This window comes from Kitasatospora sp. NPDC096077, from assembly GCF_040303245.1.
Taxonomy (GTDB): domain Bacteria; phylum Actinomycetota; class Actinomycetes; order Streptomycetales; family Streptomycetaceae; genus Kitasatospora.
Genome location: NZ_JBEOSV010000002.1, coordinates 334,636 through 389,053, shown reverse-complemented (window position 1 = coordinate 389,053; position 54,418 = coordinate 334,636). Strand labels below are relative to the sequence as shown.

General features: G+C 73.9%; 39 protein-coding genes and 1 other RNA gene (1 of these 40 cut by a window edge). 20 read left to right on the top strand and 20 right to left on the bottom strand.

The genetic code is table 11. The features are described 5' to 3' along the window. The coding region (locus ABTZ03_RS03590) for a M4 family metallopeptidase (RefSeq protein ID WP_350511196.1) at positions 1-1,763 on the bottom strand (1,763 nt) is incomplete at its 3' end. A gap of 570 nt (positions 1,764-2,333) precedes the next feature. After that, the gene (gene pulA / locus ABTZ03_RS03585) at positions 2,334-7,853 is read right to left on the bottom strand and encodes a pullulanase-type alpha-1,6-glucosidase (RefSeq protein WP_350511195.1); all 5,520 of its coding nucleotides are present in this window, start codon (positions 7,851-7,853) and stop codon (positions 2,334-2,336) included. Between the two features lie 317 nt (positions 7,854-8,170). Here pulA and ABTZ03_RS03580 point away from each other — a divergent pair, with 317 nt between their 5' ends. Further along, positions 8,171-9,136, top strand: coding sequence for a phosphatase PAP2 family protein (locus ABTZ03_RS03580; protein WP_350511194.1), 966 nt, complete (start codon positions 8,171-8,173; stop codon positions 9,134-9,136). Between the two features lie 57 nt (positions 9,137-9,193). Here ABTZ03_RS03580 and ABTZ03_RS03575 read toward each other — a convergent pair whose 3' ends face one another. Then, positions 9,194-12,220, bottom strand: coding sequence for a bifunctional [glutamine synthetase] adenylyltransferase/[glutamine synthetase]-adenylyl-L-tyrosine phosphorylase (locus tag ABTZ03_RS03575; RefSeq protein ID WP_350511193.1), 3,027 nt, complete (start codon positions 12,218-12,220; stop codon positions 9,194-9,196). Between the two features lie 322 nt (positions 12,221-12,542). Further along, positions 12,543-13,904 (bottom strand): gamma-glutamylpolyamine synthetase GlnA2, encoded by a 1,362-nt coding sequence (gene glnA2 / locus ABTZ03_RS03570; RefSeq protein WP_350511192.1) that lies wholly within the window; start codon positions 13,902-13,904, stop codon positions 12,543-12,545. A 174-nt stretch (positions 13,905-14,078) separates the two neighbouring features. Here glnA2 and ABTZ03_RS03565 point away from each other — a divergent pair, with 174 nt between their 5' ends. Then, positions 14,079-15,833: an NAD+ synthase gene (locus ABTZ03_RS03565; RefSeq protein WP_350511191.1), complete on the top strand. Its 1,755-nt coding sequence runs from the start codon at positions 14,079-14,081 to the stop codon at positions 15,831-15,833. 16 nt (positions 15,834-15,849) lie between these two features. Here ABTZ03_RS03565 and ABTZ03_RS03560 read toward each other — a convergent pair whose 3' ends face one another. The 3 genes from ABTZ03_RS03560 to ABTZ03_RS03550 all read right to left on the bottom strand — a co-directional run bounded on the left by ABTZ03_RS03560 (position 15,850) and on the right by ABTZ03_RS03550 (position 19,549). After that, positions 15,850-16,890 carry an endonuclease/exonuclease/phosphatase family protein gene (locus tag ABTZ03_RS03560; RefSeq protein WP_350511190.1) on the bottom strand — a complete coding sequence of 347 codons (1,041 nt, stop codon included), beginning with the start codon at positions 16,888-16,890 and terminating at the stop codon, positions 15,850-15,852. A 213-nt stretch (positions 16,891-17,103) separates the two neighbouring features. Continuing rightward, complete coding sequence (locus ABTZ03_RS03555; RefSeq protein WP_350511189.1) at positions 17,104-17,736, bottom strand: TetR/AcrR family transcriptional regulator; 633 nt, start codon at positions 17,734-17,736, stop codon at positions 17,104-17,106. Positions 17,737-17,932: 196 nt separating this feature from the next. Next, the gene (locus ABTZ03_RS03550) at positions 17,933-19,549 is read right to left on the bottom strand and encodes an MFS transporter (RefSeq protein ID WP_350511188.1); all 1,617 of its coding nucleotides are present in this window, start codon (positions 19,547-19,549) and stop codon (positions 17,933-17,935) included. A 278-nt stretch (positions 19,550-19,827) separates the two neighbouring features. Between ABTZ03_RS03550 and panB the strand changes: the two genes are divergently transcribed. The 3 genes from panB (at position 19,828) to ABTZ03_RS03535 (ending at position 22,695) form a co-directional block, all read left to right on the top strand. Then, positions 19,828-20,697 (top strand): 3-methyl-2-oxobutanoate hydroxymethyltransferase, encoded by an 870-nt coding sequence (gene panB, locus ABTZ03_RS03545; protein WP_350511187.1) that lies wholly within the window; start codon positions 19,828-19,830, stop codon positions 20,695-20,697. 148 nt (positions 20,698-20,845) lie between these two features. Next, positions 20,846-21,868, top strand: coding sequence for an ATP-binding cassette domain-containing protein (locus tag ABTZ03_RS03540; protein WP_350511186.1), 1,023 nt, complete (start codon positions 20,846-20,848; stop codon positions 21,866-21,868). Next, positions 21,865-22,695, top strand: coding sequence for an ABC transporter permease (locus ABTZ03_RS03535; protein ID WP_350511185.1), 831 nt, complete (start codon positions 21,865-21,867; stop codon positions 22,693-22,695). Before ABTZ03_RS03540 ends, ABTZ03_RS03535 begins: the two co-directional genes overlap by 4 nt. Positions 22,696-22,795: 100 nt before the next feature. Here the strand turns inward: ABTZ03_RS03535 and ABTZ03_RS03530 are convergent, their stop codons facing one another. Further along, a complete protein-coding gene (locus ABTZ03_RS03530; protein ID WP_350511184.1) occupies positions 22,796-26,209 on the bottom strand; it encodes an AfsR/SARP family transcriptional regulator in 3,414 nt (1,137 codons plus the stop codon). Positions 26,210-26,403: 194 nt separating this feature from the next. Between ABTZ03_RS03530 and ABTZ03_RS03525 the strand changes: the two genes are divergently transcribed. After that, positions 26,404-27,219: a site-2 protease family protein gene (locus tag ABTZ03_RS03525; RefSeq protein ID WP_350511183.1), complete on the top strand. Its 816-nt coding sequence runs from the start codon at positions 26,404-26,406 to the stop codon at positions 27,217-27,219. An 8-nt stretch (positions 27,220-27,227) separates the two neighbouring features. Here ABTZ03_RS03525 and ABTZ03_RS03520 read toward each other — a convergent pair whose 3' ends face one another. Both ABTZ03_RS03520 and npdG read right to left on the bottom strand, forming a co-directional pair. Continuing rightward, positions 27,228-27,419: a hypothetical protein gene (locus tag ABTZ03_RS03520; protein WP_350511182.1), complete on the bottom strand. Its 192-nt coding sequence runs from the start codon at positions 27,417-27,419 to the stop codon at positions 27,228-27,230. 113 nt (positions 27,420-27,532) lie between these two features. Further along, on the bottom strand, positions 27,533-28,237 hold the full coding sequence (npdG, locus tag ABTZ03_RS03515; RefSeq protein ID WP_350511181.1) for an NADPH-dependent F420 reductase: 705 nt from the start codon (positions 28,235-28,237) through the stop codon (positions 27,533-27,535). A gap of 47 nt (positions 28,238-28,284) precedes the next feature. Here npdG and ABTZ03_RS03510 point away from each other — a divergent pair, with 47 nt between their 5' ends. After that, positions 28,285-28,929 (top strand): hypothetical protein, encoded by a 645-nt coding sequence (locus tag ABTZ03_RS03510; RefSeq protein ID WP_350511180.1) that lies wholly within the window; start codon positions 28,285-28,287, stop codon positions 28,927-28,929. A gap of 46 nt (positions 28,930-28,975) precedes the next feature. Continuing rightward, entirely contained in the window at positions 28,976-30,304 is a 1,329-nt protein-coding gene (locus ABTZ03_RS03505; RefSeq protein ID WP_350511179.1) for an MFS transporter, read from the top strand. Between the two features lie 4 nt (positions 30,305-30,308). Here the strand turns inward: ABTZ03_RS03505 and ABTZ03_RS03500 are convergent, their stop codons facing one another. Then, the gene (locus ABTZ03_RS03500) at positions 30,309-30,539 is read right to left on the bottom strand and encodes a hypothetical protein (protein ID WP_350511178.1); all 231 of its coding nucleotides are present in this window, start codon (positions 30,537-30,539) and stop codon (positions 30,309-30,311) included. A 115-nt stretch (positions 30,540-30,654) separates the two neighbouring features. Here ABTZ03_RS03500 and map point away from each other — a divergent pair, with 115 nt between their 5' ends. Then, positions 30,655-31,500 (top strand): type I methionyl aminopeptidase, encoded by an 846-nt coding sequence (gene map, locus ABTZ03_RS03495; protein ID WP_350511177.1) that lies wholly within the window; start codon positions 30,655-30,657, stop codon positions 31,498-31,500. 161 nt (positions 31,501-31,661) lie between these two features. Here map and ABTZ03_RS03490 read toward each other — a convergent pair whose 3' ends face one another. Further along, on the bottom strand, positions 31,662-32,360 hold the full coding sequence (locus tag ABTZ03_RS03490) for a bifunctional DNA primase/polymerase (RefSeq protein WP_350511176.1): 699 nt from the start codon (positions 32,358-32,360) through the stop codon (positions 31,662-31,664). Positions 32,361-32,832: 472 nt separating this feature from the next. Between ABTZ03_RS03490 and ABTZ03_RS03485 the strand changes: the two genes are divergently transcribed. Continuing rightward, a complete protein-coding gene (locus ABTZ03_RS03485) occupies positions 32,833-33,063 on the top strand; it encodes a DUF8847 domain-containing protein (RefSeq protein WP_350511175.1) in 231 nt (76 codons plus the stop codon). Between the two features lie 36 nt (positions 33,064-33,099). Beyond that, complete coding sequence (locus tag ABTZ03_RS03480) at positions 33,100-33,309, top strand: hypothetical protein (RefSeq protein ID WP_350511174.1); 210 nt, start codon at positions 33,100-33,102, stop codon at positions 33,307-33,309. Positions 33,310-33,402: 93 nt separating this feature from the next. On the opposite strand, the gene ABTZ03_RS03475 is transcribed toward ABTZ03_RS03480, so the two are convergent. Beyond that, on the bottom strand, positions 33,403-34,080 hold the full coding sequence (locus tag ABTZ03_RS03475; RefSeq protein ID WP_350511173.1) for a PadR family transcriptional regulator: 678 nt from the start codon (positions 34,078-34,080) through the stop codon (positions 33,403-33,405). 176 nt (positions 34,081-34,256) lie between these two features. Between ABTZ03_RS03475 and ABTZ03_RS03470 the strand changes: the two genes are divergently transcribed. Continuing rightward, a complete protein-coding gene (locus ABTZ03_RS03470; protein ID WP_350511172.1) occupies positions 34,257-34,700 on the top strand; it encodes an ACT domain-containing protein in 444 nt (147 codons plus the stop codon). A 124-nt stretch (positions 34,701-34,824) separates the two neighbouring features. Here the strand turns inward: ABTZ03_RS03470 and rnpB are convergent. From rnpB to ABTZ03_RS03455, 3 genes are all read right to left on the bottom strand, one after another. Beyond that, positions 34,825-35,222, bottom strand: an RNA gene (gene rnpB, locus ABTZ03_RS03465) — RNase P RNA component class A. Positions 35,223-35,235: 13 nt separating this feature from the next. Then, positions 35,236-36,756, bottom strand: a complete 1,521-nt coding sequence (locus tag ABTZ03_RS03460; RefSeq protein ID WP_502894374.1) for an MFS transporter — start codon at positions 36,754-36,756, stop codon at positions 35,236-35,238. A gap of 121 nt (positions 36,757-36,877) precedes the next feature. Next, positions 36,878-38,359, bottom strand: coding sequence for an RNB domain-containing ribonuclease (locus ABTZ03_RS03455; protein WP_350511171.1), 1,482 nt, complete (start codon positions 38,357-38,359; stop codon positions 36,878-36,880). Between the two features lie 193 nt (positions 38,360-38,552). Here ABTZ03_RS03455 and ABTZ03_RS03450 point away from each other — a divergent pair, with 193 nt between their 5' ends. Both ABTZ03_RS03450 and yaaA read left to right on the top strand, forming a co-directional pair. Further along, positions 38,553-39,002, top strand: a complete 450-nt coding sequence (locus ABTZ03_RS03450) for a DUF3995 domain-containing protein (RefSeq protein ID WP_350511170.1) — start codon at positions 38,553-38,555, stop codon at positions 39,000-39,002. Between the two features lie 10 nt (positions 39,003-39,012). Continuing rightward, positions 39,013-39,798, top strand: a complete 786-nt coding sequence (yaaA, locus tag ABTZ03_RS03445; protein WP_350511169.1) for a peroxide stress protein YaaA — start codon at positions 39,013-39,015, stop codon at positions 39,796-39,798. Between the two features lie 66 nt (positions 39,799-39,864). On the opposite strand, the gene ABTZ03_RS03440 is transcribed toward yaaA, so the two are convergent. Genes ABTZ03_RS03440 through ABTZ03_RS03430 form a run of 3 tightly spaced genes read right to left on the bottom strand, consistent with a single transcriptional unit; the run spans position 39,865 to position 42,660 of the window. Then, complete coding sequence (locus tag ABTZ03_RS03440) at positions 39,865-41,052, bottom strand: bifunctional RNase H/acid phosphatase (RefSeq protein ID WP_350511168.1); 1,188 nt, start codon at positions 41,050-41,052, stop codon at positions 39,865-39,867. Positions 41,053-41,056: 4 nt separating this feature from the next. Beyond that, positions 41,057-41,800, bottom strand: a complete 744-nt coding sequence (locus tag ABTZ03_RS03435) for a zinc ribbon domain-containing protein (RefSeq protein ID WP_350511167.1) — start codon at positions 41,798-41,800, stop codon at positions 41,057-41,059. A gap of 23 nt (positions 41,801-41,823) precedes the next feature. After that, entirely contained in the window at positions 41,824-42,660 is an 837-nt protein-coding gene (locus ABTZ03_RS03430) for a Nif3-like dinuclear metal center hexameric protein (RefSeq protein WP_350511166.1), read from the bottom strand. 510 nt (positions 42,661-43,170) lie between these two features. Here ABTZ03_RS03430 and lanL point away from each other — a divergent pair. The 6 genes from lanL to ABTZ03_RS03400 all read left to right on the top strand — a co-directional run bounded on the left by lanL (position 43,171) and on the right by ABTZ03_RS03400 (position 53,564). After that, positions 43,171-46,260 carry a class IV lanthionine synthetase LanL gene (gene lanL, locus ABTZ03_RS03425; RefSeq protein ID WP_350511165.1) on the top strand — a complete coding sequence of 1,030 codons (3,090 nt, stop codon included), beginning with the start codon at positions 43,171-43,173 and terminating at the stop codon, positions 46,258-46,260. Next, complete coding sequence (locus ABTZ03_RS03420) at positions 46,257-48,248, top strand: S9 family peptidase (RefSeq protein WP_350511164.1); 1,992 nt, start codon at positions 46,257-46,259, stop codon at positions 48,246-48,248. The genes lanL and ABTZ03_RS03420 overlap by 4 nt, the downstream gene beginning before the upstream one ends. A gap of 224 nt (positions 48,249-48,472) precedes the next feature. Then, positions 48,473-48,616 (top strand): VenA family class IV lanthipeptide, encoded by a 144-nt coding sequence (locus ABTZ03_RS03415; RefSeq protein ID WP_350511163.1) that lies wholly within the window; start codon positions 48,473-48,475, stop codon positions 48,614-48,616. Between the two features lie 104 nt (positions 48,617-48,720). Beyond that, positions 48,721-50,379, top strand: a complete 1,659-nt coding sequence (locus tag ABTZ03_RS03410; protein ID WP_350511162.1) for an ATP-binding cassette domain-containing protein — start codon at positions 48,721-48,723, stop codon at positions 50,377-50,379. Positions 50,380-51,559: 1,180 nt separating this feature from the next. Beyond that, positions 51,560-53,359, top strand: a complete 1,800-nt coding sequence (locus ABTZ03_RS03405; protein WP_350511161.1) for an ATP-binding cassette domain-containing protein — start codon at positions 51,560-51,562, stop codon at positions 53,357-53,359. A 31-nt stretch (positions 53,360-53,390) separates the two neighbouring features. Continuing rightward, positions 53,391-53,564, top strand: a complete 174-nt coding sequence (locus tag ABTZ03_RS03400; protein ID WP_350511160.1) for a hypothetical protein — start codon at positions 53,391-53,393, stop codon at positions 53,562-53,564. A 154-nt stretch (positions 53,565-53,718) separates the two neighbouring features. On the opposite strand, the gene ABTZ03_RS03395 is transcribed toward ABTZ03_RS03400, so the two are convergent. After that, positions 53,719-54,418, bottom strand: the 3' portion of a protein-coding gene (locus tag ABTZ03_RS03395) for a Zn-dependent alcohol dehydrogenase (RefSeq protein WP_350511159.1). 392 nt of this gene lie beyond the right edge of the window; the window shows 700 of its 1,092 coding nt (coding positions 393-1,092); its start codon lies beyond the right edge, outside the window; it ends in the stop codon at positions 53,719-53,721.

Here is a 54,418-nt window from a genome sequence, read left to right as displayed (position 1 = left end):
GTGATGACACCGGTGTTGGCGTTGATGGCCAGGCCGGCCGGCAGGCCGCTGGCCGAGTAGGACAGCGGGGCCGTCCCGCCCGAGGCCTTGATCTGCAGGTTGACCGAACCGCCCACCGCGGTGGACTGGTTGCCCGGGCTGGTGACGCTGACCCCGCCCGGGTTGGGCAGCGAGCCGACGTTGACGGCGGCCCAGGCGGTGGCGACCGCGTTGTACTCGGCGCTGTTGGCGCCGTACAGGTCGGTGGCCGCGTTCAGGGTCGCGGTGCGGGCGGCGGCGTAGTTGGTGGTGGAGGTCATGTAGGCGGTCAGCGCCTTGTACCAGACCTGCAGCGCCTTGTCCCGGCCGATGCCCGTGACGGTGATGTTGTTGGCCGTCGGGCTGTTGTAGTTGAAGCCGTTGATGGTCTTCGCGCCGCTGCCCTCGGACAGCAGGTAGAAGAAGTGGTTGGCGACGCCGGACGAGTAGTGCACGTCCAGGTTGCCGACGCCCGAGTACCAGGAGTCGGCCGAGGTGCCGTCCTTGGAGGGCTTGTCCATGTAGCGCAGCGGCGTGCCGTTGCCGTTCAGGTTGATCAGCTCGCCGATCCAGTAGTTCGGCGGGTTGGAGGGCAGGTTGGCGTACCACTCGACGCCGGTGCCCATGATGTCGGAGGTGGCCTCGTTGAGGCCGCCGGACTCTCCCGAGTAGTTCAGGTTGGCGGTGGCCGAGGTGACGCCGTGGCTCATCTCGTGGCCGGAGACGTCGATCTCGGTGAGCGGGTGGGTGTCGCCGCTGCCGTCGCCGTAGGTCATGCAGAAGCAGCTGTCGTCCCAGAAGGCGTTGACGTAGCCGGTGTCGTAGTGCACCCGGCTCATCGCGCCGACGCCGTCGTTCTTGATGCCGGTGCGGCCGAAGGTGTTCTTGTAGTAGTCCCAGGTGGCGGCGGCGCCGTACTGGGCGTCGACGGCCGCGGACTCGCGGTTGCTGGCCTGGCCGTTGCCCCAGGTGTCGGAGGACTTGGAGAACAGCGTGCCGTTGCCGGAGGTGCCGTTGGCCATGTCGGTGGTGTACTGGCCACCGCGGCTGGCGTCCTTGAGCGAGTAGGTCGAGCCGCTCTGGGTGGTGGTCAGCGGGACGGTGCCGACGAACACGCCGGTGCCGGTGCCGCGCTTGATGCCGTCCGCCTTGCTGAGCACGGCACCGGTCTTGGCGTCGGTGACGACGTGCAGCTTGCTCGGGGTGCCGTCGGACTCGCGGCCGTTGACCACGGTCTCCCAGGCGAGCTTCGGGGTGCCCTCGGCGGCCCAGACGACCAGTCGGGGCGCGCCGTCGACGGAGCCCTGCTCGGCGGCCAGCGCGGCCTCCTTGGCCTTCGGGGCGGCCACGGCCGGGGTGGTGTCCACGCCGGCGAGGGCGGCCTCGCTGGCCTTGGTCACGCTCTTGGTGGCGCCGGCCGCGTCCTGGTGGACGATCAGGTCGCCGCCGAGGACGGGCAGTCCGGCGTAGGTGCGCTCGTACCGCAGGTGCCGGCCGCCGTTGGCGTCCTGGACGACGTCCTTGGTGACCAGCTGCTCCTTGCCGTCCAGGCCGAGCGCCTGGGCGAGCGAGGTGGTCTGCTGGTTGGCCGAGGCGATCAGCGCGGCCCGGCTCGCCTGTTGGGAGGCGACGGCGGTCGGCGCGTCCGGGGCCGCCTGCGCGATCACCGGTATGCCGGTGACCAGCAGTGCGGTGGTGGCGGCCAGGACGACCGCCGCCTTCCGGACGTGAGCGTGACGTGACATGCGGACTCCTTTTCCGACCGGCCGGCCGAGGGGATCAACCCCGGCGTGCGCGGTGGGAGAGAACCTGGGCCGCGGTTGCGGCGCAGTGGGGGCCCCCGCCGGGTGCGACGGGGGTGCGATTGCTGGCTCACGAGTCGTGCAGGGTTCGTTGCAGGTCGGGACGCGCTGCACCTGAACTGGAGCAGCTGCACCGGGGGGTGGGGCCCCCTCGTCTGCAGCCGGAGGAATCGTGGCAGTAAACGCGGCGCTAATGACAGATGCATGCCACCGATTGGCCGATTATTTACCGAAACCGTATGCAGCGCCTTCCACCTGTTGTGTTACGTCATGACGAAGTCTTGAACACGGTTTTCATGCCCCCGGCAAAGTTCGATCACCACCGGACGTGACTGACCAGGGCGCCGGGTCGCCGCCCGCCCCACCGGGCCCCGGACAGCGCCGCACCCCGAGGGCACATCACACTTCCGGCCGTGCCACCACCGTGTTCCGGCCATAGTGCGCCCGGAACGGAACCGGGCCCCGCACCGCCCGAACGGCGGTGCGGGGCCCGGGAGTCGGGCTGCGGCGGAATCAACCCTGCACGAACACCGCCACGGTGCGACCCGGCACGGTGAAGGTGCCGGTGGCGCCGTCGAATCCGGACCGCTTCACCACCTGGTCCACCCCGCCCGCCTGGACCGGGTGCAGCGCCTGGCTCGTCCCCTTCAGCGCGGCCACCGTCTGGGTCTGCGCGGTGGGCGTGGCGTTGAAGACCACCGTGACGCCCCGCTCCGCCCCGGCCAGCCCGGTGCCGTCCAGGTGCAGGGTGATCACCCCGGGCGTCTCACCGGGCGTGCCGGAGAGCGGGTAGGACAGCCGCTGCTGGACGGCGGCCAGGGTGGGCAGCGAGAACAGCGGCGAGGACTGCTTGATCCGCAGGAACTCCTGGAACTGCGCCGTGGTCGCCCGGATGTCGGCCGCGCCGACCGTCAACCGCGGGTCGGCCAGCAGGGTCCGCGCGGTGGGCCAGAGCTCCTGGTTGTCCTTGGCCATCGGCAGGCCGCGGCCCCAGCCGTTGCCCTGGACGGCCCCTGTCGATGGATCGGGCCAGTGGATCGCGTTGAACCAGTCCCCCGAGTCGTAGGAGTTGGAGTCGAGCGACTTGGAGCGCAGCAGGTCGCTGCCGGCCTGGGCGAAGCCCGCGCCCTGGGTGAGCGCGGTCAGCGACAGCCCGAGCGCCTGCATCCGGGCCCGGTCGGCGGGCGCGGTGGTGGTCGGCAGCTTGTACGCGAGGGCGTCGAACAGGTCGGTGTTGTCGTGGGCGTCCACGTACTCCACCGCCTCGCCCGGCTTGGCCGCGTACCCGGTCGGGGCGCCGTTGTAGTCGACCTGGGCGCCGGTGACGGCCTTGCCGGAGCTGTCGGTGAAGGAGTAGCCGGCCAGGTTGCCGGTCAGCCCGACCTTCAGCTGGTCCATCTGGTGCAGCAGCCGGGCCTTCTGCTCCTGCGGACTGCCGTTCGCCGCCGAGCCGTTGGGGTCGGTGTACAGGCCGGAGGCGAAGCCCTGCTGGGGCGCGGAGCTCAGCATGAAGTTGCCGCCGCGGGCGGCGTCGCGGATCCGGTCGTCGAAGGTGGCGATGCCGGTGCCGGCCATGTTGGCCTGGGTGGCCTGCTCGAACCGGGCGTTGTTCGCGACGGTGCCGAAGTTCCAGCCCTCGCCGTAGAGGAAGACGTTCTTGCCGTCCACGCCGTCGGAGGCCGGGGTCATCTTCCGCAGCGCGGCCTGCACGTCCAGCATGGTGGACTTCGGGTCCAGGCCCATCAGGTCGAAGCGGAAGCCGTCGACCTGGTACTCCCGGGCCCACAGGCTCACCGAGTCGACCACCAGCCGGTTCATCATGGCGTGCTCGGGCGCGGTGTCGGCGCAGCAACTGTCCGCGGTCACCTTGCCGTTGGCGTCGAGCCGCTGGTAGTAGCCGGGCACCACCTGGTCCAGCACCGAGTGGTCGTCCTGGCCGCTGGCGGCGGTGTGGTTGTAGACCACGTCCAGCACCACCCGCAGCCCGGCCGCGTGCAGCGCCTGGACCATCCGCCGGAACTGCACGGTGCGCGCCGTCCCGGTGGCGTCGGTGGCGTACGTCCCCTCCGGCACGTTGTAGTGCAGCGGGTCGTAGCCCCAGTTGTAGCCGTCGTCGGCGGCGACGGCGGCCACGCACTCCTGCTGCTTCGGACCGTTCGCCGGAAGGGACTTGAGGTCGCAGGGCGGCAGCTTCCAGCCCGCCTTGTCCTTGGGGATCGAGGCGATGTCGAAGGTCGGCAGCAGGTGGACGGTGGTCACCCCGGCCTTGGCGAGGTCCCGCAGGTGCCGCATCCCGGCCGAGTCGGACTCGGTGAACGCCTGGTAGGTGCCGCGCTCGGCGGCCGGGACGGTGCCGTCCTCCACCGAGAAGTCCCGGACGTGCAGTTCCTGGATCTGCTCCTTCGCCGGCGGGACGGCCGCCGGGCGGGCCTGGTCGTCCCAGCCCGCGGGCTTCAGTTCCTTGGCGTCCAGGTCGGCGACCAGGCTGCGCCTGGAGTCGGCGGACAGCGCCACCGAGTACGGGTCGGTGACGGTGTTGACCACCAGCCGCTGCACCGAGGGCGCCCAGACCTTCACCTGGTACAGGTAGTACTTGCCGTCCAACTCCCGCTTGTCACCGACGAGTTCCCAGACTCCGGTCTCGTCGTCCAGCTTCAGCGGCAGCGTCCTCGGGGTCCCCCCGGTGGCGCTGTCGAAGACCTGGACGGACACCTGCTGGGCGGTCGGCGCCCAGAGCGAGAGGGCGACCTTGCCGTCGTAGTAGGCCGGGCCGAAGTCCACCTTCCCGGTGCGGCCGGCGTACAGGTCGTCCAGCACGCCCGGGGTCTGCACCCCGGTGCCGGCCAGCACCGCGCCGCTGGGCAGGTGTTCGGTGAAGAGCAGCTGGCTGCGCAGCGCGGCCGGGACGCGGGCGGTGTCCCGGGCGTCCACGGTGAAGGCCCGGTAGCCGCTCAGGTGCGGGTACTTGGCCTTCTGGGCGTCGGTCAGCCCGCCGGCGACGGGGGTGAGCCGGATCCACCGGCCGGACTTGGTCAGCACGCCCTTGTCGGCGCGGATGCCGCCGTCCGGGTCGTAGACCAGCTGGGCACTGGTGCCGCCGGCCAGGGCCTGGTCCGTGGCACCGTAGTTCGCCGGGACGACGACGGTCCTCGCGTCGATCCACTGGGCCTTGGCGCCGGAGAGGTCCAACTGCGCGGAGGCGGCGGGGTTCTGCGGCAGCAGGTAGCCCTCGCGGCCGCCCAGGATCCACACCTCCCTGCCGTCGACGGCGAAGTCCAGCGACTGGTCGACGGGCAGGTCCTTGTCGTTGCCGTTGTGCAGGATGTAGCTGAGGCTGGTCGCCCCAGGGGCGAGCGGCACCTCGAAGACGGCGCCGAAGGCGTCCCGGCGCACCGGCAGCAGCGGCTTGCCCCAGTCGGTGGGGGTGGCGGCGCCGGTCCAGTCGTGCAGGCCCCAGCCGTCGTAGGCGCCGTCGGCCCGGTTGTAGTGGATGACGGCGGTGTTCGGGGGTTGGGTGTTCGCCGGGCCGGGGTTCGCGGTGCGGACGGCCGGGTCGCCCTGCTTCAGCCAGACCTCGCCGGTGGTGCCGAGGTCGACGTGGCGGTCGGCGTCCACGTCCTTGACGCCGTTCCGCTCCACGACGAAGCCGAGGTCCGAGGCGCCGGGCTTGAGCCGTACGTACGCGAAGGCGCCGTACGCGTCCCGCCCGGTGAAGGGGTGCCCGGCGGGCCACTGGGTGCCCTCGCCGTCGGCGAGGTCGCCCCAGGCGTAGAGGTTCCAGCCGTCGTAGTCGCCGTCCGGCCGGTTGTAGTGGACGACGGCGTACGGGCGGGCGCCGGCGGTGGGCACCGGCTTCGGCGCGGGGGTGCCGGTGGTGAAGCTCGCGGTGGCGGAGCGCAGGTGGCCGCTGGAGTCCTGGACGACGGCCTTGTAGCGCACCACCGTGCCGGGGGCGACGGCGCCCAGGTCCTGGGTGACGGCGTACTTCCCGGTGTCGGCCGTGCCCAGCGTCCGCCAGGGCCCGTTGCCGATCTGGGCGGCGAAGCTCACCCGGTCGAAGCCGCCGCCATCCGTCCTGGCGCCGACCGTCACGAGGCCGGTGGACCCGTCCGCGGGCGGCTGTACGGACAGCTGCGGCGCCGCCGCGACCGGGGCGAGCCGGCCGCCCGCCTTGAACACCACGGAGGACAGCGCCGGGACGGTGACGGTCACCTTGCGGTCGCCGCCGCTGGTGACCCGCTCCCCCGCCGCCGGGTAGATCCGGTCGAAGCCCATGCCCGCCGAGAAGGTGTCCAGGGTGACGGTCTTCGCCTCGGTGGCATTGTTGACCGCCGCCAGGTACTCGACCTGCTGCCCGGCGTCGATCCGGGAGAAGGCGTAGACGCCCGGGCCGTCGGCGGCGTAGCGCTCGATCTGCGCGCCGTCGGCCAGTGCCGGGTTGTCGTGGCGCAGCTTGGCCAGGCCGGCGATGCCCTGGTAGAGCCGGCCGTCCTGCCCGTACCGGTCGGCCGACCCGGAGGGGCCGCCGAGCACCCGGTCGGCGTTGTAGGAAGCGGTCCTGGAGGCGAACATGTCCTGCCGGGCGTCCTTGTCGCCACCCGCGCCGGTGAAGCCCTGCTCGTCGCCGTAGTAGACGACGGGCTGGCCGCGGGTGAGGAACTGCAGCTCGGTGCCGAGCCGGTCCTTCTTCAGCAGGGTGGCGTCGTCGGCGCCCGGGTTGTCGGCGAGCAGGAAGGAGCCGAAGCGGCCCATGTCGTGGTTGCCGAGGAAGGTGGGCAGCTCGTAGGCGTCGGTGTCGGCGCCGGTGTAGCGGTAGTCCTGGCCGTAGACGTCGGCGAGGTTCTTCGCCGAGCCGCCCTGGGAGACGTAGGAGCGGGCCGCGCCCTGGAAGGGGAAGTCCAGGGTGGCCTGGAGCCGGCCCTTGGTGACGTAGGGCGAGGTGACGGCGGGGTCACCGGAGTAGACCTCGCCGAACATGAAGAACTTCCTGTTGCCCTGCTTGGCGGCGAAGTCCTTGAGCGCGGGGGCCCACTGCTGCCAGAAGGCCATGTCGACGTGCTTGACGGTGTCGATCCGGAAGCCGTCCACCCCGGTGTCCTTGACCCACTGCTGGTAGACCTGCTCGAAGCCCTTCACCACCCGGGGGTTCTGGGTGTCGAGGTCGTCGAGGCCGTTGAAGTCGCCCTCGGTGGCGGATTCGCCGACGAAGGTGGAGTCGCCCCGGTTGTGGTAGAGCGCCGGGTCGTTGAGCCAGGACGGGCTCTTGGCCTTGGCGTCGGCCGGGGTGCGGAAGACCGGGGTGTAGGGGAAGGAGTTCCTGGTGATCTTCGGCCAGGGCGCTCCGGCGTCGGCGACCGCGGTCTCGTCGACCGGGTTGCCGTCGGCGTCGAGGGTCGGGTACGCGCCGGTCGAGCGGTAGCCGTGCTGCTGCTCGGCGTAGTCGATGACGTCGGCGGTGTGGTTGGTGATGACGTCGAAGAAGACCTTGATGCCGCGCGCGTGCGCCTTGGCTATCAGCTCCTTGAGCTGCTCGTTGGTGCCGAAGTGCGGGTCGACCTGGGTGAAGTCGGTGATCCAGTAGCCGTGGTAGCCGGCCGACGCGTCGGCGCCGCTGCCCTGCACCGGCTTGTTCTTGAAGATCGGGGCCATCCAGATCGCGGTGGTGCCGAGGTCCTGGATGTAGTCGAGCTTCTGGATCAGGCCGGCCAGGTCGCCGCCGTGGTAGAAGCCCTTGTCGGTCGGGTCGAAGCCGTTGTCCAGCCGCCCGCCGGTGATGCCGCCGGTGTCATTGGCGGTGTCGCCGTTGGCGAAGCGGTCGGGCAGGACGAAGTAGAACTGTTCGCGGGTGAGGTCGTGCCGCCCGGCGGTGGCCGCCAGGGCGGCGTCCGAGGGCGGGGCCGGCGGGGCGGCGGCGAGGGCCGCGGGGGCGCCGCCGAGGGTGGCGGCGGTCAGCGCGGCGGCCAGCAGGACGGCCGTGCGGCCGGGTCTGCGGCGGGGACGGCTCCGTCGGGGGCGGAGCGCGACATCGGTCACTGAGGGGCTCCCTTAGGGGAAGGGGCGATCGATTTCCCAGGAAGCTAGCGGCCTGCAATATGTTTCAGCAAGATGCAGAAACGGTTTCGGGCCGGGAAATTCCTGGCCGGCGGCCGTCCCGAGGACCCCGGTTACGCCCTGACGGCGGAGCGCGTGACAATGGAACGTATGTCCGTCCCACCGGTGACCCCCAGACCCGATCGCACCCCCTACCCCGGTGGGATCCGCCCCCTACCCCTGGAGGGGGACAGCCGGTGAAGAATCCACTTCCAGAGGATGAGCAGACGGCTACGAGCGGTCTGGCAGACTTCTCGTCCATGGGGGAACCGACCGAGATCCAGCGAGGCGACGCCGTGCGCGCCGACGCGGCCCACGGTGGCGGTTCCGCGGCAGCCGAGGCCAGCACGGCCGGACTGCCCGACGGAGCCACCCGTGCCGCCCAGTCCCGCACCGCCGCACTGCGGGCCCGCATCCGCGACCAGCGCCGCTCGCCGGCCCGGCCGCGGATCTGGTTCGAGCTGGCGCTGATCGGGATCAGCTACTGGATCTACTCGATCGTCCGCAACGCCGTCCCCGAGCAGGAGGCGGTGGCCCAGCGGAACGCGCGCTGGATCTGGCAGTTGGAGCAGCACCTCGGCATCGCCGTCGAGCGCTCGATCAACCACGCCATGGACAGCGTCGGGTGGCTCATCACCGGGATGAACTACTACTACGCGACGCTGCACTTCATCATCACCATCGGCGTGCTGGTCTGGCTCTACCGCAGCCACCCCGGCCGCTACGTCGCGGCCCGCACCGTGCTGTTCGTCACCACCGGCATCGCCCTGGTCGGCTTCTACTTCTTCCCGCTGGCCCCGCCGCGGCTGATGACCGACGGCGGCTTCATCGACACCGTGGCGGTGCACCACACCTGGGGCTCCTTCGCCTCCGGCCCGGCCGCGCACGTCTCCAACCTGTACGCGGCCATGCCCTCGATGCACATCGGCTGGTCGACCTGGTGCGGCCTGACGATCTTCTTCCTGGCCCGTCGGACCTGGGTCAGGGTGCTCGGCCTGCTGTACCCGGTGGCCACCCTGACGGTGATCATCTCGACCGCCAACCACTTCTGGATGGACGCCGTCGGCGGCCTGATCTGCCTGACGGTCGGCTTCCTGGCCGCCCGCTGGCTCTACCAGGAGTGGGTCTACCGGCTGCCGCGGGTGCCCGCCCGGGAGACCGCCGAGACGCCGGTCACCGTCCCCGAGCAGTGGAGCGAGCCGGCCGTGAGCAGCGCCCGGCGGTAGCCGCGAACGCACGGAAGGGGCCCCCGCGTGGGGCCCCTTCCGCATGCGCGGGACGGCTCAGGACCCGTAGAACAGCCGGTCCACCACAGCCCGGGCCCGCCGGGTGGTGCGCCGGTAGTCGTCCACCAGCTCCCCGCTGTGCCCGGCCCCGTACCCGAGGTAGCGGGCCACCCCGGCCAGCTCCCGGGCCTCCCCCGGGAAGCTGTCCCCCGGCCGCCCGCGCACCAGCATCACCGCCGACCGCACCCGGGAGGCCAGCACCCAAGCCGCCTCCAGCACCTCCGCGTCGGCCTGCTCCACCAGCCCGGCCCCGGCGGCGGCCGCCAGCGCGGCCCTGGTCCGGGTGGTGCGCAGCTCCGGCAGCTCGTGCCCGTGCTGGAGCTGGAGCAGCTGCACCGTCCACTCGACGTCCGCCAGGCCGCCCCGGCCGATCTTGGTGTGGGTGGTCGGGTCGGCGCCGCGCGGCAGCCGCTCGGCCTCGATCCGGGCCTTGATCCGGCGGATCTCCACCAGGTCCCGCTCCGGCACCCCGGCGCCCGGGTAGCGCAGCGGGTCGATCAGCCGCCGGAACCGGGCGCCCAGGTCCTCGTCCCCGGCCACCGGCTCGGCCCGCAGCAGCGCCTGGCTCTCCCAGGCGTGCGACCAGCGCCGGTAGTACGCCGCGTACGAGGCCAGGGTGCGCACCAGCGGGCCGCTGCGGCCCTCCGGCCGCAGGTCGGCGTCGACCAGCAGCGGCGGCTCGGTGGACGGCGCGGCCAGCAGGGTGCGCAGCTCGTTGCAGACCGCCTGGGCCGCCCGGGCCGCCTCCTGCTCCAGCGAGCCGAGCAGCGGCTCGTGGACGAAGAGCACGTCCGCGTCCGAGCCGTAGCCCAGCTCGTGCCCGCCGAAGCGGCCCATCGCGATCACGGCGATCCGGGTCGGCAGGTCCCCGTGCTCGGCCTCCCAGCCGGCGATGCAGGCCCGCAGGGCGCCCTGGAGGGTGGCGGCGTTGAGCGCGGTCAGCGCCTCCCCGGCGACGTCCAGCGCCTCGGCCGGGTCCTCCCCGAGCCGGCCGAGCACGTCCGCGGCGGCCGTCCGGAACAGCTCACGGCGGCGCACCGAGCGGGCGGCGGCCACCGCGGCGGCGGTCGATCCGGCCCGGCCGACGGCGGCCAGTATCTCCGACTGCAGCGCCGCCCGGCCGCGCGGGACCGGGCCCCGGGGGTCGCCCAGCATGGCCACCGCCTCGGGGGCGCGCAGCAGCAGATCGGGGGCGAGCCGGCCGGCCGAGAGCACCCGGGCCAGCTGCTCGGCGGCGGCGCTCTCGTCCCGCAGCAGCCGCAGGTACCAGGGGGTGCGGCCGAGCGCGTCGGAGACCAGGCGGAAGTTGAGCAGTCCGGCGTCCGGGTCGGCCGACTCGGCGAACCAGCCGAGCAGCACCGGCAGCAGGGTGCGCTGGATCGCGGCCTTGCGGCTGACGCCGGAGGCGAGCGCGCTGATGTGCCGCAGCGCCGCGGCCGGGTCGGTGTAGCCGAGCGCCTCCAGCCGGGCCCGGGCCGCCTCCGGGGTCAACCCGGCCGCGCCGGGCGGCAGTTCGGCGACGGCATCGAGCAGCGGGCGGTAGAACAGCTTCTCGTGCAGCCGCCGCACCTCCACCGCGTGCCGCTTCCACTCGCGTTGCAGCGCGGCCACCGGGTCGGAGCGGGTGTCGTCGTTGATCAGCCCGGAGAGCGAGCGGGCGAGGCGGCGCAGGTCCTCCTCGGCGGTGGGCATCAGATGGGTGCGGCGCAGCCGGTGCAGCTGGATGCGGTGCTCCAGCGAGCGCAGGAAGCGGTACGCGGTGTCCAGCGAGACGGCGTCCGCCCGGCCGACGTACCCGCCGCGGGAGAGCGCGGCCAGCGCCTCCAGGGTGTTGCCGCTGCGCAGCGCCGGGTCGGTGCGGCCGTGCACCAGCTGGAGCAGCTGGACGGAGAACTCGACGTCGCGCAGCCCGCCCGGGCCGAGCTTGAGCTGGCGGTCCAGTTCGGTGGCCGGGATGGAGTCGATCACCCGGCGGCGCATCTGCTGCACGTCGGTGACGAAGTTCTCCCGGGCGGCGGCCTGCCACACCATCGGGGCGAGCGCCTCGACGTACGCGGCGCCGAGCTCGGCGTCCCCGGCGACCGGGCGGGCCTTGAGCAGCGCCTGGAACTCCCAGGTCTTGGCCCAGCGCTGGTAGTAGGCGAGGTGGCTGGCCAGAGTGCGCACCAGCGGTCCGTTGCGGCCCTCCGGGCGCAGGTTGGCGTCCACCGGCCAGATGGTGCCCTCGCCGGTGGTGTCGGAGCAGAGCCGGGTGAGCGCGGCGGCCAGCCGGGTGGCGGCCCGGATCGCGGTCTGCTCGTCCACGCCCTCGCGCGGCTCGGCGACGAAGATCACGTCCACGTCGGAGACGTAGTTGAGCTCGCGGCCGCCGCACTTGCCCATCCCGATCACGGCGAGCCGGCAGGCCGCGACGGCCTCCGGGTCCTGTTCGGCGGCGAGGTCCAGGGCGGTCTGCAGGGTGGCGCCGGCCAGGTCGGCGAGCTCGGCGGCGGTCTGGGCGAGGTCGGTGGTGCCGGTGAGGTCCCGGGCGGCGATGGCCAGCAGGCAACGGCGGTAGGCGACCCGCAGCGCGTTCTCCGGGCCGTGGTCGCGGCCGCGCGCGACGCCCTCGGCGAGCGCCCGGCGGAAGTCCGCCGGGCCGGGGTGCATGTCGCGCAGCTCGAAGGTGACCAGCGCGTGCCAGTCGTGCGGGTGCCGGGCCAGGTGGTCGCCGAGCGCGGTGGAGACGCCGAGCACGCCGAGCAGCCGGTCGCGCAGCGGCTTGGAGGTGGTGAGGGTGTCGCGCAGGGTGTGCCGGTCGGCCTCGTCGGCGGCCTCCAGCAGCCGGGCCAGGCCCAGCAGCGCGAGGTCGGGGTCGGCGGTGGCGCCGAGCGCGTCCAGCAGCACCGGGTCGTCCGCCAGGCCCTCCAGCCCGGGGCCGTCCAGCAGCCGCACCGCCTTGGCGGGATCGGTGAACCCGCGCCGGACCAACCTGATCTCGGGCCGGCTGACCCGGCTCCCGGCCCGCTGCTCCTCCACCGCCATCGACCCCTCCGTCCGTCCGCCCGCCGGCCCGTCCGCGAAGTCCCGGCTGCGGGACGAACGACAGGAGTTCGGTAGCAGGTTACGCGCCCGCAGGGCGCCGCGCCCGGGGGTGACCCGCCCGCCGGACGAGCACCCGTCCGCGTGACCCCGCCCGCGATCGGCCGGTTTCACCCGGTGCCTTCTCCACCCCGGCCACCACTACGTCACACCTTCTTCACGTTCTGTCACCGGAGCCCCTCCCGCTCCCCCGGTCACACCGGGGCGCCGGGCCCGCCGTCGCCCGGTCGGACGGCGGCGGGACCGGCCCGGGCGGGTCCGGGGCTCAGAGCACCTGGAGGTTCTTCCGCAGCTCGAACGGGGTGACCTCGGAGCGGTACTCCTCCCACTCCTGGCGCTTGTTGCGCAGGAAGAAGTCGAACACGTGCTCGCCCAGGGTCTCGGCGACCAGTTCGCTGCGCTGCATCAGGTCGATGGCCTCGCCGAGGTTCTGCGGCATCGGCTGGATGCCGAGGGCGCGGCGCTCGGAGTCGGTCAGCGCCCACACGTCGTCGTCGGCGCCGGGCGGGAGCTCGTAGCCCTCCTCGATGCCCTTGAGGCCGGCCGCCAGGGTGACGGCGTAGGCGAGGTACGGGTTGCAGCCGGTGTCCAGGGAGCGCACCTCGATCCGGGTGGAGCCCTGCTTGCCCGGCTTGTACATCGGCACCCGGATCAGCGCCGAGCGGTTGTTGTGGCCCCAGCAGATGTACGAGGGGGCCTCGCCGCCGGCGCCGGCGGTGCGCTGGGAGCCGCCCCAGATCCGCTTGTAGGAGTTCACCCACTGGTTGGTGACGGCGGCCGTCTCGGCGGCGTGCCGCAGCAGGCCGGCGATGAACGATCTGCCGACCTTGGAGAGCTGGTACTCGGCGCCGGACTCGTGGAAGGCGTTGCGGTCGCCCTCGAAGAGCGAGAGGTGGGTGTGCATGCCGCTGCCGGGGTGCTCGGAGAACGGCTTGGGCATGAAGCTGGCGTGCACGCCCTGCTCCAGCGCGACCTCCTTCATGACCAGTCGGAAGGTCATGATGTTGTCGGCGGTGGACAGCGCGTCGGCGTAGCGCAGGTCGATCTCCTGCTGGCCGGGGGCGCCCTCGTGGTGCGAGAACTCGACCGAGATGCCCATCGACTCCAGCATGGTGATCGCCTGTCGGCGGAAGTCGTGGCCCACCCCGCGCGGGGTGTGGTCGAAGTAGCCGGACTGGTCGGCGGGGATCGGCGCGGTGCCGTCGCCGGGCAGGTTCTTCAGCAGGAAGAACTCGATCTCGGGGTGGGTGTAGAAGGTGAAGCCCTGCTCGGAGGCCTTCTCCAGGGTGCGCTTGAGCACGAACCGGGGATCGGCGTAGGAGGGCGAGCCGTCCGGCATCAGGATGTCGCAGAACATCCGCGCGGTGCCCGGGGTCTCCGAGCGCCACGGCAGGATCTGGAAGGTGGTCGGATCCGGTTTGGCGATCATGTCGGACTCGTACACCCGGGCGAATCCCTCGATCGCCGAGCCGTCGAACCCGATGCCCTCCTCGAAGGCCTGTTCCAGCTCGGCCGGCGCCACCGCGACCGACTTGAGGAACCCGAGCACATCGGTGAACCACAGCCGGACGAACCGGATGTCACGCTCTTCGAGCGTCCGAAGCACGAACTGCTGCTGCTTGCCCATGGGGACAGTCTCACCTCTGCTCTTTACGCTCGTGTTACGCCCGGGCGGCCCCCGAAAGACCCCGTAAAGCGATTGCCACCATCATGGCCGATCCCCGCGGGCCGCGGCAGGGCCGACCCCCGGTCCTACCATCTGCACGGGACATTGCGTCAGTTAGACGATTAGACTCCTGCCATGCCCACTCTCCGTCTCGCCCTGAGCCAGACCGACCCCTGGGTCGGTGACCTCGCCCGCAACAGCGACGAGGTGGTGCGCTGGACCAAGCAGGCCGTCGAGGCCGGCGCCCAGCTGGTCGCGTTCCCCGAGATGGCCCTGACCGGCTACCCGGTCGAGGACCTCGCACTGCGCCGCTCCTTCGTCGAGGCCTCGCGCGGCGCCCTGGTCGCGCTGGCGGGCCGGCTGGCCGACGACGGACTGGGCGAGGTGCCGGTGGTGGTCGGCTACCTCGGCCGCTCCGAGCACGCCTCACCGCGGTTCGGCCGCCCCGCCGGGTCACCGCAGAACTGCGCCGCGGTGCTGCACCGGGGCGAGGTGCTGACCCGCTTCGCCAAGCACCACCTGCCCAACTACGGCGTCTTCGACGAGTACCGCTGGTTCGTCCCGGGCGACCAGCTGCCGGTGCTGCGGCTGCACGGGGTGGACGTCGCGCTGGCGATCTGCGAGGACATCTGGCAGGACGGCGGCCGGGTCACCGCCGCCCGCGAGGCCGGCGCCGGACTGCTGCTGGTCGTCAACGGCTCACCGTACGAACGGAACAAGGACGACCAGCGGCTGGAGCTGGTGCGGCGCCGCGCGGCCGAGGCGGGCTGCCCGCTGGCGTACGTCAACATGGTCGGCGGCCAGGACGAGCTGGTCTTCGACGGAGACTCCGTCGTGGTCGGCGCGGACGGTCAAGTCCTGGCCCGTGCACCGCAGTTCGAGGAGCACCTGATGGTGCTGGACCTCGACCTGCCGGCCGCCGACAGCGACCACACCGACGGCCTGCTGCTCGGCGACGGGCTGCACCTGGTCCGCACCGAGCTGGGCGACCGGCCCGCCCCGGCCCCCGCCGAGAGGCGCACCGCCGGCATCGCGCCGCGGCTCTCCGACGAGGCCGAGATCTGGGCCGCGCTGGTCTCCGGCACCCGGGCGTACGTGACCAAGAACGGCTTCCGCTCGGTGCTGATCGGCCTCTCCGGCGGCATCGACTCGGCCCTGGTGGCCTCGATCGCGGTGGACGCGCTCGGCGCCGACAACGTGCACTGCGTCTCGATGCCCAGCCGCTACTCCTCCCAGCACTCCCGGGACGACGCGGCCGAACTGGCCCGCCGCACCGGGCTGAACTTCCGCACCGTCTCGATCGCCCCGATGTTCGACGCCTACCTGGCCGCCACCGAACTGACCGGCCTGGCCGAGGAGAACCTGCAGTCCCGGCTGCGCGGCACCCTGCTGATGGCGATCTCCAACCAGGAGGGGCACCTCGTGCTCGCGCCCGGCAACAAGAGCGAGCTGGCGGTCGGCTACTCGACCCTGTACGGCGACTCGGTGGGCGCGTACGGCCCGATCAAGGACGTCTACAAGTCGCTGGTCTTCCGGCTCGCCCGCTGGCGCAACGAGGAGGCCGAGCGGCGCGGCGAGGCGCCGCCGATCCCCGAGCACACCATCACCAAGCCGCCGTCCGCCGAGCTGCGGCCGGACCAGGTGGACGCCGACTCGCTGCCCGACTACGACCTGCTGGACAGCGTGCTGGCCCGCTACATCGAGGGCGACGAGGGCCGGGACGCGATCGTCGCGGCCGGCTTCGACCCGGCCGTGGTGGACCGGGTGGTCCGGCTGGTCGACACCGCCGAGTACAAGCGGCGCCAGTACCCGCCGGGCCCGAAGATCTCGGTCAAGAACTTCGGCCGGGACCGCCGGCTGCCGATCACCAACCGCTGGCGGCGCGGCTAGTTGTACCGGTACGCGGCTAGTTGTACCGGTAGGCGGCGGCCACCGCGAGGTGGTCGCTGCCGTCCCGGGGCAGGGTGCGGGAGTCCACCGGCCGGAGCCCGCCCTTGCTCATGATCTGGTCGATCCGCGCCATCGGGAACGCCGAGGGCCAGCTGAAGCCGAAGCCGTCCCCGGCCGCGCCCTGGGCCGAGCGCATCTGCGAGGTGACCGGGGCCAGGCTGCGGTCGTTCATGGTGCCGTTGAGGTCGCCGAGCAGCAGCACCTTCTTCACCGGCTCGGCCTGGATCGCGTCGCCGAGCGCCTGGGCGCTGACGTCCCGCTGCCGGACGGTGAAGCCGCCCTCGGCCTTGAGCCGCACGGACGGCAGGTGGGCGACGTACACCGCGACCGGGCCCTGCGGGGTGCTGACCTCGGCCCGGAACGCCCTGGTCCAGCCGATCTTCAGGTCCACCGGCGAGACGTCGGCGATCGGGTACTTCGACCAGAGCCCGACCGTCCCCTCCACCGTGTGGTGCGGGTAGCTGCCGGCCAGCCCGGTCTCGTACGCCCCCACCTGCGGGCCGGCCAGCTCCTGGAGGGCGACGATCTCGGCCCCCGAGGCGACCAGGCCGCGGATGGTGCCCGGCACGTCGGTGTTGCCGGCGGCGACGTTGTGGCTGACCACCGTCCAGTCGCCCTTGCCGCCGCTCTTGTCGGACACCAGCCCGCCGAACAGGTTGACCCACAGCAGGGCGGGCAGCAGCAGGGCGATCAGCGCGGTGGCCGAGCGGCGGAGCAGCGCGGGCACCAGCAGCACCGGGACGGCCAGGCCCACCCAGGGCAGGAAGGTCTCCAGCAGGCTGCCGAGGTTGCCGACGCTGTTCGGCACCCGGGCGTGGAAGCCCAGCAGCGCGGCGGTGGCCACGGCCAGCAGGGCGACCAGCAGCCCGCGCCGCCAGGGGCCGCTGCCGCGGGCGTCCCGGCCCCAGTGCCGCAGGCCGAGGAAGCCGCCGCGGCCGACGGGCGTGCCGGCACCGCCACGGGCCGTGGTCCGTTCGGTGCTGTCCGCCTGCGCCATGCCGTGGCTCCCGTCGTTCGTGCCGTCGCCGGTCCGACGTCCGGGTCCGTGGGGGTACGGGCGCCGTGCCGGACTGGTGCCGGTTTGATCGGATACCCGGCTCAGCCTATGCCGGGACAGACGCGCGGCCCCGGGACCGGGTTCCGGCGTGGCCCGCTTTGGTGAGCCAGGCCACGTGCCCGGACGGGTCGGGCCACGTGTACGAAGCAGCGGCTAACGGCGGGGGGCGAGGCCGTCGAGCACGGTGTCGACCATCCGGCGGGAGAGGTCCGGGTCCTCCAGGTCGGAGTCCTCCGAGAGGATGGTGCGGTAGAGGATCGGCCCCATCAGCAGGTCGCCGAGCAGTTCCACGTCGACGTCGTCGCGGATCACGCCCTCGGCGACGGCCTCCCGGATCAGCCGGAGCCCGATCTCCCGGCGGGGCTTGACCACCCGCTCCCGGTAGGCACCGTACAGCTCGGGAAGGGTATGCATCTGCCCGAGCGCGGCCTTGAGCACCCAGCGGGTGCGCTTGGCCAGGCCGCGGCGGCGGATGTAGTCGACCATCGCGATCAGGTCCTCGCGGGCGCCCCGGCCGGTGGGGGCCGGGATCGGCTCCTCCAGCCGGCCGACCACGTCGACCAGCAGGGCCTCCTTGTTGGGCCAGCGCCGGTAGATGGTGGCCTTGCCGACGCCGGCCGCGGTGGCGATGCCCTCGATGGTGAGTTCGGACAGCGTGTTGCCGTCGGCCATCAGGTCCTCGACGGCGGTGAGGATGGCCTGCTCGGCGGCCTCGCTGCGGGGCCGGCCGCGCCGTACCGCCGCGCACGGGGGCCCGGTGTCGACGCTCGGCGTGTCCGTCCTCATGGCCGCTGTCTCTCCCTCGCTGCACCCCCGGCGCGGGCGCCGTGGTCTGTCCGTCGGTCCGGGCCCCGGGCGATGTCCCCCGCCCGGGCCGGAGGCCCCGCCGACCGGACCGCCGGTCGGCAGGGGCCATTGTCGCTCAGCCGATCGAGCCGGGCCGGTCGAGGACCGGTCGAGCCGGGGTTCCGGCCGCCCGGGCTCAGGCCGCCGCGGCCTCACGGGCCTGGTCCTGCTGCTCGGGCGCCTTCCCGCCGGGGCCGCCCGGAGCGCCGGGGGCGGCGCCGCGGCGCGGGAGCAGGAACCAGGCGACCAGCGCACCAACCAGCGAGATGCCGACCGAGAGCGAGGCCACCACGTGCATCGCGTGGATGAAGGCGTCGTTCGCCGGGGCGATCAGCGCCGCGCCCTTGCCGTCGGGGATCCGGCCGGCGATGGCCAGGGTGGCCTCCAGCGACTCGCCCGCCTTGTCGCGCAGGTTCTCCGGCAGGTGGGTGAGGGTGTCGGACATCCCGTCGCGGTACACGGAGGACAGCACGGCGCCGAGCACGGCGACCCCGAGCGAGCCGCCGACCTGGCGGAAGGTGTTGTTGACGGCCGAGCCGGCGCCGGCCTTCTCACGGGGCAGCGATCCCATGATCGCCACGGTGACCGGCGGCATGACGTGCGCCATGCCGCTGCCCATCACCAGGCCGAGCACGATCAGCACCCAGATCGGGGTGGTGGCAGTCAGCACGACGTAGCCGACGAAGCCGAGCGCGACCAGCACCATGCCGCCGGCCGCGGTGGCGGCGACGCCGAAGCGCTCGACCACCAGCCGGGCCCGCGGGGCGAACAGCAGCTGGGCGACGGCCAGCGGCAGCATCAGCAGACCGGCCTGCAACGCGCTGTAGCCACGCACGCTCTGGATGTAGAAGACGCCGAAGAAGGAGACGCCCATCAGCGCGAAGAAGATCACGCCGACCACGACCACGGAGGCGCTGAACACCCTGTTGCGGAACCAGGTGACGTCCAGCGCGGGGAACGGGATGCGGCGCTCGTACACCACGAAGGCGGCCAGCGCGAGCACGCCGAGCAGGGTCGGGCCCCAGGCGGCGAACGCGGTGAAGTCGGCCAGCTCGCCGCCCTTGATGATGCCGTAGATCAGCGCGACCAGGCCGACGATCGACAGCAGCACGCCCACCGGGTCGAGCGCGCCCGGGTTGGGGTCCTTGGACTCGGGGACCAGGACCACCATCGCGATCACCGCGACGACCACGATCGGGACGTTGACCAGGAAGACCGAGCCCCACCAGAAGTGCTCGATCAGCAGGCCGCCGGTGATCGGGCCGATGGCGATGGCCAGGCCGACCGCGCCGGCCCAGATGCCGATCGCCTTGGGCTGCTCCTCGCGCTCGAAGACGTTCATGATGATCGCCAGCGTGGCGGGCATCGCGAGCGCGGCGCCGACGCCCATCAGGCCGCGGTAGCCGATGAGTTCACCGGGCGAGCCGGACATCGAGGAGAGCAGCGAGGCGATCCCGAAGACCACCATGCCGACCAGCAGCGCCCGCTTGCGGCCGAAGCGGTCGCCGAGCAGGCCGGAGGTGAAGAGCAGCCCGGCGAACACCAGGGTGTAGGAGTTGATCGCCCATTCCAGGTCGCTCTGGGTGGCGCCCAGTCCGACCGGGGCGGGGGTCGCGATGGTCTTCATCGCGACGTTCAGGATCGAGTTGTCGAGCACGACGACGAGCAGGGCGAGCACCAGGGTGCACAGGATCGCCCAGCGTCGGCGGTGGATGGCTTCCGGCACGCGGGGTGGCGCGGCTGCGGTGGTCATTGGTCTTCCCGTCCGTGTTGACGTGGCACTGGCGGGCATTTGCGAGTCGTGGACGTCTCGTAACCCCCCGGATCAGATTAGCGGCCAATACGATACGAGACGAGTCCGTTTCGTAAAAACGAGGCAAAGCCCGCCCGGCGCGCGGGGGCCGGTGTGGCGTGGATCGCACCCCACCCACCGCACCGCCCTTTGCGCTCACGCCGGGGCGTGCAAGCATGGAGGTGATCCGGGGACGCCGTACGGCGCCACGAGACGACAACCCTTCAGGAGTCCGTTCGATGAACGCTTCTTCGCCTTCGCCTGCCCAGAACCAGGCGACCACCACCACCCTCTACGGCGGGGTCACCAACCGCCGCGTCACCGTCCGCGACCTCGCCGGCGCCAAGCAGCGCGGCGAGAAGTGGGCCATGCTCACCGCCTACGACGCGCTCACCGCGGGCGTTTTCGACGAGGCCGGGATCCCCGTCCTGCTGGTCGGCGACTCGGCCGGCAACTGCCACCTCGGCTACGAGACCACCGTGCCGGTGACCATGGATCAGATGGTGATGCTCTCCGCCGCCGTCGTCCGCGGCACCCAGCGCGCCATGATCGTCGCCGACCTGCCCTTCGGCTCGTACCAGGAGTCGCCCGCGCAGGCCATGCACAACGCGGCCCGGCTGATGAAGGACGCCGGGGTCGGCGCCGTCAAGCTGGAGGGCGGCGAGCGCAGCGCCCGTTCGATCGAGCTGCTGGTCGAGGCCGGCGTCCCGGTGATGGCCCACATCGGCCTCACCCCGCAGTCGGTGCACGCCTTCGGCGGCTACCCGGTCCAGGGCCGCGGCGACGAGGCGGCGCACCAGCTGCTGCGCGACGCCAAGGCCGTCCAGCAGGCCGGCGCCTTCTCGGTGGTGCTGGAGGCCGTCCCGGCCGAACTGGCCGCCCAGGTCACCGAGCAGCTGGCGATCCCGACCGTCGGCATCGGCGGCGGCCCGGAGACCGACGCCCAGGTGCTGGTCTGGACCGACATGGCCGGCATGACGGCGGGCCGGGTGCCCAAGTTCGTCAAGAAGTACGCGAACCTGCGCGGCGTCCTCGGCGAGGCCGCCCGCGCCTACGCGGAGGACGTCCGCACCGGCGCCTTCCCGGCGGAGGAGCACAGCTTCCACTGACCCCGCCCGGCCGCGGCCCTGCTCCGAACCCCTCGGAGCAGGGCCGCTGTCACGCCCGGACGCCGTCGGCCGCCCCGTGACAGCGGGCTGACAGCGAGCCGGGCCCCGGCGACAGGGGGCTGACAGCAGGGACGGACACCCTGGAGGCATGACAGGAATCGCGACCGCCCCGAAGACGCGGGGAACAGCCGGCAACGCCGTCGAGGTGCACGGCATCGTCAAGCACTTCGGCGACACCAAGGCCCTGGACGGCGTCGACCTCACCGTCCGCGAGGGGACCGTCCTCGCCCTGCTCGGCCCCAACGGCGCCGGCAAGACCACCCTGGTCCGGGTGCTCTCCACGCTGATCAAGCCCGACGCCGGCACCGCGTTCGTGGGCGGCTACGACGTCCTGCGCCAGCCCAAGCAGCTGCGCCGCACCATCGGCCTGACCGGCCAGTACGCGTCGGTGGACGAGCTGCTCTCCGGCTACGAGAACCTCTACCTGATCGGCCGGCTGCTCGACCTCTCCGGCCGCGAGGCCAAGGCCCGGGCCGCCGAGCTGCTGGAGCGCTTCTCGCTCACCGACGCCGCCAAGCGCATCGCCAAGACCTACTCCGGCGGCATGCGCCGCCGCCTCGACCTGGCCGCCAGCATGATGGGCCGCCCCCGGGTGCTCTACCTGGACGAGCCCACCACCGGTCTGGACCCGCGCACCCGCAACGAGGTCTGGGACGAGGTGCAGCGGATGGTCGCCGAGGGCAGCACCGTGCTGCTGACCACCCAGTACATGGAGGAGGCCGAGCAGCTCGCCGACGAGCTGACCGTGATCGACCGCGGCAAGGTGATCGCCAACGGCGGCGTCGCCGAGCTCAAGGCCAAGGTCGGCGGCCAGATCCTCCAGGTCCGCCCGGCCCACCCGGCCGAGCTCCCGGAGATGACCCGCTGCCTGCACGAGGCCGGGATCACCTCCGCCACCTTCTCCCCCGACGACGGCCTGCTCGCGGTGCCGCTGGTCGACGACGAGCAGCTCACCGTCGTGATCGGGGTGCTCGGCGGGCGCGGCTTCGCGATCGCCGGCATCGACACCAAGGTGCCCAGCCTGGACGAGGTCTTCCTCGCCATCACCGGCAAGCCCACCGCCGACGCCCCCACCGCGTCCGCCGCCCTCGTCAAGGAGCCCGTCGCATGACCACCGCCACGCTCGTCCCCGCCCCGGTCGGCGGCGCCCCGGCCGACGAGACCCGGATCGGCCCGTCCGCCACCCTGCGCCACATCGGCGCGCTGACCCGCCGCAACCTGATGCGGATCAAGGCCGACCCGGAGTCGATGTTCGACGCCGTGCTGATGCCGATCGTCTTCACCGTGCTGTTCGTCTACGTCTTCGGCGGCGCCATGATGGGCGGGGACCAGGACAAGTACAAGCAGTTCATGATCCCCGGCCTGCTCGGGCAGACCGGCATGACGCTGGCGCTGGCCGTCGGCACCGGCCTGAACACCGACTTCCAGACCGGGGTGATGGACCGCTTCCGCACCCTGCCGATCGGCCGGTCCTCCGTCCTGCTGTCCAAGCTGGTCGCGGAGACCCTGCGTGCCCTGCTCTCCTCGGCGATCCTGCTGACCTTCGCCTTCATCCTCGGCTTCGAGCTGAAGACCGGCGTCCTCCAACTGCTGGCCGCCGTCGGCCTGTCGCTGGTGTTCGGCATGTCGATCGTCTGGATCTCGATGCTGCTGGGCATGTCGATGAAGAGCGCCCAGGCCGTCCAGGGCGTCTCCATGCTGGTCCTGATGCCGCTGCAGTTCGGCAGCTCGATCTTCGCGCCGACCAACACCATGCCGGGCTGGCTGCAGGCCTTCACCAAGGTCAACCCGCTGTCCCAGCTGGCCGACGCCTCCCGGGCGCTGCTCAACGGCGAAGGGGCGGTGGCCCACCCGGTGATGATCGTGCTGATCTGGTCCGCCGCCTCGACCGCGATCTTCGCCCCGCTCGCGGTGGCCCGCTTTCGCAAGCGGACCTGAGCGAGCCGGGGTCGGAGCCGGCCGGCGGCCGTGGACGGGACGCCGACCGGTACGGACGGGCGGTCGGCCGGTGACCAGGGGACGGACACCGGCCGACCGCTCAACCGATCAACTCCTCCAGCAGCTCCTGGATCTGCTGCTGCGTCATCCCGCCGCCGGAGGCGTACGCGGCCTCGTACTCGGCGTCGCCCAGCAGCCCGCGCAGGACGGCGGCCGAGCGGTCCCGCTCGGCCCGGTCCAGGTAGCCGCCCTTCGGGCCGTTCAGCCCGCCGTGCGCGCCGAGCAACCGGACGGCCAGCCGGGCCCGGTCGAGGTCCCCGTCACGCTCGGCGAAGGTGCGCAGCACCCCGGCCACGGCCGGCACCAGCATGATCGCCATCTGTCCGGCAAAGCCCGAGGCCGAGGCCGCCGAGCGCAGCGCCCGCCGTCCCTCGCGGAGCAGGTCGAGCCCCCGTTCCGGATCCCCCGCCCGGGCGACCACCCAGCCCCGGGAGCAGCTGACCAGCCCGGAGACCATGCCCTGCCCGACACCGCCCGTCCGGACCGTCTCCAGCAGGTCCAGTTCGGCCAGCGCCAGGTCGTGGTCGCCGCGCTGGGAGTGGATGCCGGCCAGCGTCAGCCGGCCGAACAGCAGCGCGCCGTTGGAGGCCTGGTCGGCCTCCATCGGGCCGAGGGCCGCCACCGTCTCCTGGATGATCCGCTCCCCGCGGTCCAGGTCCAGCTCCAGCAGGGCGCTGCCGAGGTTCACCCGGAGCACCGGCACCTCCTGCAGCGCGCCCAGCCGCTCGGCCAGCTCGATCGCCTGCCGGTACGCGGCGACCGCCTCCCCGGGCTCGCCCCGGAGCGCCATCGACTCGCCGCGGGCCGCCAGTGCCTGGGAGACCCCCCAGAGGTTGCCGGCCCGTTCGTACAGCTCCAGGGAGCGCTCGCCGTCCTGGACGCCCTGCTCCCAGCCGCCCGGCCAGTCGTTCATCATCTTGGCCCGGATCTGCAGGACGAAGGCCAGGTCGTTCAGGCTGCCGTGCACCTCGGCGCCGCGGACGGCGTCGTCCATCAGGTCCTTCATCCGGTCGACCTGGCCGATCAGGAAGGCCCCGAAGACCCGCATCATCGCCGGGAAGCGGTAGGACTGCGGCAGTTCCGGGGTGTAGACGTCGATCAGGTGCTGCCCCACCGCGACCGCCTCGGCGCTGCCGAGCACGTCCAGGTTCCCCTCGAACAGCCCGAGCAGCCGGTACATCGCGACCAGCCGGCGGGCCTCCTCGGCCGCCCCCTCGGGCATCGGCAGGCCGTACGCCAGCACGGGGCGGTCCAGCGGCACCGGCGGCGGGACGTCCGGGCCGAACGGGCCCGGGCCCAGCGCCGTGATCGCGTCGTACCAGCCGCGGGCCTCCAGGCTGTAGCCGCGCAGCGACCAGTACCAGCTCATGCCGAGGGCCAGCACCAGGGCCTGCTGCTCGTCGCCGAGGTCGATCGCCCGGCGCAGCGCGGCCCGGACGTTGTCCTGCTCGCGGTCCAGCACCGAGAGCCAGTGCAACTGCCGGGGCCCGTGCACGGCCAGGTCGGCGGCGGCCACCACGGACCGGAAGTGCGAGAGGTGGCGGGCGCCGGTGGCGTCGCGCTCGGCGGCGGACTCGGCGAGGCGCTCGGTGGCGTACTCGTGGATGGTCTCCAGCATCCGGTAGCGCGGCTGGCCGCCGTCGTCCGCCAGGTCCGCCACCAGCAGGGACTTGTCGACCAGCGAGAGCAGCAGGTCGGCGACCTCCGGGCCGACCACCTCGGTGCCGTCGGCGCAGACCACCTCGGCGTCCTCCAACTGCCAGCCGCCCGCGAACACCGAGAGCCGGCGCAGCACCGCCCGCTCCCGCTTGCCCAGCAGGTCCCAACTCCAGTCGACCACCGCGCGCAGGGTCTGCTGGCGCGGCAGCAGGGTGCGGCTGCCGGCGGTGAGCAGGGCGAACCGGCCGTCCAGCCGGTCGGCGATCTGCCGGGCCGTCATCACCCGCAGCCGGGCGGCGGCCAGTTCGATGGCCAGTGGCAGGCCGTCCAGGCGGCGGCAGATCTCGGCACAGGCCTCCGGGTCGCCCTCCGGGTCGAAGCCGGGACGGGCGGCGGCGGCCCGCTCGGCGAGCAGCCGCAGCGCCACCGGGTCGGGCAGCGGCTCGACCGGCAGGACGGTCTCACCGGGCACGCCGAGCGGCTCCCGACTGGTGGCGAGCACGGTCAGCCCGGGGCACTCGGCGAGCAGGGTGTCGGCCAGGTCGGCGGCGGCCTGGATCAGGTGCTCGCAGTTGTCCAGGACCAGCAGCATCCGGCGGTGGCCGCAGTGCTCGACCAGCCGGCGCAGCGGGTCCTCGGCGCGCTTCTCCATCACCTCGGCGACCCGGCCGCCGCCGTGCAGCACGAGTTCGCGCAGGCCGAGCGCCGAGACCACGGCGGCGGGCACCGCCTCCGGGCTCTCCAGCGGGGCGAGTTCGGCCACCCAGACGCCGTCCGGCCAGTGCCCGGCGGACTGCTCGGCGCGGCCGGCCTCCACCGACAGCCGGGTCTTGCCGGAGCCGCCCGGCCCGGTCAGGGTGACCAGCCGACGTTCCGTCACCAGGCCGCGCAGGGCCGTGAGATCGCCCTCCCGGCCGACGAAGCTGGTCAGTCGGCCGCGCAGGTTGCCGGTGGGGCGCGGGAGTTGGGGCGCGGGTTCGGGCGCGGGTTCGGGCACCGGGGCCGGGACGGCGGGGGCGGCGGGGACGGCGGGGACGGCGGGGACGGCGGGGACAGGTATCGGCGGGACGGCGGCCGGGGCCGCCGAGCCGAGCAACTCGGCGTAAAAGTCCTGGAGTTGGCGGCCCGGGTCGACGCCGAGCTCGTCCGCCAGCGCACGCCTGGTCCGCTCGTAGTGGCGCAGCGCCTCGGCGGTGCGCCCGCTCCCGTGCAGGGCCCGCAGCATCAGCAGCTGCAGGGGCTCGTCCAGCGGCTGCCGTTCGCACAGTTCGGCGAGTTCGGCGACCAGCTCGGCGGCCCGGCCGAGCCCGAGGTCGGCGGTGATCCGGTGCCGGCGGGCCTCCTCCCGCTGGGCCTCCAGCCGGGCGGCCGGGCCCGCCCGGTCCGGCAGGTCGGCCAGCGCGGGGCCGCGCCACAGCGCCAGCGCGGCGCCCAGCCGCTCGGCGGCCAGCGCGTGGTCGCCGGCGTCGAGGGCGCGCCGGCCCTCGCCGCCCAGCCGCTGGAAGTCGGCGAGGTCGGTGGCCGGGTCGGTCAGCCAGTACCCGGCCGGGCCGGAGCCGACCCGGTCCCGGCCGATGGTGCGGCGCAGTCTGCCGACCAGGGTCTGCAGCGCGGCCGAGGCGTCCTGCGGCGGCTCGGCCTCCCACACCTCGTCCACCAGCAGGTCGGCCGGAACGGGCCGCCCCTGCCGCAGGGCCAGCGCGGTGAGCAGCGCCCGCAGCCGGGCGCCGCCGAGCGCGACCGGCGTGCCGTCGTCGTGATGGGCTGTGGTGGTACCGAGGATGCCGTAGTGCACCGGTCCATTCTGGTCGATCGGCGGCGGCGGGGGCGCACAATTGTGCTGTACCCGATCCGCCCCCGGCGGTCCGGTGGAACCGGCCCCGGCACCTCGGACGTTCACCCCGGGTGGCTTGTCCGGCCACCGACCCGCCCGGCATGATCGGTCCCTGCCGGTAGTCCCCCGTCCCTCTGTCCACGGAGCACCCACAGATGACCTTCGCCGCCACGCCGCGTTCCCGCAGCGAGGACCGCCGGATCAGCCCGGTGTTCTGGGTGCTCCTCGCCACCCTGGGCACCTCCGCCTGGGCGGTGTACTCGGGCTTCGGCAACGCCCGCTTCGGGGTGTTCCTGTTCGTGGTGTCGGGGTGGGTCGTCTCGCTCTGCCTCCACGAGTACGCCCACGCGCGCACCGCCCTGCACGGCGGCGACATCACCGTCGGGGCCAAGGGCTACCTCACGCTCAACCCGCTGAAGTACGCCAACATGCTGCTCAGCCTCGTGCTGCCGATCGTCTTCATGATCCTCGGCGGCATCGGCCTGCCCGGCGGCTCGGTGTGGATCGAGCGCAGCCGGATCCACGGCCGGCTCAAGCACAGCCTGATCTCGGCGGCCGGCCCGCTGGTGAACGTGCTGATCGGGGCGGCGCTGCTGATCCCGGTCGGCGCGGGCTGGCTGGACGGCTCCGACCTGCACTCCACGTTCTACGGCTACGACTACGACGCCTCCCCCTTCGCCTGCGCCCTCGGGTTCCTCGGCCTGCTGCAGCTCAGCGCGGCACTGCTGAACCTGCTGCCGATCCCCGGCCTGGACGGCTACGGGATCGTCGAGCCCTGGCTCTCCGCCAAGACCCGGCGCGCGGTCGAGCCCTTCGCCCCGTACGGGATGCTGGCGGTGTTCGCCCTGCTGTGGCAGCCCGAGGTGAACTCGTTCGTCTTCGGGATCGTCCACGACCTGATGGGCCTGTTCGGCGTGAGCACCGACTACGCGACGATCGGCCGCTACCTGTTCAGCTTCTGGAAGAGCTAGCCGACGAGCTAGCCCTGCTCGGCGGCGGCGGCCGCCTCGGCGAGCTTGGCCCTGCGCCGGTTCATCCACAGCACGTTGCTCGCCACACCGGCCAGCGGGAGCCAGATCAGCCCGATCCAGAAGCCCTCGACCATCGAGACCACGGCGGCCGCCAGCGCGAGGACGACGACGAGCAGGGCGAACAGGGACGTGCGAGGCATGGCGCGGGACTCCTAGGACCGGGTACGGACGGCCGGATGGCGGCCGTCCCCCATTGTCGCCGACCTCACCTCCTGAAGCCTTCCAGGGGTGAGGTCGACACGGGGTCCACCGGTCACACGTCGGTGATCCGCAGGCCCGCGTGGGCCTTGTAGCGGCGGTTGACCGAGATCAGGTTCGCCACCAGCGCCTCCACCTGGTGGGCGTTGCGCAGCCGGCCGGAGAAGATGCCGCGCATGCCGGGGATCAGGCCCGCCAGCGCCCGCACCACGTCGGTGGCGGCCCGGTCGTCGCCGAGCACCATGACGTCGGTATCGATCCGCTCCACCGACTCGTCCTGCAGCAGCACCGCCGAGAGGTGGTGGAAGGCGGCGGTCACCCGGGAGTCCGGCAGCAGGGCGGCGGCCTGCTGGGCGGCGCTGCCCTCCTCCGGCTTGAGCGCGTAGGCGCCCTGCTTGTCGAAGCCGAGCGGGTTGACGCAGTCGACGACGATCTTCCCGGCCAGCTCCGCGCGCAGCGCGGTCAGGGTGGCGGCGTGACCGTCCCACGGGACGGCGACGATCACCACGTCGCTCTCCCGGGCGACGGTGGCGTTGTCGGCGCCGCGCACGCCGACGCCCAGTTCGGCGGCCGAGGCCTCGGCCCGGGCGGCGTCGCGGGAACCGATGATCACCTGCTGGCCGGCCTTGGCCAGCCGCAGGGCCAGGCCGCGCCCCTGGTCGCCGGTGCCACCGAGGACGCCGACCACCAGCTGGGAGACGTCCGGCAGTTCGTGAGCCGGGTTTGCTGCCGGGTTTGTCGCTGAATCGAGGGAAGTCATGGGCTGATCCTGCCAAACCGCGCGCCCGGCGCGACATCCTGGCCCGCATGGACGCGGTGAGAGTTTCGGCACTCCGGGAACGACTGGCCGGCACCGGCTGGCTGGAGGCGGTCGGCGGCTTCGCCGGCACCCTGCGGCGTTCGGTGGAGCGGCGCGGGGCGGGCGAGTTGCTGCTGGTCGGCACCGAGGCGTACGAGCCCTGGCACCTGGCCGCCCACCTGGCGGACGAGGCCGCCTGGTCCGCCGTCCCCCGGCTGGCCCCCACCCTGCTGCGGCACCGCCCGCCCGCCGCCGCCCCCGCCCACCTGGCGCACGACCTGCGGCGGCTCACCGAGGCCGGGCGCGGCGCCACCGTGCTGGTGGTGGCCCCGGGGGCGGCGGGCGCCCCGCTGCTCGAACGGGTGCAGGACGCCCGTCGGCACGGTGCGACGGTGCTCGCCCTGGACGGCGCGGCCGCACCGGGTGGCCTCGGCGCCCCCGCCGACCTGGCTGACCTGACCGACCTCGCCGACCTCGCCGGTCTCGCGCACGAGCGGCTCGCCGTCGGGACCGCCGCCGAGGAGCCCTTCGACCTGGCCCAGCACCTGGTCAGCGCCGCCGCCGGACAGCCGCCCGGCCGCCGCTCCGCCCTGGACCGGCTGGCCGGGCTCGCCGAACGGCTGACCTCGGCGCCCACGCTCAGCCGCTGGTGAAAAACCCGTTGCGGGGTGCCAACCGGCGGTCCCAGGATGGTCGTTCGTGAACGACGACGAACCACCCCATACCGGTCGGTGGCGCACCCTGCTGCGCTCACTCGCACCCGACCTCTCACCGTGGCGCGCCTCCCGCGACTTCCGCCACCTGTGGATCAGCGGCTGCATCACCACCTTCGGCAGCTTCCTGACGTACGTCGCCGTGCCGATGCAGATCAAGGAGCTCACCGACTCCTCCTTCGCGGTCGGGCTGATCGGCGCCGTCGAACTCGTCCCGCTGATCGTCTTCGGCCTCTGGGGCGGCGCCCTCGCCGACGCCCTGGACCGGCGCAAGCTGGTGCTGCGCTCCGAGGCCGCGCTCGGCCTGCTGGCCGGGCTGCTGCTGCTCAACGCCCTGCTGCCGCACCCGGTGCTCTGGCCGATCTACCTGGTCGCCGCGCTGGTCGCGGCCTGCGACGGACTGCAGCGCCCGGCGCTGGACTCGCTGCTGCCGCGGATCGTCGCGCACCAGCACCTGTCGGCCGCCTTCGCCCTCAAGTCCCTGTACCACAACGTCGCTTCGGTGGCCGGACCGGCGCTGGCCGGTGTCGTGGTGGCCTTCTCCGGGGTGCAGACCGCGTACGCGCTGGACGTGCTCACCTTCGCCGCCTCCCTGCTGCTGCTGGTCCGGATCAAGGCGGTGCCGCCGCCCACCGGCGCCGAACGGCCTTCCGTCCGGGCGGTGTTGACCGGTGTGCGGTACGCGTGGAGCCGCAAGGACCTGCTCGGCACCTACGCGATCGACACCTGCGCCATGCTGTTCGCCTTCCCGGTGGCCGTCTTCCCCTTCCTGGCCTCGGAGTTGGGCGCGGACTGGGCGCTCGGCCCGATGTACGCGGCCTCCGCCGTCGGCGCCCTGCTGGTCGGCGCGACCAGCGGCTGGACCTCCCGGGTGCACCGGCACGGCCGGCTGCTGGTGGCCGCCGCGGTCGCCTGGGGCGCGGCCATGGCACTGGCCGGGCTGTCCGGGAGCGTCTGGGTGGTGCTGCTCGGACTGGCCCTGGCCGGCGGGGCGGACGAGATCAGCGGGATCGCCCGCTCGACCATGTGGAACCAGTCCATCCCGGACGCGGTCCGCGGCCGGATGGCCGGCGTCGAGCTGCTCAGCTTCTCCGTCGGCCCCCAGCTCGGCCAGGTCCGGGCCGGCACCATGGCCGGCCTGATCGGCGCCCGCGCCGCGGTCTGGACCGGCGGCCTGGCCTGCGTCGCCGCCGTCCTCGCCGTCGCCGCCGCCCTCCCCCGCCTGCTCGCCTACGACGACCGCACCGACCCGCACACCGCCGCCGTCCGCGCCGAACACGAACGCACGGAGCAGGAGGCGGCCACCCCGGCCTGAGCGACTACCGGCCCTCCTCATCCTTCGGCTGGTCGGTCCAGCGGGGGTCGTTCCGCCACTCGCGGTTGCGCTCGTCCGCGATCTGAAGGGCTTGGGCGGCCTCCTCGGGGGTGGCGTACGGGCCGAGGCGGTCCTTGGCCGGGCACTCCGGGCCCTCCTCGACCTTGCCGTGCTTGATGCAGTAGAACCACTCACCGGGCTTGCCGGTCGGCTTGCGGTTGAATCCGAGGGGCATGGCACTCTCCCGTTCCAGATCTGGGGTCGGTACCGATCATTCCCCGGCCGGGGCCGCCCTGCACACCGCGGGGGAACCTCCGGGCGCGGGCCGGACAGGGCCTAGACTCGCCGCCATGGCTCTCGTACCCGGCATCCAGTCCCCCATCCGCAAGGTCCCGGCGCACATCACGCGCCCCGAGTACGTCGGGAAGCCCGCCCCGACGCCGTACACCGGGCCCGAGGTGCAGACCGCCGAGACCATCGAGAAGATGCGGATCGCGGGCGGGATCGCCGCCCGGGCGATGGCGGCGGCCGCCGAGCTGATCGCCCCCGGCGTCACCACCGACGAGCTGGACGCCGTCGCCCACGCGTACATGTGCGACCACGGCGCCTACCCGTCCGACCTGGGCTACCGCGGCTTCCCCAAGTCCGTCTGCACCTCGATCAACGAGGTGATCTGCCACGGCATCCCGGACTCGACCGTGCTGCAGGACGGCGACATCGTCAACATCGACGCCACCGCGTACATCCACGGGGTGCACGGCGACCTCAACGCCACCTACCTGGTCGGCGACGTGGACGAGGAGTCCCGGCTGCTGGTCGAGCGCACCCGGGAGTCGCTCAACCGGGCGATCAAGGCCGTCAAGCCGGGCCGCCAGATCAACGTCATCGGACGGGTCATCGAGTCCTACGCCAAGCGCTTCGACTACGGCGTGGTGCGGGACTTCACCGGACACGGCATCAACACGTCGTTCCACTCCGGCCTGATCATCCCGCACTACGACAGCGAGCGGGCCACCGAGGTCATCAAGCCCGGCATGACCTTCACCATCGAGCCGATGCTCACCCTGGGCACCTACGACTACGAGATCTGGCCGGACGGCTGGACGGTCGTCACCAAGGACCGCAAGCGCACCGCCCAGTTCGAGCACACCCTGGTGGTCACGGCGGACGGCGCGGAGATCCTCACCCTGCCGTGACCGACCCGGCCCGCCCGCCCCGCTGCGCCCCGGCCCGCCCCGAGCCGAAGGGGCGCGCCGGTGCCGAGAGGGAGAAGCGAGGGAGCGACGAAGGAGCGCGGGAGCGCCGACCGTCGGCACCGGGTCGAAGCGCCCCGGAGGCGAGCGGGCGAGTTGCAGCGTCAGCCGATGAGCCACTGCTCCTCGGCGACGGCGCCCACCTCGGTGCAGGCGTCGGTGAGCACGTCCAGCACCCGCAGCGGGTCCGGCAGCGGCAGCTCCGGCCCGCGCAGCCACCGCACCTCGGAGCCGTCCGGCAGCGCGGCCGGCGGCAGCAGGGTGTAGGAGCCGCGGCAGTGCCAGCGCAGGCCCGGGTGTTCGGACACGGTGTCCGGGGTGGAGTCGAGCGCGCTGTCCCACCACTCGTCCTCGTCCTGCGGGGTGCCGCGGGTGGCGGTGAAGAACAGGTAGCGGTCCTCGCCGACGGCGGCGACCGGACCCTCGACGCCCAGCGCGGTCAGCCGTTCCAGGGCGAGCCGGCCGGCCTCGGCCGGGACGTCCAGCACGTCGTGCACCCGGCCGGTGGCGGTGACGAAGTTGGCCTGGGGGTCGCGGGTGAGCCAGCGGGAGAGCTGCTCGGGGTCGGTGGTGGCCTGGGTCTGCCAGGCGAAGGAGACCGGGTGCCGGGCCGGGGCCGGACAGGCCACCCGGTCGCAGGAACATCGGTAGCCGGCCGGGTGGGCGGCGGGCGCGAGGGGGAATCCGGCGCGCACCGCGCCGAGCAGCTGGTCCAGTCTGGCGGCCGGATCCGCACCCCCCGGGCGGGTCCGCTCCCGGTCACGCTTCTGCCACCAGGTCGTCCACCTGTTGCCGGCTTCCATCGGGCCCCTTCCGCGCAACTGCCGTGCCTGGTGCGACACAGCGTCCGACGTACCATCCGACGCAACGCACGGCGCCCCCGGCTGCTTCCCGGTCGGTGCTCGGCCCTGCTGTTCGGCGCCCCGCCGACCGCGGCCCGGGGTCACCGGACGGACGGCGCCAGGGTCTCGGTACGCCTGTCGCGGCAGCACGCTGTCCGCGCCGGTGACGGCCGGAGGGCACGCTGACTCGCGCCTCGCCCGGCCCGTACGGGGCCCGCTGACCCGGGGTGGACCCCAGGGGCGTACAGGCAAGGATAGGGGTGCGCGGGGCCTTCGGATGACCGGGGGCAGTGCCTCTCCGGTCACATCCCGGGCACCGCGCCCACACCGGGCCCGCGCCCCGAGGTGCCCCCTCGGTGCCCCCTCGGTGCCCCCCGGGTGCCCGCCCGGTGCTCCCACCGTGGCCGCCGCATGGAGGTGAGACCCTGGAGGGATGAAGAGCGCGGACACCGAATTCGTCGGCGGCCCCCTGGACGGGAAGGTCCTCCCGATCCCGCTGGGGCCGATGCTGGGCGTGCCCAAGAAGTACAAGGTCCCGGTCCCCGCGCACGGCGACTCCCCCGCGCGCACACTGGTGTACGTCCGGACCAAGCAGGTACGGGGGCTGAGCTGGTTCTGGCGCTACGAGTACGACGAGGCGGCCTCGGCCCGGACCCCGGGCTGACCGGTCGCCCGCTTCGACCCTCCCCGGGAGGTCGGCATGGCCAGGACGGTACGGCACCGCGTACGGCAACCGCGCAGCCGCGCGCGGGCGGCCGCCCAGCACAACCGGCAGGTCGCCGGGGTGACCGGGGCGCTGCTGCTGGTGGTCTGCCTCTACAGCGTGACGATCGGGCCCGACGGCTGGCTCTGGTTCGGTTGGGCGGTGCTGCTGCTCGCCTGCGTGGCCCTGTTCGTGGTCCGTCCCTGAGCGTTCCCGGTCCGTCCCTGAGCAGCGGCACCGCCCGTGTCACCGGCTGTCGCCGGGGTCGTCCCCCCGCGCCGGTCGGTCCCCCCGCGCCGGTCAGTCATCCTCGGCGAGGATGAGGTACAGCTTCTTGCGGGTCTCGGTCAGTACCGCCAGACCCTTGGCGCGCTGCGCCTCGGTGCCCGTGCGCATGACCTGCTGGACCGCCTGGTCGACCGCGGCGAGCGCCTGGCCGACCTCCTGGATGGCCTCCCAGTCGACCTCCCGGCCGGCCTCGGCCCACGGCTCCGCGGGACCGGCCTCGGCCTCGGCGCGGCCCGCCTCGGTGAGCGAGACCAGCCGCTTGCCGCCGACCTCCTCCGCGACGATCAGGCCCTCCTCCTCCAGCAGTTGGAGGTTGGGGTAGATCGATCCCGGGCTGGGCCGCCAGGCCCCGTTGGTCCGTTCGGCGATCTCGGCGATCATCTCGTAGCCGTGCATCGGCCGCTCCTTGAGCAGTGCCAGCAGCGAGGCCCGGACGTCCCCGCGCCGGGCCCGGCCGCCGCGCCGCCCGTGCGGGCCGCCGCGCCGACCGCCGTGGCCGCCGAAGCCGTGCCCGAACGGGCCGCCCATCGACCGGCCGGGGCCGCCGCCGAACGGCGGACCGAAGCCGCCGAAGGCCGACCGCCCCTCGAAGCCGTCCTCGGGCAGTCCGCGGAACTCCGGGCCCGGCCCGCGGCGGCGTCCGCCGTCGCCCCGCGGCCCTTCCTGACGGAATCGCATTCCTGAGCGCATGGCGCCCACCTCCTTGAGGTTTTTCGATCTTCCTTGCTGTTCCGAAACAGTCGAGTCACTGTCTCGATAGTTCGACGATATATCGGTGACTGACGCTCGTCAACGGATACCGACACGGTTCCGACAATGGGCGCCCGCCCCGGCGGAACGGATGCGGAACCGATACGGTGACGGGCATGGCCGGTGAACGAGACCTTGCGACCCTGCTGCGCGGGATGCGACCGCAGCTCAACCCGGGGCGGTTCGTGTACTGCACCCTCCCCGCGAAGGTGCCCGCCGGCATGCGGCCGGTGGTGACCGTCGCCGAGCCCGAGGGGGTGACGGTGGTGGTCGCCCAGGACGAGGCCGACGCGCTCGGACTGCGCTACGAGTACGTGGCGGCCTGGATCACCCTGCAGATCCACTCCGCGCTGGAGGCCGTCGGACTGACCGCGGCCGTGGCCGGGCGGCTCGCCGAGGAGGGCATCAGCTGCAACGTGGTGGCCGGCTTCCACCACGACCACCTGTTCGTCGCCGCCGACGACGCCGACCGGGCCGTCCGGGCCCTGACGGAGCTCTCCGCCCGCTCCGGGGGTTCCGGCGACGACGGGGACACCGGGGGCGCTGCGACTTCCGTCTGACGGTCCCGCCGGGTGGCCGCCGTCGAACGCCCCGCTGCGAACAGTGCAACGTGCGCATCGCACACGAAGGCCCTCCGGTCCGCGCTGCTCGCGCGGGCCGGAGGGCCTTCGGACGTTCAAGGGGCGGAAGAGTCGGCCTGTACGCCGGGTTCTGTCACCCGGGTTGCTTGCGCGGCCCGGGGAGACGGCCATCCATCTAGGGCTGCCGTTGCCGACAGCCTCGTGCGGTCTACCCGCGAATTCGGGCGAGCAGCCCTCAAGCATCCGCGCACGGCGCCCGGAGGCACCGATCTTGACCTTGCTCCAGGTGGGGTTTACCTAGCCGGCCGGGTCACCCCGGTCGCTGGTGGTCTCTTACACCACCGTTTCACCCTTACCCACGCGCCGAAGCGGTGGGCGGTCTGTTTTCTGTGGCACTGTCCCGCGGGTCACCCCGGGTGGGCGTTACCCACCACCCTGCTCTGTGGAGCCCGGACGTTCCTCGGCGGGTCAGAGACCCGTCGCGACCGCCCGGCCGGCTCTTCCGCCGTAGTGGTCATGGTAGCCGCTCGGGCGGGGCCTCCCGAACACCGGACCCCCGGACCGACGGCGGCTCGGCCCCCAGTCGGGCGGCCACCCGGGCGGCCGTGCCGGTCGCCCAGGAGCCGGTGGTGAGCAGGCCGAGGCCGAGGATCGCGCCGCCCAGACCGACCAGGATCCACCAGCCGGCGTGGCTGGCCGGGGCGAAACCGGTGGCCACCGGGCCGACCACGGCCGAGGTGACCACCGTGCCGATCACCGCGACGCCCAGCGACTGGCCGATCTGCCGGCTGGTCGAGGCCACCGCGGCCGCCACCCCGGCCTGGGAGCGCGGCATGCCGGAGACCGCCGCGTTGGTGATCGGCGCGTTCACCATGCCGAAGCCGAAACCGAACAGCGCGTACGCGACCAGCAGCAGCGCGGCCGGGGAGTCGGCCGTCAGCCGGGTGAGCAGCAGGCCGCTCGCGGCCAGGCCGAGCCCGGACAGCACCAGTGGCAGGCGCGGGCCCCGGCTGCCGACGATCCGTCCGGACAGCGGCGCGCAGACCAGCAGCAGCCCGGCCATCGGCAACGTCCACAGGCCCGCCTCGACCGGGCTGTAGTGCCGGACGTCCTGGAGGTAGAGGGTGTTGAGGAAGAGGAAGCCGCCGAGCGCGGCGAAGGCGCAGACCGCGGTGAGGGTGGCCCCGGTGAACGGCGCGGCGGCGAAGAAGCGCGGGTCCACCAGCGGCTCGGCGACCCGCCGCTCCCACAGCGGGAAGGCGATCAGCGCGACCACCGCGGCCGCGGCGAGGGCCAGGATCAGCGGGGAGGTCCAGCCGTGGGCCGGGCCCTCGATGATCGCGGCGGTGCCGCAGCCGAGCAGGACGATCATCAGCAGCTGCCCCACCGGGTCCAGTCGGCGCGGACGCGGCGCACGCGACTCGGGGACGTGACGGGCGGTCAGCAGCATGGCCAGCAGGGCCACCGGAACGTTGATCAGGAAGATCGCGGGCCAGCCGGCGGCGTCCACCAGGAAGCCGCCGAGCAGCGGTCCGAGCGCCATCGAGATGCCCACCACGCCACCCCAGACGCCGATCGCCCGGGCCCGCTCCCCGGGGTCGGTGAAGGTGTTGGCGATGATCGAGACCGCCACCGGGTTGAGCATCGAACCGCCCACCGCCTGCAGCGCCCGGAACGCCACCAGCCACTCCAGGCCGGGCGCCAGACTGCACAGCAGCGAGCCGAGCGCGAAGCAGGCCAGCCCGATCTGGAACACCCGGCGGCGGCCGAAGCGGTCGGCCACCGAGCCGAACAGCATCAGCAGCGAGGCCAGCACCAGGGTGTAGGCGTCGATGATCCACTGCAGGCCGGAGGCGGGGGCCGCCAGGTCCTTCTGGATCACCGGCAGCGCGATGTTCACCACGGTGTTGTCCAGACCCACGATGAACAGGCTCAGGCAGCAGATCGCCAGGACCAGCAGCCGGTGGCGGCGCCCGGCGTCGGGCGCGGCGGTCGTGGGGGGTACGGGGGGTGCGGGGAGCTGGGGAGCGGGCACGGACCGATCCTCCCACCGCAGGCCGGGGGGCGGGCGCGGAGCGGTCCGTCCGGGTGGCTACCCGGACCGCGGTGCGTCAGGCCACGGTGCGTCAGGCCACGGTGCGTCAGACCGCGGTTCGTCAGACCGCAGCGAAACGGACCGTCCGGGTGGCCGGGTCGGCCCGGGTCAGCCGGACGTCGATCACCCGGCCGAGCGGCAGCCGGGCCCGGCCTCCGTCCGGAGCGCCGTCCGGAGCGGCGGCCGCGTCGCAGCGGGCCCGGACGGCCGGCTCGCGCAGCTGGACGACGCCCGAGCCGGGACGCTTCTCGTCCACCTCGATCACCACCGCCGCGAAGTCCTCGCCCTCCCTGCCGACCAGCAGCTCCGCCTCCACCAGGTCCACGCAGGCCCGTTCGACCTCGGCCGCCCGGCGGTCCCCGCCCGCCATCAGGGCCGGCACCGTCGGCAGCGCCTCGCGGGCCCAGTCCGGCACGTCCTCCCCCGCCGCCACCGCCGCGCACACCTCCTGCGCGAAGCGGTCGCCGAGCCGGCGCAGCGGCGCGGTGCAGTGGGCGTACGGGGCGGCCAGTGCGGCGTGGTCCGGCTCGGCGGGGGCGGGCAGGCCGCGGGACTCGTCGAAGGCGTGGTAGCCGGCGCCGCGCAGCAGCCCGGTGCAGGCGTTCAGGAAGGCGGCGTTCAGCGGCGCCTCGGGATCCAGCGAGCGGATCAGCTCCGGGTAGCGGACGGCCTGCGGCCAGTCGACGTCCAGCGCGGCGGCGATCCGGCGCAGCCGCTCGTACGCGGCGGCGGGCGCGGCGGGCAGGGTGCGCAGCAGGCCGACGCCCGCGTCCAGCATCAGGTCGGCCGCGGCCATGCCGGTGAGCAGGGAGATCTGGGCGTTCCAGCCGTCGGCGGGTCCGGGTGCGCGGTAGCCGAGCACATAGCCGTGCAGGGTCTCCTCCACCTCCTGCTCGGGCACCGGCAGGCTGATCCCGCCCCGGGCCCGCTCCTGCTCCTCGCGCAGCCGGCCGACGACGGCGAGCAGGGCGAGCTGCTCGTCGGCGCCGCCGAGGTCCACGGCGCGCTGGACGGCGGCGTAGTCGAGGCGGCGGTGCGACCGCACCAGGGCGCGGCGGAGGTCGGCCAGCACCACGGCGCCGTCGGCATCCAGGTCCAGCTGCCAGAGCAGGGCCGGGCGGGGCTCGCCGGGCAGCAGGCTGGCGGCGTCCTCGGAGATCCGGGCGGGGTGCAGGGGGACGCGGTGGTCCGGGAAGTAGAGGGTCTCGACCCTGCGGCGGGCCTCGGCGTCGATGGCGCCGCCGGGGCGGACGAAGGCGGCGACGTCGGCGATCGCATAGTGCACCCGGTAGCCGCCGCCGGGACGGTGGCTGAGGTGCATGGCCTGGTCGAGGTCGCGGGAGCCGGGCGGGTCGACGGTGAACAGCGGCAGGTCGGTGGCGTCGTACTCGGGCAGCCGGGGGTGTTCGGCCGCCTCCTCCGCCTCGGCGAGCACCGCCTCGGGCCACTCGGTGTGGATCTCCAGGCGGGTGCGGAGCTCGGCCAGCTCGGTGTTGATCCGGGCGGAGTCGACGGCCTTGACGCGCAGTTTTCGGCGAGGCATGCAGGCCAGCCTAGGGCGATTCGGGTGATTCCGTGTGATTTCGGGCACGGGCCCACGGCGCGTCCACCGGGGTCCGCGCCCGTCGGAGCGGCCCGCGGGGTACGGGAGCGGTACGGGAGCGGTGCGGCCGACCGGGGCGGTGTGAGAGCTCGTACGGTGGGGTGGAGTCGCTGTCGACGGAGGGGTGCGGGTGATGGCTGTGGTCCGGGCGGTCGGGGCCGGGGTGGCGGCGGGGCTGGGGGTGACGGCGGCGCTGCACGCGGTGTGGACCGTGACGCCGTGGCCGCTGCGCACGCCGGAGGAGTTCGCGGACGTCGTGGTGGGGGCCGGGGAGGGGGTGCCGTCGGCCCGGGCCTGCGTGACGGTGGCGGGGCTGCTGGGGACGGCCTCGTACCTGGTGGCGGCGGAGGCCGGGGTGCTGCCCCGGGTGGGGCCGCGGGGCCTGCGGCGGGCCGGGGTGCGGGCGGCGGCCGGGGTGCTGCTGGCACGCGGGCTGACCGGGCCGGTGGTGTTCGGGCGGCTGAGCCCGCGCTCGGCGCGGTTCCGGCGGCTGAACGTCCGGTACTACTCGCCCCTGTGCGTGGCGTTGGGGGCCGGAGCGGCCGCAGTAGGGTGGCGGGGTTCGTCCGCCACAAACTGTTGAGGAGTCCGCTGTGCTGGTGCTGTTGCCGCCGTCGGAGGGCAAGGCCGGGTCCGGGGACGGCGCGCCGGTCGCGCTCGACCGGCTGTCGCTGCCGGGGCTGACGGCGGCCCGCGGCGCGGTGCTGGAGGCGCTGGTCGACCTCTGCCGGGGGGACCAGGACGCCGCGGCCGAGGTGCTCGGGCTGACGCCCGGGCTGCGCGGCGAGATCGCCAAGAACGCGGGGCTGCCGGAGGCCGGTGCCCGGCCGGCCGGCGAGGTGTACACCGGGGTGCTGTTCGACAACCTCGGGCTGGCCACCCTGGACGCCGCCGCGTACGGACGGGCCGAGCGCTCGCTGCTGGTGTTCTCCGGCCTGTGGGGCGCGGTGCGGGTCTCCGACCGGATCCCGTCCTACCGCTGTTCGATGGGCGTGAAGCTCCCGGGGCTGGGGGCGCTCGGCGCGTACTGGCGGAGCGCGACGGCCACCGTGCTCCCCGAGGTGGCCGACGGGCTGGTGCTGGACCTGCGCAGTTCCGCGTACGCGGCGGCCTGGAAGCCGGCCGGCGAGGTGGCCTCCCGCACCGCGACCGTCCGGGTGCTGCAGGAGCGGGACGGCAAGCGGACGGTGGTCAGCCACTTCAACAAGGCGACCAAGGGCCGGCTGGTGCGGGACCTGCTGGTCACCGGGGCCGAGCCGAAGACGCCGGGCGAGCTGATGGACGCGCTGCGGGAGCTGGGCCACCGGGTCGAGCTGGCGGCGGAGGGCACGGCGCGCAAGGCGTGGCAGCTGGACGTGGTGGTCACCGAGGTGCACTGAGCGCCTCGGCGGTCCGGTGGGGGGGTCAGCGCGGTCGGCCTGACCCCCCGGTCGTCCGGCGGGGCGTCAGCGCAGGTGCGAGGTGTCGTTGAGCAGCCGCAGCGAGGCGTTGCCGTCCGCGTAGTACTGGACGGCGCAGATCGCGGCGGCCGACAGCTCCATCCGGTACATCGAGTCCGGCGGGGCGCCCAGGGCGAGGCGGACCAGCGTCTTGATCGGGCTGACGTGCGAGACCACCAGCACCGTCTTCCCCGCGTACCGGGCGAGGATCTTGTCCCGGGCGACGCCGGCCCGGTGGGTGAGGGTGCTGAAGCTCTCGCCGCTGCCGGTCGGCTTGGCCTTGGCGGAGCCCAGCCAGGCCGAGAGGTCCTCCGGGTGGCGCTCCTGCACCTCGGCGAAGGTCAGGCCCTCCCAGGCGCCGAAGTCCACCTCGCGCAGCCCGTCCTCGTACCGGACCTCCAGGCCGAGCCGGGCGGCGACGATCTCGGCGGTCTGCCGGGTGCGCCGCATCGGGGAGGCGACCACCGCCTGGATGCTGCCGCGCGCGGCCAGCGCCTCGGCGGCCCGCTCGGCCTGCCAGCGGCCCTTGTCGGACAGCTCAGGGTCGCTGCCGCCGCTGCCGGAGAAGCGCTTCTCCGGGGTGAGCGGGGTCTCGCCGTGGCGCAGCAGGACGAAGGTGGTCGGGGTGCCGAGGTCGGCGGGGGCGGCCCAGCCCGCCTTGGGGGCGGGGGTCTTCAGCGGTTCCTCGGCCACGGCCCCGGCCGACGCTCCGGCCGCGGTGGACGCGCCGACCCCGGCGGACGCTCCGGCCCCGGCGGGCTTCCGGGGCTCCCACTGGCGCCCGTCCCGGCCGGCGTCCATCGCCTCGTTGGCCAGCCGGTCGGCGGCCTTGTTCCGCTCGCGCGGGATCCAGGTGTACGTGACCCGGCCGCGCGGGAAGACCTCGCGCGCCTCGGCGGCGAGCGGCTGCATGTCCGGGTGCTTGATCTTCCAGCGCCCGGACATCTGCTCGACGACCAGCTTGGAGTCCATCCGGACGTCCACCGAGGCGTCCGGGTCGAGCGCACGGGCGGCCTTGAGACCGGCGATCAGCCCCTTGTACTCGGCCACGTTGTTGGTGGCGTGGCCGATGAACTCGGCGGCCTCCGCGACGAGTTGCCCGGTGTCGCCGTCCCGGACCACCGCGCCGTAGCCGGCCGGCCCCGGGTTGCCCCGGGACCCGCCGTCCGCCTCGACGATGAAGCGCGCCGGCAACGGATCAGACGCCCGCGTCGGCGGTGCGGACCAGGATCCGCGAGCAGTTCTCGCAGCGGACCACCTTGTCGGCCGGCTCGGCCTTGATGGCGTTCAGCTCGGTGATCGAGAACTCGGTGCGGCAGCCCTCGCAGCGGCGCTGGTAGAGCCGGGCCGCGCCGACGCCACCCTGGGTCTCGCGCAGCTTCGCGTACACCTTCAGCAGGTCGGCCGGGATGACGGCGGCGACGGTCTCGCGGTCGCGCTTGACCTTGTCGGCCTCGCCGTCGATCTCGGCGAACGCGGCGTCGCGGCGGCCCTCGGCCTCCTTGAGCACGACGGTGGAGTGCTCCAGACGGGCGGACAGCTCCTCGACCCGGGTCACGGAGCTCTCCTGCCGCTCCATGATCTCCAGCACGACCTCCTCCAGGTCGCCCTGGCGCTTGGCCAGCGAGCCGATCTCGTGCTGGAGGTTCTCCAGGTCCTTCGGCGAGGTGATCGCACCGGAGTCCAGGCGCTGCTGGTTGCGGGCGGCCCGGGTGCGGACCTGCTCGACGTCCTGCTCGGCCTTGGTCAGCTCGCGGGCGGTGTCGCCCTTCTGGGCCTCGGCGGCGACGACGAGGTCCTTGAGCGCGGTGTGGTCGGCGGTGGCCTTCTCGATCTCGGCGTGCTCGGGCAGGCTCCGACGCCGGTGGGCCAGCTGGTCGAGCTTCGAGTCGATGGCCTGGAGGTCGAGCAGGCGGATCTGGTCGGCGGGCGCGGCGTTCAAGGGGAAAGCTCCTGTGAATCGGGTCAGGCGGTGAAGGACATGGGGGCGTGCGCGGTCCACGGGTCGGTGACCCGCTGGGAGACCTTGGTCTCCACGGCCCAGCCGTGCTGGTCGGCGACGGCCCGCAGGGCGCGCTCGGCCAGGCCGAGCCAGGGCCACTCGGTGGCCCAGTGGGCGGCGTCGACCAGCGCGACCGGCGCGGCCTCGGTGGCCTCGGAGGCCGGGTGGTGACGCAGGTCGGCGGTCACGTAGGCGTCCACACCGGCCGCCCGTACGTCGGCGAAGAAGCTGTCGCCCGAGCCGCCGCACACCGCCACCCGGCCGATCAGCCGGTCCGGGTCGCCGGAGACCCGCACGCCGGCGGCGGTCGCGGGCAGGCCCGCGGCGACCTGGGCGGCGAAGGCCGACAGCGTCAGCGGGGGCTCCAGCAGACCGATCCGGCCGGTGCCGCGACGGCCCAGCGGGTCGGTCGGGTCCGGCACCAGCGGGCCGGTGACCTTGAGGCCGACCGCCTCGGCCAGCGCGTCCGAGACGCCGGGGTCGGCGTGGTCGGCGTTGGTGTGGGCGACGTGCAGCGCGATGCCGTTGGTGATCAGCGTGTGCACCACCCGGCCCTTGAAGGTGGTCGCGGCGACGCTGGTGGTGCCGCGCAGGTACAGGGGGTGGTGGGTGACCACGAGGTCGGCGCCCCACTCCACGGCCTCGTCGACGACCGCCTGGACGGGGTCCACGGCGAACAGCACGCGACCGACCTCGGCCCCGGGGTCTCCGCAGACCAGGCCGACGGCGTCCCAGGACTCCGCCCACTGCGGGGGGTAGACCTCTTCGAGCGCGGTGATGACGTCGGACAGTTTCGGCACCTGTCGAGACTACCGTGCGCGCGGGGCCGGTCGGGCCTCGGCCGTTCGGGGGACGGGGCCGGGCGGGACCGCGGACGGGGGTGCTGGTGCCGTACGGATGCGCGTCAACCTGCGGCCGGAGCGCCCGGAGCCCGGTCCGGGGCGCCCGTTCGGAGCCCGCGCGCGTCGTACGCGCCCGTGCGCCGGGCGCCCGTTACTCACAGCAGTGTTCTCGTACGAATTCGAAACCGCCCACTGATCACCCTTACGAGTGAAGTGACCGGCTCTGCGTTGAGCCTGCGGTTTTCTCGAAACTAACTTCAGTCCTGCGAACGGGAGTTGCCCCGGCAGTAGCCCCCCACCGGGGGCGGGGAGGGATGCACTCCGCCGGCGCGGGCCGAGGCCCGCCGGACGGGAGTCACCGGGCGCACACCCCCTGGAGGGGATCGCAACCGAGGAAACCGATCAGGCCGGGCCGCACGCCCGGGTGCCGAGCAGTGGCACCCGTGGCTCGGCGGCCGAGACGAAGGGATGTGGCGGCGGATGAGGGCAGGCACATCACTGCGCACGGCCGGGGGCCCGGGATCGGCGGGGCGCGGACCGGATGCGGCCGGTGCGTGGCCGGAGACGACGCGGGCGGCGCTGGCCGGCGCCGGGGGCCGGGGAGGCGGCGGTGACTGGGAGGTCACCGTCGGGGGCTTCTGGTGCACGGCCAGGCCGTCCGCTTCGTCGGACGGCTCGGTGGGGGGCTCGGTGGTCGGTTCGTCGGACGGCTCGGCGGGTGGCTCGGCGGTCGGTTCGTCGGACGGCTCGGTGGGTGGCTCGGCGGTCGGTTCGTCGCGCTTACCGGAACAGGGGTGGAAGCTCCATGTCAGTGCGGCCACCGTGGTCGGCGGGGAGGTGCTCGCGGCGGTGGTCCGGGTGCTCGCCGCGGACCCGTGCAGCTTCAAGTTCGCCGCCGCGGAGGAGCGCCTGCGCGAGCTCAACTCCCGCAACAGCGACCGGGGTTCGGCGGGCAAGTTCATCACCGTCTACCCGGCCGACGACGCGCAGTTCCAGCGGCTGGCGGCCGAACTGGACCGGGTGACGGCCGGGCTGCCCGGTCCGGTCGTCCTGTCCGACCGGCCGTACCGGCCCGGCAGCCGGGTGCACTACCGCTACGGCGCGTTCGCGGCGCGGCCCGAACTCGGCAACGACGGGGAGTACCGCTCGGTGCTGCGCGGGCCGGGCGGCGAGCGGACCGAGGACGTGCGCGGCGGCTCGTACCGGGCGCCGGGGTGGGTGCGGGACCCGTTCGCGGGACCCGCCGCCACCACTCGCCGCGGCGGGGGCGGGGTGCTGCTGGCCGGGCGCTACGCGGTCACCGCCGCCGTACGGCACGGCGCGAAGGGCGGCGTGTTCCTCGGCCGGGAGGCCGCCGGCGGGGCCGAGGTCGTGGTCAAGCAGGCCCGCGCCCACATCGAGGTCGACCGCGCCGGGACGGACGCCCGCGACGCGCTGCGGCACGAGGCCGCGCTGCTCGCCCGGCTGGACGGACAGGGACTGGCACCGCGCGCCGTCGAACTGATCGAGCAGGACGACTCCGTCTTCCTGGTGCAGGAACGAATCGCCGGACAGCCGCTGGGCGCCTGGGTCGCCGCCCGACTGCGGCGCGACGGCAGCCCGGACGTGGACTGGGCGGAGGCCGAACCGGTGGTGCGCGGGCTACTCGACCTGGTCGAGCGGGTGCACGGCCAGGGACTGGTGCTGCGCGACCTCTCCCCCGGCAACGTGATGGTCCGCCCCGACGGCACCCTGCGGCTCGTCGACCTCGAACTCGCCGCCGAGACCGGCCGCTCGGCCGGCTCCGCCGGCACCCCCGGCTACCGCGCCCCCGAACAGGGCCGGCTCGCCCTCGCGGGCTCCTGCGTCGCCGACCCGGCCGTCGACCTGTACGCCCTCGGCGGACTGCTCTTCCTGCTCGCCACCGGACACGACCCGCTGCTGCCGGAAGACCTTCCGCACGCCCGTCCGGTCGCCGAACGGCTCGGACGCTGGCTCGCCCTCGCGGCCCGCTCGGGTGCCACGGCGCGGCGGCTGGCACCGGCGGTGCTGGGACTGCGGGCGGAGGCGCCGGGACTGCGGTGGGAGGTGGCCCGGGTCCGGGAGGCGCTGGGCGCTCCTACTCCCGGGGCCGTCGGGCGGTCGCCTTCGGCTGCCCCTCGCAACCCCCTGGAGGGCGGCTCCGCCCCCGTGGGCAGTCGGGACGCCCGTCGGCCCGTGGCCACGCCCGTCCTCGTCGCCCCGCTGTGGCACGCCGCCGCCCGGCCCGACGCCGACCTGCCTCAGGATGCCGACGGCCCGTCCCTCGACCGGCTGCTGCGCGACGGCCTGCGGCACCTCGCCGTCGGTGCGACGCCCGAGCGGGCCGACCGGTTGTGGCCCGTGGTGCCCGCCGGGGAGCGGACGGACCCGTGCAATGTGCAGCACGGCGCCGCGGGTGTGCTCGCCGTGCTGGCGCGGGCGGTCGCGGCGGAGGGCCTGCCGGTCGAGGTGCGGGCGGAGGCGGCCCGCACCGCCCGTACCGCCGTGGAGTGGATCGAGCGGCGGGTCGCCGCCGAGCCGGTGGTGCTGCCCGGGCTGCACTTCGGGCGGTCCGGGACGGCCTGGGCGCTGCTGGACGCCGCCCGGGTGCTGGGCGACGCCGAGGCGGCCGAACGGGCCGCCGTGCTCGCCCGACGGATCGCCGTCGAATGGCCCAACCCCGATGTGTGCCACGGCGTGGCGGGCGCGGGTTTCGCTCAACTCCGTTTTGCCACAGAGTACTTCGACGACGGCTTCGCCGAGCGGGCCGCCCGTTGCGCCCGCGCCCTGCTCGCCGCCGCCCGGCCGGGACCGTACGGGACGGTCTGGCCGGTGCCGGCCGACTTCGACTCGGCGCTCGCCGGGATCACCCACCTCGGCTTCGCGCACGGCGTGGCGGGCATCGGCGCCTTTCTCCTCGCCGCCGCCGAGGCGACCGACGACGGCGCCCTCCGGGACGCCTGCATCTCGGCCGCGCTCGACGCCGGGCTGACACTCGCCGCGACCGTCCGGTGGGGCGGCGCCGGCCCTGCCTCCGACCGTGCCACCGACCGCACCACCGCCTGGTGGCCGCAGAGCGCGGGCGATCCGGAACACCTCCGGCTCTCGCACTGGTGCAGCGGCTCCTCCGGCGCGGGCAGCTTCCTGCTGCGCCTGTGGCGGGCCACCGGCGACACCGACGCGCTCGACCTGGCCCGGGCCGCCGGTCGGGCCGTACTGGCCGGCCGCTGGCACAGCGGGGTGAGCGCCTGCCACGGTCTGGCCGGGGACGGCGACTACCTGCTGGACCTCGCCGAGGCCACCGACGATCCGGAATTCCGCACCGGCGCCCAGGAGTTGGGTCGACTGATCGCCTCCCGCGCCGCCCTGCGCGACGGCCTGCTGGTCCTCCCCGACGAGACCGGCACCGGCTGCGCCGCCGGCTACGGCACCGGCACCGCGGGGCCGTTGGCCTTCCTGCTCCGGCTCCGGCACGGCGGCCCCCGGCTCTGGCTGGACCCGGTCTCCCCCGTCCGCGGCCAACTCCCGCACCCCGGAAGTGGGGTGACGCAGGCGTGAACACGGCCACCCGCACCACCACCCGCGCCCTGCGCCGACTGAGCTTCTCCTTCTCCGCCGACGGCAGCCACGCGGCCTGCCTGGCCGCGGCCGCCGACAGCGTCTGGTACGTGGAGAGTTGGCGGCTTCCGACGGACGGCTCACCGGCCGCACCGACCGCGCTGCCGCTGTCCGGCAACCGCTCGGAACACCTGCGCTCACAGCTGGTCGCGCTGCCCGACGGCTCGGCGCTGGTCTGCCGGCACGACGGCGAGCGGCACGACCTGGTCCGCCTCTCGTACGGCGAGAACGGCACCGTGGAACAGGAGTTGGCATCGCTCCGGATGCCCGGGCTGCGCCTGCTGCCGCTCCCCGTGCCGCCCGACGCCGGCCCGAACCCCCCGGTGGCGATCGCCCTCGGCACGGACACCCGTCCGGCGACCACCGCGTGGCTGGTCCGGGCGGACGGCAGCGAGCCGGTCCGGGTCGCCGAGATCCCCGGCCTGCACGGCGGCGGCACCTGGCTGGACCACGCGGGCGCACTGCTCGCACTGGACCGGGTGGCCGGCGGGCTGGTCCGCAGCGTGGTGCTGGACCTGCGCAGCGGCACCACCACCCCGCTGCTGGAGATCGGCGAGCACAGCAACGACCGGCTGGTGCTGTTCGACCCGGACAGCCGCTTCGCGATGGTGCGCAGCGACGCGCCCGGCACCGACCGGCTCGGCTGGGGCTTCCTGGGCGGTGGGGAGCCGCTGCGGTTCCCGGAATGCCTGCACGTCGCGGGCATGTTCCTGCGGCCGGTCGCACTGCGGCAGGCGGCCGACGGCCCGCGGGTCGCGGTGCAGATCGACCACGGGGCCGGCTCGGCGCTCGCCCTGTGGCGCCCCGCGGCCGGGCGACTGGACCCGCTGCCGGTGCCGCCCGGGCGACTCGGCGCGGTCGGGCACTGGGGCGGCGCGGGACTGCGGATGCCGTACTCCTCGCCCGACCACCCGGCGGCGCTGGCCACCCTGGACGTGGACGCCCTGCTGGCCCACGGACCGGCCCCGGCGACCTCGGTCCCGATGCCGCTTCCGCTCCAACTCGCGCCGCTGAGCTCGGGGTTGCCCGGACCGTGGCGGGACACCGTACTGCCCTGGCAGCCCGGCGGACCGCGCGTCTCCCGCACCCCGCCGCCCGGCTGGCGCCTGGACGGCAGCACCCCGGCCGGCGACGGCGGCCGCTGGCAGCCCGCACAGAGCCTCGAACTCGCGGGCCCGGCCGGGCCGTTGGAAGCCGTGGTGTACGGCGGCGACGCCTGGCTGAGCAGCCCGCACCTGGTGCTGGCCCTGCACGGCGGACCGGCCGACGCCTGGCGGCTGGAGTTCGACCCGGCGCTGCAGCGGATGGCCGCCGAGGGCCTGGCGGTGGTCGCACCCAACCAGCGCGGCTCCACCGGCTACGGGGTGCCGCACGCACTGGCCATCCGGGGCGCCTGGGGCGGGCCCGACCTGGACGACGTGCTGTACCTGCTGGACGGCATCGCCGGGCAGCGGGCCGCACTCGGCCTGGAACCGCCCGCGCTGTTCGGGGTGAGCTACGGCGCGTTCCTGGCGCTGCTGGCGGCCGCGCACGCGCCGACCGAGCAGGTCGCCCGCTGCGCGGTGGTCGCGCCGTTCCTGTCCGGCGCCCGACTGCTGGCCGAAGCGGCGCCCCCAGTAAGGGCGTTGACCACCCGGCTGGGCGGCGGCGAGCCGATCACGGACGCCCGCGGGCCGCGCGACGTGCTCCAGCTCGCGCACCGGCTGAGCGCGCCACTGCTGGTCGTGCACGGCAACCGGGACGAGGTGGTTCCGGTCAGCCAATCCCGTTCGCTGCGGCACGAGTTGCTGCGGATCGGACGGGTCGAGGGCGCGGACTTCCGGTACGTGGAGGCGGCCGGCTCCGGGCACGAGGTGCTGGCCGAGGAGGGCGCCGCCGTCCTGCACGAGCTGCTGGCCGCGTTCCTGCGGACCGGCCGCCCGGGCTGAGGCCCCGGCCGTTCCACCTGTTCACCGAGCCGTGACTGTTCACCGAGCCCTGACTGCTCACCGAGCCCTGACCGTTCACCGGGCTCGGCACCTCACAGACTCCCGGACCCAGTGCGGTCCGGGGCACCACCCCCGGTGCGGCGGATGGAGGCCGCTTCCGGGGTTCAACACCCGACGCCCGCAGGCAGATCGCGGCGGGCGCACCTCAAGGGGAGGACCCGATCATGGACAACATGGTGGACTTCGAGACCGACCTCGCGGCGCTGCAGGACCTGCCGGAGACCGAGTCCGTCGAGCTGACCGGCCACGGCAGCGGCTGCCAGTACACCTGTCTCATCCTGACCTGCCTGATCTTCACCAACAGCTGATCGCGCACTGGTCCGAGGTATGCCGTCCCCGCCTGTCCGGACAGGCGGGGACGGCACCCTTCTTCCCCCCTCCGATCCTCCGACTCACCGACGGGAGACCCGCATTGCCCCGCCGCCCGGACCGATGGACGCTGGCGCTCGGCATCGCCCTGCCGGTCGAGGCCGCCACCACCCTCGCGCTGCCCGCCGTACTCGCCGGCGCCGTCGACGCCGCCCTCGACCACCGCTCCGGCGGCCCCGACCCCTATCTGCTGCTCGCCGCCGTCCTGGGCGTGGCGGCCGCCGCCAACGCCACCGCCGCGGTGGCCGGACCGGCCTGCTCGGCCGAGGCCACCGCCGCCCTGCGCGGACGCCTGATCCGCCACCTGCTCGCCCTCGGGCCGGGTGGCCGACTGCACGGCGGGCCGCCGCCCGGCGACCTCGCCGCCCGACTGCTCGGCTCGGCCGGCGACGCCGGCGGCCGACTTCCCGCCGCCCTCGGCGCCGCCACCGCGCTGCTCACCTCGGTCGGCGCGATCCTCGGACTCGCCGCCCTGTCGCCCTGGCTGGCCCTCGCCTTCTTCGCCGGGGTGGTCCCCGGTGTGCTGCTGATCCGGCTCTTCCTGCGCCAGGCCGGGCCGGTGTTCGCCCGCTACCAGGAGGTCCAGGCCGAGATCGCCGCCCGACTCGGCGGCGCCCTCACCGGACTGCGCAGCATCCACGCGGCACACGCCGAACAGCGCGAGGCCGCACGGGTGTTGGCGCCGCTCCCGGAACTCTCCACGGCGGGGCACGCACTCTGGACCGCGCAGCGGCGCACCGCCTGGCAGGCCACCCTGCTGATCGCCCTGGTCGAGGTCGCGGTGCTCACCACCGCCGGGTCGCTGCTCGCGGACGGCGACCTCGCCCCCGGCGCGCTCGCCGCGGCGGCCGGCTGGGCGGCACTCGGCGCGGGACTGTTCGAGCAGGTCGAGTCGCTGGTCGGGGTCGCGCACGCCCGCGCCGGACAGGCCCGGGTGGACGAACTGCTGGCCCTCGCACCGGCCCCGACGGGCGCCGCGACCCTGCCGACCGGCGGGCCCGGGGAGGTCACCCTGCGGGGCGTGGTGGTGCGCGACGGCGACCGGGTCCTCCTCGGCCCGCTCGACCTCACCGTCCCCGGCGGCCGTACGGTCGCCCTGGTCGGACGCTCCGGCTCCGGCAAGTCCCTGCTCGCCGCCCTGCCGGGGCGGCTGCGGGACCCCGACGAGGGCACCGTGCTGATCGACGGCGTCCCGGTGAGCGCCCTGTCCCCCGCCGAACTGCGGCACGCGGTCGGCTACGCCTTCGCCCGGCCCACCCTGGTCGGCCGCACCGTCCGCGAGGCGCTGGCCGGCGCCGGCCCGGCCGAGGCGGCGGCCGCCCACGCGAACGGCTTCCTCGCCCGGCTGCCCCGGGGCTGGGACACCCCGCTGGACGAACTCCACCCCTCCGGCGGCGAACTGCAACGCCTGGGCCTCGCCCGACTGCTGGCCCGACCCACCCGGGTCGTCGTCCTGGACGACGCGACCTCCGGCCTGGACCTCGCCACCGAGTACCAGGTCACCGAGGCCCTCGACCGCGCCACCCACGGCCGCACCCGCCTGGTGATCGCCCACCGCGGCACCGTCGCCGCCCGCGCCGACCTGGTCGCCTGGCTCGACGCCGGCCACCTCCGCGCCCTCGCCCCCCACACCACCCTCCTCGCCCACCCCGACTACCGCGCCACCCTCGCCGACACCTCCCTCCACGCGGCCACCACATGACCCGCCCCGCGCCGCACCAGAAGTCGACCCCGTCGACTTCTGGTGCCACTCGAACACACTCGCAGCAGCACCCCACAACAAAAGGCCACCCCCCCAACAGCCCGCGCGCGGCGGCTACCCCACCGCCCTTCTGCGCGAGGCATCACACCGACACCCATCGCAGCAGGCAACTGCACCAGAAGTCGGCCAGATCGACTTCTGGTGCGGAGCAATCCCCGCCAGACCGTGCCGCAGTGGAGCGGCGCTGGGCTGGACAAACGGCTCCGCCGAATTCTCCGGTTGGCCCGAACAGGGCCGCCGCGCAGAAAGTCGGCCAAGCCGACTTCCGGTGCCAGCAGGTCCGGTATCTGTCGCCCACACGGGCAGCAGATACGTTTCTGCACCTGCGCAGGAAGTCGACCACATCGACTTCCTGCGCAAGCAACTCCCCCAGCTGCCGCACAGGGGACGACGACGAAATCCGGCCGGCACATCGACTCCGGCGACTTGTCGCATTGGCTGGCGCCTACAGATCGCCTCTGCGCGAGAAGTCGGCCAGATCGACTTCTCGCGCAGGCAAGCCCCCCGCCCATCCCTGCCGGGCCGAGGAACCGCACCGGCCGGCGGCCGCACATCACCACCGCACAGGAAGTCGGCCGGGCCGACTTCTGGTGCCGGCAGGTCCGTTGTCGCCCACGCGAGCACCGGCATCGGCAGCAGTTACGTTTCTTCACCTGCACAGGAAGTCGGCCAGCCGACTTCTCGCGCAGGGAAATCCCCCTGCGCGTCCCACCGGGCTGGGGAACCGCATCGGCCGGGGGCTGCGGATCACCTCTGCACAGGAAGTCGGCCGGGCCGACTTCTGGTGCAGGGCAGGTCTGCCGTTGGCCGTGTGGGGGCGGATCGCCGAAACGTTTCTGCGGTGGCGCCGGGAGTCGGACGGGCCGACTTCCGGTGCGCGCTGTTGGCCCTATCAGCCCTGTCCGTGGGGAAGTCGGCCTGGCCGACTTCCCTCTCCCTCCCAGAAAGCCGGCTGGATCGACTTCCCATGCAGCTCACCTCACGCCGCGCAGCAGCCGGCACAGAAAGTCGGCGGGGCCGACCTCCCATTCGACCGCTGCCCCCGAAACGGGCGCGAGGGCGTCGGCGGCGGAAGGGTTCGGTGGTGGGGGCGCCGGGGTGGAGGTTGCTGGTCCGGCAGTTGCGGGGGACGCGGCGGGCGCTGGTGCGGCTGCTGGTGTGGTCGGGGGTGGAGGCGCTGCCGCCGCTGGTGTCCGGGTTGTTCGTCTCGGCGGCGGTCGACCAGGGGTTCCTGGCCGGGCGGCCGGGGGTCGGGGTGGCCTGGCTGGCTGGGTTCGGGGCGACCATGGCGGTCCGGGCCCACGCGGCGCGGGCCGGGTTCCCGTACCTCGCCGGGGTGGTGGAGCCGCTGCGGGACGCACTGGTCGTGCGGGTGGTGCACAGTGCGCTCGCGCGCCCTACGGCGGATCCGGCCGAGGTCGCCCGGCTCACCGAACAGGTCGAGTCCGCACGCCAGTTGACCGCCACGCTGCTCCGCACCCTGCGCGGGGTGGGGGTCACCCTGGTCGCCGCCCTGGTCGGGCTGACGCTGCTGGCGCCGGCCGTGCTGCCGCTGGTGCTGCTGCCGCTGCTGGCGGCCGGGCTGGTCTTCGTTCGGCTGCTGCGGCCGATGGCGTCGCGGCGGGAGTCCGTCGTGCTGGCCGAGGAGCGGCTCGCCGCCGCGGCCGGGCGTGCGCTGGACGGCCTGCGCGACGTGCAGGCGACGGGCACCGGGGGCGATGTCGCCCGGGCGCTGGCGGAGGCCGCCCAGGAGAGTGCCGCGGCCGCCCGCGCGCTGGGCCGGGCGTCGGCCCTGCGTGCGCTGGTGGTGGCGCTCGGCGGGCGACTGCCGGTGCTGGCCGTCCTCGCCGCGGCCCCGTGGCTGCTCGCGCACGATGCGCTGACGGCGGGCGAGCTGCTCGGTGTCGCCACCTATCTGCTCCAGCAACTCGATCCAGCGGTACGGACGTTGGCCGGCACGGTCGGCGGCTGGCTGCTCAACCTCGCGGTGGTGCTGGACCGGCTGGCCACGGTCACGGAGCACACCCCCTCACCCGGCACGACGCCGCACGGGGTGGCCGGTGTGCCGGTCGGGGAGGTGCGGCTGACCGGGGTCCGGTTCGCCCACGCCCCGGGGGCGGCGGCCGTGCTGGACGGGCTGGACGCGGTCTTCGGTGCCGGGGAGCACGTGGCGGTGGTGGGGCCGAGCGGGGTGGGGAAGTCGACCCTGGCGGGGCTGCTGGCGGGCCTGGTGGCGCCGACCGCCGGGACGGTGGTGGTGGGCGGCGGACCGCACGGGGTGGTGCTGCTGCCGCAGGAGGCGTACGTGTTCCCGGGGTCGCTGTGGGACAACCTGGCCTGGCTGGCTCCGGAGGTGTCCGAGCGGGACCTCGCGGACGCCGTCGAACGGTTGGGGGCGGGTGAACTGGTGGCCCGCCTGGGCGGGTTGACCACCGGCGTACTGCGGGATCCGGGTGAACTGTCCGCCGGTGAGCGCCAGTTGCTCGCGCTGGTGCGGACGTATGTGGCGCGCCGCGGTCGTGGTGCTGGACGAGGCGACCTGCCGGCTGGACGCCGCCGCCGAGGAGCGGGTGGAGCGGGCCTTCGCCGAGCGGCCGGGGACGCTGGTGGTGATCGCGCACCGGATCAGTTCGGCCCTGCGGGCGGACCGGGTACTGCTGTTGGACGGCGGCCGCGGGCTGTCGGCCCGTCACGGCGATCTGCAGGTGCTCTCGCCGTTCTACCGCGAACTGGTGGGCCACTGGTTGGGTTCGGTGCCTTCGGGACGGACGGGACTCGCCTCATGAGGTCGATAGGATCTCGTCAGTCCCGGCCGTTATGGTGGCCGGGGCACGGGCCGCGATCACCGGCTGTGGGCGCGTACCGAGCGCCCGATCGGGGACCCGACCGTGTACCGCTGGCGCCGGACGGGCGCCGATGACCTGCACCCTCCGCACGGAAGAACGATTCCCATGTCCGACACCCTCACCGACACCACCGGACCCGCGATCAACGGGACCGACGCCGACGAGAAGACGGCCGAGGACACCGCGCTCCACGGTCGCCACCGGGGCGGTTCCGCCGCCGACGACACCGCCGGGACGGACCCGCACGGCCGCCACCGCGCGGCCGGCGTCCAGGGCTGATCCCGACCGGACGGCCCGACCCGGCCGAACGGCCGATCCCGACCGAAGGCCGGAAGACCGGAAAGTCGGAAAGCCAGAAGCCGAAAGCCGGAAGGAACGACCGCACCACTGCGAGGGCCCGCCGGGGACGTCCCCGGCGGGCCCTCGCACGTCCTCAGCCCCGCGGATCCAGCGAGACCACCGTGCGCAACGCCTCGCCGCTGCGCATCTGCGCGATCGCCCGGTTGACGTCCGCCAGCCCGACCCGGTGGGTGATCATGCCGTCGAGGTCGATCCGGCCGGCCCGCCACAGGTCGACGACCAGTCCGATGGTGCGCGCCACCGGCGCCCCGCCGTACAGCGAGGGCAGCAGCCGCTTCTCGTTGAAGAACAGCTCGCCCATGGTGAACTGGGCGAGGTCGTCGCGGGCGCCCGCGCCGATGACGACGACGGCGCCGCCGCGCCGGGCGGCGTCGTAGCCGGCCCGGACGGTGGCGGCACGGCCGACGGCCTCGAAGACGTAGTCGAAGCCGCCGCCGGGCAGGCCCTTGGCGACCGCCTTGAGGTCCTCGGGGGCGATCGCCTCGGTGGCGCCGAAGGCCAGGGCCCGTTCGCGGCGCGAGGCGACCGGGTCGACGACGGTGATCCGGGCGGCGCCGCAGACCCGGGCGCCCTGGACGGTGGCCACCCCGACCCCGCCCGCGCCGATCACCGCGACCGACGAGCCGGGCTCGACCCGGGCGGTGTTCACCGCGGCGCCGATGCCGGTGGTGACCCCGCAGCCGATCAGCGCGGCGGCCTCGTACGGCAGGTCGGCGGGCACCTTGATGACGGCGTCGGAGGTGACCACCACCTCCTCGGCGAAGGCGCCGGTG

What these genes read in the sequence shown, in the direction of transcription:
- ABTZ03_RS03525 (WP_350511183.1), top strand. Translation starts at nt 26,404, where the DNA reads ATGACCTTCGCCGCCACGCCGCGTTCCCGCAGCGAGGACCGCCGGATC.
- glnA2 (WP_350511192.1), bottom strand. Translation starts at nt 13,904, where the DNA reads ATGGGCAAGCAGCAGCAGTTCGTGCTTCGGACGCTCGAAGAGCGTGAC.
- ABTZ03_RS03500 (WP_350511178.1), bottom strand. Translation starts at nt 30,539, where the DNA reads ATGCCCCTCGGATTCAACCGCAAGCCGACCGGCAAGCCCGGTGAGTGG.
- ABTZ03_RS03475 (WP_350511173.1), bottom strand. Translation starts at nt 34,080, where the DNA reads ATGCGCTCAGGAATGCGATTCCGTCAGGAAGGGCCGCGGGGCGACGGC.
- ABTZ03_RS03535 (WP_350511185.1), top strand. Translation starts at nt 21,865, where the DNA reads ATGACCACCGCCACGCTCGTCCCCGCCCCGGTCGGCGGCGCCCCGGCC.
- ABTZ03_RS03510 (WP_350511180.1), top strand. Translation starts at nt 28,285, where the DNA reads ATGGACGCGGTGAGAGTTTCGGCACTCCGGGAACGACTGGCCGGCACC.
- ABTZ03_RS03520 (WP_350511182.1), bottom strand. Translation starts at nt 27,419, where the DNA reads ATGCCTCGCACGTCCCTGTTCGCCCTGCTCGTCGTCGTCCTCGCGCTG.
- npdG (WP_350511181.1), bottom strand. Translation starts at nt 28,237, where the DNA reads ATGACTTCCCTCGATTCAGCGACAAACCCGGCAGCAAACCCGGCTCAC.
- ABTZ03_RS03450 (WP_350511170.1), top strand. Translation starts at nt 38,553, where the DNA reads ATGGCTGTGGTCCGGGCGGTCGGGGCCGGGGTGGCGGCGGGGCTGGGG.
- ABTZ03_RS03455 (WP_350511171.1), bottom strand. Translation starts at nt 38,359, where the DNA reads ATGCCTCGCCGAAAACTGCGCGTCAAGGCCGTCGACTCCGCCCGGATC.
- ABTZ03_RS03560 (WP_350511190.1), bottom strand. Translation starts at nt 16,890, where the DNA reads ATGGCGCAGGCGGACAGCACCGAACGGACCACGGCCCGTGGCGGTGCC.
- map (WP_350511177.1), top strand. Translation starts at nt 30,655, where the DNA reads ATGGCTCTCGTACCCGGCATCCAGTCCCCCATCCGCAAGGTCCCGGCG.
- ABTZ03_RS03490 (WP_350511176.1), bottom strand. Translation starts at nt 32,360, where the DNA reads ATGGAAGCCGGCAACAGGTGGACGACCTGGTGGCAGAAGCGTGACCGG.
- ABTZ03_RS03415 (WP_350511163.1), top strand. Translation starts at nt 48,473, where the DNA reads ATGGACAACATGGTGGACTTCGAGACCGACCTCGCGGCGCTGCAGGAC.
- ABTZ03_RS03550 (WP_350511188.1), bottom strand. Translation starts at nt 19,549, where the DNA reads ATGACCACCGCAGCCGCGCCACCCCGCGTGCCGGAAGCCATCCACCGC.
- ABTZ03_RS03580 (WP_350511194.1), top strand. Translation starts at nt 8,171, where the DNA reads ATGGGGGAACCGACCGAGATCCAGCGAGGCGACGCCGTGCGCGCCGAC.
- ABTZ03_RS03555 (WP_350511189.1), bottom strand. Translation starts at nt 17,736, where the DNA reads ATGAGGACGGACACGCCGAGCGTCGACACCGGGCCCCCGTGCGCGGCG.
- panB (WP_350511187.1), top strand. Translation starts at nt 19,828, where the DNA reads ATGAACGCTTCTTCGCCTTCGCCTGCCCAGAACCAGGCGACCACCACC.
- ABTZ03_RS03575 (WP_350511193.1), bottom strand. Translation starts at nt 12,220, where the DNA reads ATGGCGGTGGAGGAGCAGCGGGCCGGGAGCCGGGTCAGCCGGCCCGAG.
- ABTZ03_RS03485 (WP_350511175.1), top strand. Translation starts at nt 32,833, where the DNA reads ATGAAGAGCGCGGACACCGAATTCGTCGGCGGCCCCCTGGACGGGAAG.
- ABTZ03_RS03400 (WP_350511160.1), top strand. Translation starts at nt 53,391, where the DNA reads ATGTCCGACACCCTCACCGACACCACCGGACCCGCGATCAACGGGACC.
- ABTZ03_RS03480 (WP_350511174.1), top strand. Translation starts at nt 33,100, where the DNA reads ATGGCCAGGACGGTACGGCACCGCGTACGGCAACCGCGCAGCCGCGCG.
- ABTZ03_RS03565 (WP_350511191.1), top strand. Translation starts at nt 14,079, where the DNA reads ATGCCCACTCTCCGTCTCGCCCTGAGCCAGACCGACCCCTGGGTCGGT.
- lanL (WP_350511165.1), top strand. Translation starts at nt 43,171, where the DNA reads ATGTGGCGGCGGATGAGGGCAGGCACATCACTGCGCACGGCCGGGGGC.
- ABTZ03_RS03470 (WP_350511172.1), top strand. Translation starts at nt 34,257, where the DNA reads ATGGCCGGTGAACGAGACCTTGCGACCCTGCTGCGCGGGATGCGACCG.
- ABTZ03_RS03540 (WP_350511186.1), top strand. Translation starts at nt 20,846, where the DNA reads ATGACAGGAATCGCGACCGCCCCGAAGACGCGGGGAACAGCCGGCAAC.